We start from the raw sequence: 57,671 nt of genomic DNA on the forward strand, positions 1-57,671 counted from the left end.
AGATGGACAGGGTTATTTTTTAAATATTACTGGAGATTACGGGGTAAATTCAACATACCACAACAATATCACCGTTAAAAATGTTAAAATAACCACAACATCCTATAGCGGGATTTATTTTAAAAACGTAAATTTCCCTACGGTTGAAAACAATACAATAAACACAACATATCTATGTTCCCTATGGGGGTCTGGATACAACTTTACGGTTGTAAATAATTCGATGTCTTCAGGATTTGGTGGAAATTACGGTTTAGAACAGTTAACTACCTACACAGTAGTAGGAAATACGTTAAATGGAAAACCGATTTATTTCTACAAAGATACTGAAAATATTGGGGAAATTCCAAGCGATGCGGCACAGATTATTATATCAAACTGTACAAACGGGCAGATTAAAAACCTAACTCTCGATGAAAACGCCGTTGTAATTTATATTGGCGATTCAAGCGAAATTACAGTTGAAAACTGTACAATTAAACCAAATATTTACGAAGAATATGCTCTTTATTTAATAAACTCTGAAAGCTGTAGTATCACAAACAATACTTTTGGTATTTCTGAAAATACTGATTTTGGTGTTATTAGATCACATTATTCAAACAACATAACAATATCAGGAAATACGTTAAATGAAATGGCCGTAGGTTTCAGATTATACGGCATTACAAACTCAAGCATATTTGAAAATACTTTTGAAAACATAGCTGGCCCGACAATTGTAGAGGAAGGAAGTGTTTCAGAAGTTTATGTTTACTTAAATAACTTTATAAATTGCCCCATAGTGCTTGTTACAAATATTACATTTAACAGCCCAACTAATGTTTCATACGCATACAATGGAACAGTATACAGCGGAATTGCTGGAAACTACTGGTCTGACTACAACGAAACTAATGCAACCATTAATGATGGAATCTGGAGCATTCCTCATACAATAATGGAATTGGTAAACGATTCATACCCGCTTGTAGAACCAGCCAATCCTGAAACCAAAGAAGAAACTCCAAATGATGGATTAATCCACTTAACACAGGATGATTTCACAGACAACGAAACAGGATACATTGCAAGTGAATCTGGAACTTATGTTTTAGATGAAAATATAACTTGCGCTATGGGAATTGGAATAAATGCAAGCAACATTACAATTGACGGTAATGGCTTTTATTTAACAGGAAATGTTTCAGAACGCAGTGAATACTGGGAAGATACTGGAATATACGCTTTAAGCGGTAATTTTGAAAACATCACCGTTAAAAACGTGGTAATAACCGAATGGTACTATGGTATTGCAGTACCCTTGCACTGGGAAGATTATGAAATAACAAACTTTTCTGTTATAAACTGTACATTTTTAAATAATGATTGGATGGGAATTGGCGAAATGTACGTATTTGGTGGAGAAATTACCAACAGTACTTTTAAAAATAGTTACTATGGAGTTATGCTGCCATACACGGAAAATATTATAATTACAGGAAATGAATTCAGTGGAAATGAATATGGATTATATGCGGGAGGAGTAAACAACTGGATTTATTTAAATAAATTTGAAAATAATAGTCAAAATATTGACTTTAGATCATTATCTGGAAATTACTTCCATTCCCCAGTTGTAAAATATGAATACAACGGAAAAGTCTACGAAGGAAGAGTTGGAAACTACTACGGTGAAGAACTTGGAACTTCAAATGCTGGAATATATGATAAACCTTACGGAATCGAAGCAATGATTAGGAAGTAACTGGAGGTGGTAAAAAATGAAAAGACTTTTGATTTTAGCAATAATTGCATTAAGCATGTTAGTTTCAGTGAGTGCGGAAATGGATTATAATAATTCAGATTATTATGGGGTCATAAATGAACCTGGAACATATGTCCTTTCAGAAGATATAATATCACCTAAATGGGGCGGTATTTTAATAAATACGAGCAATGTGGTTTTGGATGGTGATAACCACCATATTATTTGTAATAATGGTTCTGAAGAGACATATGGTGTTGATATTTATCCAGATGGCCACCCAATAGAAAACATCACGATAAAAAATGCAGTATTCAAAAACTGGACTAGTGCAATATACTCTGATGATGACAGTAAAAATGTAACAATCAGAAACTGTGAATTTGAGAACAATACTTACTTTTTAGATTCGTATGGCATAGAAATATATTTCTACTTAAATACAATTCATGAAAACCAGTCTGCTGAATCATACGCTCCATTAGCATCACCAAAACTGGTTTACACTTACGGTGGAACTGAATACACTTACCGGCTTGGAAACTATTATTACGGCTATGAAGGAACAGATACTGAAGATGAAGGAGTTTACTCTGGAGTTTATGAACTCGATAGTACAACTGACCTTTACGCATTAATTAAAACTCCTGAAAACTACATAATCACTGAAACGTTATATCCTGAAGTAGATTCTGAATACGGCGGCGCATTAATTGCAGATATTTTCGCATTAACTAATGATCCTGAAAATTATGTAATTACCGATGCACCAGTAACAACCACTACAACAAGATCATCTGGTAGTAGTGGTGGAAGAAGCTATGACTCAGATATTTCAGATGAAATAGACTCAAAAGTTATTAAAAACTTCGTTTCGAGTGCAGCAGTGATCTTTGGAAATGAAATCGATCAGCAATATGCTGAAGAATTAAGAGAAAGAATACAAAACGCAGAAAACTACAAAATTTCTGGAAATGCAGTAATTGTCGGTGGACCGTTATCAAACGGCTTTGCCAGAGAATACAACGATCAGTTTGAAATGCCAATTTCAAACGATTACCCTGGAGAAAACAAAGGGGTTATTCAGGTATTAAAAATACAAGATAACTCTGGAAAAATCGTTAAAAGCTACACAATTGTATATATTGCAGGTTCCGATAGATTGGGAACACAAGCTGCTTTAGAATACTTTAAAACTTTGGATGAGTTGCCAGAAGGACCAATCATGGTCGAATGGACAGAAAATGGACATAAAGTTGTTGAATAACTTATTAAAAAAAATAAAATTTCTTTTTTTCTGATTTTTAAATTGAATTTAAAAAAGTAGTATTATTATTTTAAAAATTTAACAAACTGTGAATTTTTTAAAAATTTTTTAAAATAAAAGTGTTAAAAATAATTACATTTTATTTAGAAATTACGTGTTAAATGTTTCAGAATACGATTCTATATGTTCAAAATTATCCCCGTAGAGAATAATTTGGAGTTGGGAATATTCATTTCTGGGGATGTTTAAAAATACGTCTGCATACCCCAAAGAACCTTCTTCGTAATCATTTAATTCAAGAGTGGTCTGGTCCCATACATACTCAGGATCATTTAAATTTAATGCTGCTGCATATAATTTTGGATTTTTCGCAGTTCCTGTGCCAATATTTACAATATCTACATGTATATTATAGCATACATAATTTGAATCATAACTACATACCTCTGCATCCCACGATAGATCCATGTTTGGGATTTGGACCATCGGGTGAATCGTAGCAGGCTCGAATTCGTATTCTTTGGGAATTTCCCCAATTTTCCAGCCAGTTCCGGTAGTTTCTACATAGAAATATTTTTTTTCATTATATTCATAGTACGTTCCCTGAACACTGTTATCACCGCTAACACCAACTGCCATGTGGCCAGGAAGCTCGATTAATACGACACCAAATCCGAGTTCATGGAGTAATGCAGCAGTTAATATTGCGGTATCCTCGCAATCGCCCCCATTATCAATTAAAGTTTCTAAGGGATATCTTGGATATTCGTCATAACCTGTCGTAACTTTATCTGAGGTATATTCCAAAGACTGTACAAATGCCAAGATAAATTCTACCATCTGGCTTTTTGAATATCCCCTCTGGTTTGAAACTTCCTCAAATGAGTTAATCATTGATTTTAAACAGTGTCTATCGTAATCTGATAATGCGTACTGTTCGTAACCGCTGGCTCTTGGTTTACTTTTATAGTATAGGTAAAGGTCTTCTGGGATAGATAACGACCAATCCCAGTTTAAACCACCGTACTCCCAGGAATATTCTTCATTAATATACATTAAATCATTGGCTAGGTCATAATTATAGTTCGTAGTTTCATTTTCAAAACAGTCCAAACTATAATTATAGTTTATAGTTTCTTTTTCTTCTCCTTCTTCAAAAATAGCTTCAGCGTTTTCTAGTGCAGTTTCTGAAAAATCAGCACATCCTGAAAAAGAAACTATCAAAAGTAAGGCCAAAACAGTGATTTTCAAATATTTCATGCTTTCCCGAAAAATCCATATTATAACAACTATTATGGGCGTGATTTCGTAATTTATAAAATTATTTTAAACCTAATTGATATTTTAGTAGCAGGTCTAAAAATAACTTTTTAAAGTTTAAATTTCGGAGTCATATATGTAAAAATAAAAAAATAAGTCCATTTTACTGAATAGGTGATTAAACTATTTTTAAGTTCAAATTAGGAGTTTAGCTCTTATATATTATGCCTAATCGACATTTTTAAATATATATGCCACATATTTTATGAAATATCAATTAAATTAAATATATCTGTACTTTAACATTAATAATCTAATTCGGGGCGATTTTAATTGAATTTTTTTAAAAAAGTTTTAGTAATTTTGTTACTAGTCGCATCAATTTCAGTAAATTTTTCAGAATCTGTAGACGATGGAACGTATATTTATCACAATTTTACAAAAGCAGATGCAGAAGAAATTGGAGTGGATGAAAATACAACTGATTACGAAAAAAATGAAACTATTCAGACGTTTTCAGATTCATATAATGATATTTACGTAACGGGATGTTTTCTCCCAACTAAAGAAGAATTAATGTCAATGTCAGAACAAATTACGGTTGTTGAAGGAGTATCTGAATCTGCAAATCTATCAAATAATACTTATCTTGACCTTTCAAAAGACCCTTGCTTTCCAACTGTTGGAGATCAGGGCAAAATTGGTTCCTGTGCCTCATGGGCAATATTATATTATGCAAACTCATACCTGCAGGCAAAAATTCATAATTATGATTTAAAAGGAAATGATAGTTTAAAATGTTTTAACCCAATGTGGGCTTATAATAAGATAAATGATGGGAAAAATGAAGGTTCAGGACTTATTGGTAATCTAAACCTAATTTCAAGACTCGGTAGTGCAACATATGAAACCATGCCTCCAACAAATAATTACACGATTTGGGGGAATGAAGAAGCATGGCTTGAAGCACCCCAGTACAGAATAACGGGTTATGAAATATCTTCAACAAATAATACCGACGTTATGAAATCCTGGCTAAATGAAGGATCTGTAATTATTATTGCAATGCACGGCGAAGACATATTTACATTTGACAATAATTCAATACTTTCAGATTTTGATCAATCACACAATGTATCAAACCACGCGCAGGCGGTTATCGGGTATGATGACAGCATATCTGAAGACAACGAAACAGGTGCTTTTAAAGTCATGAACTCGTGGGGTGCCAACTGGAGCCCAAATGGTGATGGAAGTTACTATATGACATATAAAGCAATGGCAAATTTGAATTATACAACATGTTATAGAATAACGAGTGCAGTTTATAATGATTCAGATTCTCATCCAGAATTATTTGGAGTTTTAAGATTTGATCCTGAAAATAAAGGTACAAAAGATCAAAATATAACTTTGGGTATTGGAAACGAATCAAATATTTCTGGATTTGTAGATATATATGAAAGTATAAATCACAATGGCGGAAACGGTTCAATGCCTGATTTTATCGCAATCGATTTAACCGACTGGAAATCTGAATTTGAAAACTCATTAAACACCACTGGAAAAGGAGATTACTTTGTTAATTTTTCAAATGGAACGGAAACTTCAATAATTTCTGAATTTGGAATAATTAAATACCGCTCTTATCCAGATATCGAAGAAATAAATACATTAAATTCTTACAATTGCAATAAATCAGTAGTATTTAAGTTTTACAGTAAAACGGCCCCTGAAATTATTAATTCAAGCGTAAATGTTTTGGAAAACGAAGTTGTCGTTTCAATACATGCAGAAGACGTTGAAGATGACTTATGGGGCGTCAATGTATGTTTTGATGGATCAAATGAGTACTATTCATTAACTAGGGCAAATCAAACGTTTAATACATCATTTAATAAATCCATGTTTTCTTATGGGGAACACTACGCGATATTTGAAGCTTTTGATGGTTCAGGAAACACAAATAAAAGTGAAAAGGTATATTTTGAAATTTTGGCCCCAACTACTACTTCAAGAAACACGGGAAGTCACTACAGTTCTGATCTTTCTGAAGGAATAGATTCTGGAACTATTAAAAGAGCAGTTTCAAATTCAAATATTGTATATGGAAATAATATTGATCAAGGATATGCAGAAGAATTAAGAGAAAATGTTCAAAATGGAAATAATTACGAACTTTCTAAAGATACAATAATTGTAGGCGGTCCAGAATCAAACGGATTTGCTGACAAGTACGATTCAGAATTTGAAATATCCATTTCAAATGATAATCCTGGAGAAAATAGGGGAATTATTCAAATTCAAACTATCGAAGTAAGGGATGGAAATATCATTAAGCCATATCAAGTAATTTATATCGCAGGTTCTGAAAGGTTAGGAACACAAGCTGCTTTAGAATACTTTAAAACTTTAGAAAAACTTCCCGATATGCCCCTTACTGTTGAATGGACTGAAAATGGACCCGTAGTTGTTGAATAGTTAATTTATTTTTCTTTTTTTTAATATTTTGGAATTATATTTATACTTAAAAAACATATATTTCCCACGAGGAGATATATTGCATAAAGAAATACCCATATCGATCCTGAAAGTCAGAGATTTTGAAGATTTTGATGAAAATAATCTTTTTGAAATGCCATTTAAAAGAAAAATCAGGATTTCAAATGTCAAAGTGTCCCAATCTGGAAAAGCATACTTTTTTATACGGACTGATGATTTTCAGGAATTTAAAATTTACACGGAAAATTTAAGCGAAAAAATTCAGTTTATACTTAAGAAGGCCGATGGATTTGTAACTGATGGATATGATGCATTACAATACGTGACTTTTGAAAATTTAAAAAATAAAAAACCTAAGAATAGTAAAAAATCGAAAAAAATACTGGTTAAAATGCCATTATGGCTTGCAAACAATAATGAAATCCATTTTGGAGAAGTTATCGAAAAGTTTCGATATATTAATTTTGAATTCGTCGGAGAATCTAAAAAGGGTATCTGTGTGTATTCAAAAGAATTAAATAAAAAGTTATGGCTCCCAAAAAGCATTATCCAGTATGAAAATCAAGAATAAAATCGCTGGAATTATCCAAAACATTATTATATTTTCAGTGTCTTTTTTAGTAAATTAATTGTTATTTTAGGTATCTAGGTGAAATTTTGAATAAATCAAAAAAATTGGAAATTTTAAAAGCATTATTTTACACGTGCATGATACTCGCAAACGTCATAGCTGTTAAAATCGGCAGTTTTTGGGGTTATGTTATGACTGTAGGAATTTTAACGTACCCAATCACGTATTTAATGACTGATATAATAAGTGAATGCTGGTCAAAAGAGGAAGCAAGAAACACAGTCATTTTTGGATTTGTTTTAAGCATTATTTCTGTCATTGTTACCCAATCAGCAGTTTTGGTTCCAAATGCACCATTTTACGATGGTTCATCATTTGAAGCCGTGTTTAATTTTGTTCCAAGGGTAGTTTTAGCATCATTAATGGCATATTTTGTATCCCAAAACATTGACGTTTCGCTATTCCACAAAATTAAATCATATACTGGAAAAAAACATTTATGGATTAGAAACAATATCTCTACAATGGTAAGCCAGTTATTTGATAGTTTTTTATTCATTTCAATTGCTTTTTACGGCATATTGCCAGTTGATGCGATAATAACAATGATTGGGGTGCAGTACGGATTTAAATTTATTATAGCAATAATGGATACTCCGTTTATATACCTTGGAAGGCATTGGATTGAAAAATAAAAAATAGTTAAATTTTAAGATTTATTTTAAGATTTAAGATTCTTAATTATTTTTTAAACGTATTAGTTCTTGCCCCAGCAACTTGGTTCGCAATCCTTGCGGCAAATGCACCTGCAACAAATCCTGCATCGATATTTACAACAGATACTACCGAACAGGACTGAAGCATTGATAAAAGTGCAGCTTCACCCTTTGCACCAGCACCGTAACCAGTAGATACTGGAAGACCGACAACTGGGACATCAACAAGTGCAGAAACCACTGTTGGAAGAGTTCCTTCCCTTCCAGCAGCAACTACAATTGAATCAGGTTTTTTATTCTTTAGTATCTCCATTTCATTAACAAGCCTGTGAAGTCCCGCAACTCCAACATCATATATTGCAATTGTTTCACAGCCCATTTCTGAAGCGGTCATTTTCGCTTCTTCTGCTACATCAATATCTGCAGTACCTGCAGTAATTACTGCAACTACACCGCCAGTTTTTTTAATTGGCGTACCATTATGAACTACTGCTGTAGTTGAATGAATGCCCCATTCAATCTCACCAGATTTAAAATTTGATTGCAGTGCAGTTCTATGGGTTTCACTAATACGTGTGATTAAAACACGACCACTGGCATCCCTTTGAGCTTTTGCAATTTTTACTACGTCTTCAGGGGTTTTTCCTTCAGCAAGCAATGCTTCAATAATTCCTGTTCGATGTTTTCGAAAAGTATCTATTTTAGCAATATCGGTTACTGATACGTATCCCATTGAACGAATAGCTGCTTCAGCAGTTTCAATATCTGTTTCACTGTTTTTTACGTTATTCAATATACTTTTGAGGTCCATTTGGTACTCACCTACATTTTAAAAACACTCTTTACCATAGCCATTTTTTCATCATTATCAAGACCTTCAAATTCAGCTACAACTTTTTCGAGCATTTCAGGTATCTGGATATTTTGCGGACAGCGTTCTATACAAATACCGCAATCGGTACATTGTGATGCAAAATGCGGTTCATTAGTCCAGAATATATCACTAAGTGTTGCAAAATACTGGAATCTTTGAGATTCATCATGGAACATGTGTAAATTGTTGTATATTCCAAAACATGTCGGGATATCCACGTTTGCAGGACAAGGCATACAGTAACCGCAACCAGTACAGTTAATCTTTAACAATTCACCATATTTTAAAGCAGCCTGTTCTATAAGACCCAGCTCTTTTTGGGTTAATGAGTTTTGATAACCTTCTTCTGCGATTCTTATGTTTTCTTCAACCTGTTCTGGTTCAGTCATTCCCGATAATACTGAAATAACTTCTGGATGATTCCATACCCAGCGAAGTGCCCATTCTACAGTTGTTCGTTTTGTATCTGCCTTGTTCCATATTTCCATAACTTCATCAGGTGTTTTGCCTGCCAAATTGCCCCCACGAAGCGGTTCCATTACAAAAACCCCGAGACCCTTTGAAGATGCGTATTTAAGTCCTTCTGTTCCAGCCTGAACGTTTTCATCTAAATAATTATACTGTATAAGGCAGAAATCCCAATCATACTCATCCACTATCGATGCAAAATCTTCCTGCATTCCATGGTACGAAAAACCTGCATTTTTTATTCTACCGTCTGCTTTTGCACTGTTTAAAAAATCAATTACGCCAAGTTCTTTTATTTTAGCCCAGCTCGCTTTGGTAAGTGTGTGAAGTAAATAGTAATCGATACAGTTAGTATTCAGTTTTTCAAGTTGGGCATTGAGGAATTTATCCATATCTTCTCTGGTGTTTACTGCCCACGTTGGTAGTTTTGTTGAAAGTTTAACTTTTTCTCTGTATCCGTCTGAAAGCGCACGAGCTAAAAACGGTTCACATTCACCCATATGGTATGGCCAAGCTGTATCTACGAAATTTACGCCGTTATCTATCGCATAACGAACCATTTCTGTAGCTTTTTCTTCATCTATGCTACCATCTTCTTTTGTAGGTAGCCTCATAGCACCAAAACCCAATATTGAAAGTTTGTCGCCATTTTTTGGATTTGTTCTGTATAACATGTTTTATTCACCCGATGTATAAGATCTGCAGTTTAATGGTAAATTTACGGATATTTTACCCAATTGTTAAACGTATTGTATTTTGGATAAATTCAAAATATTATTCTTATGTTTATTATTCTATTTTCATTCTTCAAATTTATTCAGGCATTATTTCATTTAAACATGCAATCGCATTCAATGTTCTTGGATATCCAACATAAGGCAGTGCTTGCGTAACTGCATCAAGTAGTACTTTTTTATCGTTTCCTACTTTCAAATTGCCGACAATATGTCCTTTTAATTGCGGTTCACATCCTCCAAGAGCCAATAATATACAAAAAGTCAAAAGTTCTCTGGTTTTCACATCAAGTCCTGTTCGAGTGTAGTAATCACCAAAACAATTTGCAGATAGGTACTTTTGAATGTGTATTTGATTTTCTGGAGATGATTCATACATTTTATCAATAATTTCTCCAAAAATTGATTTTTGCACTTCAAGCCCCTTTTCATGTCTATTTTCAGGCGTAGTCGTGGATTGGCCTTCTAAAGGTAGTTTTACCCCCCTGCTTTCCAAAATTTCATTTGTTGCAAGGATAAAGTCATATGCTTTTGCAATTCCCACATAAGGTACAGATTGATATACTATTTCCTTAACTTCAATAGGTGTTACTCCAACACTGAGTGCACCTTCGAGCATTACTTTATACTCGCTTAATGTCTGGCTTCCAATTAGTGCTCCCAAAATCACCGTTGATCTTGTTTTGGCATCCAAATCACCATGTTTAATAACTTCATCAAAAATAAAGTTATCAAAAATTTCGACAAGTTCGGGATCTGTTACGTTAAGTGTTGATTTGTAATTTTTGTTTGTGGTTTCACTGATTTTCATACTTTTACACACATCCTTAATTTTTTCTTGACAATACGGGCCATAATTCGCTATTTTCAGTTATTATATTAATTAACTGACTATGATTTAGTATTCTTTTTAATTTAATCCGTTTCAGACAATAATCCCTGAAGTACATTTGGACCACCAAGATCTGCATCCCCTGCACCGTATCCTATTGAACTAACAGTGCATTTTGGAAAGACTTTTATCGGTTTTGCGAAATGGGATAGAATCGCTGCACCAGTAGGCGTTAGCAGTTCTTTTTCATCTGTTCCGCCTTTAAAGTAGAGTTTTCCCTTTTTTAAGAGTTCAAGCGTAGCTGGGGCAGGTACTGACATGATCCCATGCGCACATTTTACGGTTCCGTTTCCAACGTTGATAGGCATGCAGTAAACAGAATCGCATTTGAGTGCATGAATGGCTGTTGATGAGCCGATGACGTCTGCAAGTGCATCATTTTGCCCAACTTCATGAAAATGTAATTTTTCAAGATCTTTTTTACCATGAACATGCGCTTCAGCTTCGGCCATCTTTGAAAAAATGTCAAGTGCACTTTTTTCTACATCATTTGAAAGTTTTGCATCTTTTATAATATCTACAAGTTCGAAATAAGTTCGTGAATGTTCGTGTTCAGGAACATTAATTTTAACGTCCAAAGCTCGAATACCTCTTTTCACAACTTCCTCCATGCTTACCGATACAGGTACTGCTGATTCAATGATTTCTTTTACGTAAAATTTGTCATCCAAAAGGTCCAAAGTACATCCAAGAATCATATCTCCTGCAGCTCCTGAAAACGGGTTGAATATAAGCGATTTCATGATTATCACGCTATTTATTGAATTAGAATTTTAGAGCATTCCTAAGTTATCCAGCCACTTTTTAATATCCTTTTTCGAAGACGTCACCTGAGATCCCAAAATTGAAAATCCGTTTAGGATTTTTGCATCAGGACAGTTTTTTGCAATATCACTTTCACTGTGCCCCATACCGCTTCCTTCATGCGTACAGAATGGAATAAGGGTTTTTCCAGAGAAATCGTATTCTTCAAGAAATGTAAGAACTGCCATTGGGACTGTTCCCAACCAGTTTGGATATCCTAAGAATATGGTGTCGTAAGAATCCATATTAGTCACGTGGCTGGTTAGTTTTGGTCGTGCATTTTCATTTATTCTTTTTTTGCCACATTTGTAGTTGCGGAATAGTCTTTAGGATACGGTGTTACAGTATCAATCTGAAAAAGATCGCCCCCGATTATTTCTTGAATCGTTTCAGCTGTTATTTTTGTGTTACCTACTTGCAAATTCAAAATTTTTCCGTCAACGTAGTTATTACCTGCACGTGAAAAATATGCCATAAGACATTTCTTTTCTTTTAAATCAGGCATATTATTCCTCGTTTTAACTTTAATCGGTAGATTCTAAATTGTTAATTGAATGATAATTTAGTCTCGAATGAAATTTGTTGAGATTCTCTCTTCATGCAGGGGAAACTCTACACCTGCCTTAATGCCTGCTTCTTTACACTTCAAGAACCATGCCATATTCTTTGCAAGTACTCGCATTGTCTGTAATCCTTCCAGATCTTTTTCTACATCTTCTGGTTTTGCACCATGAACCATGTTCCAGTACCTAGATGAAATTATGGGCATTTCTGAATGGGTAAAATATTTATTGAGTTGATCAAATGCAGCTGTTGTTCCCGCCCTTCTTGCAGAAACTACTGCTGCAGCAGGTTTTAGGTAAAAAGATTTCCCACCACTTAGTAAATCCGTATAAAATGCACAATCCATGAATGATTTAATAGAACCGCTTGTGGATGCATAGTGAACTGGAGAACCAAAGATAAATCCATCTGAATCTTTAGCAATATCTAAAAAATCGTTTACAATATTGTTAACTGCACAACGTCCTGTCTTAGCACAGGCTTTACATGCAGTACATCCACTAATAGGTTTTAATCCAATCCAATAAAGTTCTGTGTCGATATTTTCCCCCTTTAATGTCTTTTCGATTTCTTTGAGGGCAGTATAAGTACAGCCTTTCTTATTTGGACTTCCATTTACTAGCAGCACCTTCATATTTCCACCTTAAATCTCAGTAATCCGTTTTAATCCGATTTATTCGGTTTCAAGCAATTTTATTTCTGACAATGTTTCGTTTAATAGGAATATTTCATCTTTATCTAATTTTACTTCTATAATTTAATTTATCTTCGTAAGTTATCATATCCTTTATCACCCACAGGTTCCAACCATTCAAAAATTTCTTTGAAAAGATTATGTTTTTTTTAAAAATTGAATAAAATACCCCAAACTTAAAAATAGAAAAAAAGTTTGAAAATTAATTTTGAAATCATGATTTGATGAAATCTATAATATTGGCATGCTTTTTTCCATTTAATCGGCTAGTTCAATCAATATATCGAAGCTACCATTTATTTCTGTAATAATTGAAGGGTCACAATCAATAACCCCTAAATTCACAAATTCGCCATAACAATTTTCTTCATTATCATACAAAATGGTGAAATAATTTCCTTGAGTAGTAAAATCTATATCTCCATTCTTCCAGCCTGGAACTAAATCTTCATCATTAAAGGATAATGGTTTATCCATTACACCGCAGATGTCAAAATCGTATTTACTGGCATGGATCGTGTACGGTAGCCTATCAATAAGTTCTTTAGCAGGTTTACCGTCATTTAATATTCCTGGAATGGTTTTATTATTGATATGCATATTAATTCTTGTTCCATTCTTAATTTCACGGATTGAATTTTCTTTATCCATAACTTCCTCACCAATATGTTCTTCATTAATTAATTCAATACTTGAATAGTTCTCTGCAAATATCGCCACTAAAAGAACACTGAATAATACCAATAAACTCTGTTTATTTGATACTGTCGCCATTTTCTTTACCTGTTCTTGCCATATTTTTTTCAGTTACCACAAAAATACTGATTCTATGAGTCCTTTTGCTTCTCAAAAATATTTTGATTTCATTTTTTTACAGAATTTGTTTTATCAAAATAGTTTTTTGCTTTTAGCAGTCTACCGCGGATATCTACATGGAATGGACAGTTCTTTTCACAAACACCGCAATTAGTGCAGTCATTTGCGTTTTTGCTTAATTTCAAGTAGTGATCTTTTGCAAGCTCGTCACCTGCTTTTGCAAGATCAAGATATTTGTTTACAATACCAATATCGATTCCAGAAGGGCATGGTTGGCAGTGGTTACAGTAAATGCAGGTACCCATGATGTCTCGGTGCGGCAGGCTTGCTATAAACGAGTAATCTCGATCTTTTTCAGAAGTAGAATAATATTTAAGGGCTTCATCCAGATCTGCTCTTGAACTTACTCCTGAAATACATGAAACTACCCCTGGACGATCCAGTGCATACTGTATACACTGGGGAACCGTCATGGCATGATTAAATGGTGATGTTTTTTCGTTTAAGAGCTGTCCACCACCATAAGCCTTCATAACCGTGAGTGCCACACCTTGTTTTTCACATTCTTGATAAAGCTCCATACGTTCATTTTTTAAGTTTAATTTACCCCATGAGGGTTTAAAATCATATGCAGCGTTTGTACTGAACATTATAACATCAATTTCGCCAGTTTCGATAAATAATTTACATATCTCTTCAGAATGTGACGAAATCCCCAGATATCGAATAGTTCCGTCCTGCTTTAGCTTTTTAGCATAATCAAAAATGCCGTTTGACATGATTTTTTCAAAGTCTCTTACCAGATCAACATAGCTGATGAGGCCAATATCGGCATAATTAGTACTGTATTTTTTTAATTCCTGCTCAAAACCCTTTTTAACGTTCCTTGGAACTCTTGTCCTTGAATATGTTCCTTTAGGATACCAGACACCAAGATGTATCTGCATGAGCATATCTTCCCGATGTCCTTTCAATGCATTATTAATTGGTTCTGCTGCAGTGGTATCATACATGACCGTATCGATCAGATTTACGCCTTTTTCCATGCCGTAAGTGACGATATCTTCAATTTCTTTTGACGTTGTTTCTTTCAAGCTTCCTGATCCAATGCCGATAGTACTGACCTTTTCATTGCCATGCGGTAATTTTCTGTAGTCCATGTATTCGCCCCTTATTTGTAAGATGCACTGTAAATTGAAACGCAATCTTCGATACTTAACTGAGATCTGTCACAGGTAAACAACATTCCCATTGTATCCATTGCATTTTTCGCCATTTTTTCAAATTCTTCAGGAGTAATGCCATAATCAGACATTTTAAGATCTGAAACTCCACATTCTTCCTGTAATTTTACGAGCATTTTGATGAAATCCATAGGTTCTGTTGCATCTTCCATACCCATTACTTTAGCCATTTTTACAAACCTGTCATCACATACATGTTTTTCGATAAAATGAGTAAAGTATGCTTTACTGATCATTATAAGCCCTGCACCATGAGGAAGATCTTGGTGATAAGCAGACATTGCGTGTTCTAATGCGTGCTGGCTTGTACAAAGTCCAACAGTTTCAACTACTCCTGATAACGTATTTCCAAAAGCAACCTTTTCACGTGCGTACATGTCATTTCCATCTTCAACAGCTTTTGAGAGATTTTTTGAAACATTTTCTATTGCCGTGATTGCATACATGTCGCTCATTAGATTTGCGCCGATAGATACGTAACCTTCCACGCTGTGGAATAATGCATCAAATCCCTGATATGCGGTGTATTTTGGAGGTACTGATTTCATAAGTTCAGGATCAACTACTGCTAAAACTGGAAACGTATCTTCGTTACCAAATCCGATTTTTTCACGATTTATTTCATGCGTTACAACTGCCCAAGGATCGGTTTCAGAACCTGTTCCTGCTGTTGTTGTAATTGCTACAACAGGGATTGGTTTAGCTTTTAAAGGCATTCCTTTTCCAGTTCCACCAAAAATGTAATCCCAGTAATCTCCATCATTTGTAGCCATTATGGACATTGCTTTTGATGCATCGATACAGCTTCCGCCACCTAATGCAACAATAAAATCGCAGTCATTTTCTTTTGCAAAAGCACCGCCAGCCATAACGGTTGATCTTAATGGGTTTGGTTCAACTTTATCAAATACTGCAGTTTCTACACCTGCTAATTTTAACTGTTCTTCAGTTCTTGCAAGGTAACCGTATTCCCTTGTAGATTTTCCATTTGAAATAACAATCATAGCTTTTTTGCCAGGCATTTTTTTGTTCGTGTAGATTATTTAGTTGTCCTGCTCCAAACAAGACTTTTGTTGGCACATACATATTAAAACTCATAATTTTCACCATTATCCGAAATTTTTTTGAATATAATAATTGAATTTTTAAGATTGACTACTCAGTCAAATACTAATTTGTTTTTGTGATATATATAGATTAGGTAATAACTTCTTTTTAAAAAATTAAAAAATAACTCTAAATTTATTCAGTTAATTTTTTTCCAATATTAAATGCCTGTTCTAATGTATTTTCGTGGTTTAAAACGTCTCCTGGAGCTCCAACACCGCCTTTTACAATAGATTTAACAACATTTAATCCAAGGAAATTTAACATGGAATTTGTGTTTTCAATGTACGGTGCAAATGCACTTTCGTCAGGGTTTGCCTGAACGTAAACTGTAGCAGTTTTAATATTGCTTAATCTCGGGCTGAAATCAGCATTAACTACAGGGTAGAGCCTGTCGAGGAATATTTTTGCCTGTCCAGTAACCTGCCACATGTAAATTGGAGATCCAATAACTAAAACATCTGCTTCTTTTAAGTTTTCTAAAATTTCTGCCATATCATCTTTTTGAGCACATTTAAACTCGGATCTGCAGTGCATACATCCTTTACATCCATTGACATTCATTTTATCAATATCGTATTGAATTACTTCTGCACCGTTTGATTTTGCACCATCTAAAATTTTGTTTATCAATAATGCAGTATTTCCCTGTTTTTTTGGGCTCCCGTTTATTGCAACAACTTTCATAATATCACTTTGTATTATTTTGAATTTGATTTTCATGAGTATTTTTCAAAATAATTGATTTAACTCGATATGGATTTTATTTAATTCACACACTTTTTTAAATAAATATTTTCGTTATTTAAGTTTTCTTTTAAAATAAAAAGAAAAAAAGAATAAATTACTTATCTTCAGGTTTACATTGTCCTTTTTTCATACATTTAACTTCAATGCAGTCCATGCATTTCTTGGTTGCCCAAAATATAATTGAAAAAATAAAGCTGAATAATATTACTAGTGAAGCCATTAAAAGGCCGCAATTATACGGGTCATACATGCTACTCACCTTTAAAGAAAGATTTTAGTTTTCGAATGAAATATTCCCTCATTATTGGATTTTTTAGTATATCGAATAGGGGATTTAAGATTGACTAATCAGTCTAATATTACTTTGTTTTTTTAGTATATATAATTAAGGTATTTAAAAAAATGAGAAAAATTATTTTGCTTTTAAAGCTTATTTTCAAAATAATTGATTTAACTCGATATGGATTTTATTTAATTTATACAAAACTTATGAAGCATTTCGGCAATTACACGAATAGATTTACAACAACGCCAGCAATAATTGCCGATATAATTGTAAATGCTACGTATGATGTAAAGTGTTTAGCTCCAAGAACTATTTTAACGGCACCAAGATTCGTAATTTTTGTTGCAGGGCCAGTTATCATGAAAGCTGCAGCGGCCCCCATACTCATTCCAGAATCTAACCATGCCATAAGTAATGGAATCGTACCACCTCCACAAACATATAATGGCACCCCAATTGTTGCTGCCATCAAAACACCAAATCCTCTTTGACTGCCAAAAAGGTTTGCGAATGCATCAGGGGATACATAATGCTGAAATAATGCTGAAAGCAGGATTCCAATAAGAAAATAGGGCCCTGTTGCTTTGGTATTTCTCCATATGTTTTTTGGTAATCTCAACAACACATTTGGGTCAGCATCTCTGTTTGTAGGTTCTGAAAAGCCGGAAAAATTAAAAAATTTCCGATCCCCAAATAAAAACTGGAGTAATTTCATAGGTCATATATATTTTAGGAGGTTTGGTAACTGTTTTTTGAGTGTTATTAGTATCTGCTTCAGGGAGTTTGGAAGTTTCAATTGTTGTATCATATATAGAACTTTCAATAACTGCGTTACTGGTTGCATTTGTTTGAGTACTGTCTTCGTCAATACATCCAGCAATTAAAGAAAATATTAGTAAGGACCCAAATATGGCAATAATTTGTCGTTTTAGTTTCATGATTTTTTTCCAACACCAATTTTTTCAAGGTATAAAATATTTTCACAAGCCTAAATGTACTTTAATTTCTAATTTTTGACATAATTAAATCAGTAATTTAGTAAGAGTGACTAATCAATCATATTTTAGCTAAAAAAAATTAGTTTTTGACTAGTCCGTTCCAGACTATCTCAAATCCGTCGTCAATAAATTTATTTTTATCTTTAGATAAACCATAGCTTGAAATTACTTGCACTACTGTCCTGCTGTTTTGGTAAAACATTGCAATGACCAGTTCCAAAGGTAATTTTTTGACAGCCCCAGCGGTTACTCCGTCTTCAATGAGTTTATGAATAGTAAAGTACTCCTTCATAACTTCTTCACGCGTAAAATTCGATATGTAAGGCGAATTGCAAAACTGTCCGACAAAAAGAAACTCGTTATAATTATCTAAGCCCCATCTAACTAAATTATCCCATATTTTTTTCAACCTGTCTTTAAAGTTAACCTGTGGTTCGAGGTCTTTGACCATTGTCCGGCTTAAATCCGCTTTTACTTCAAAATACAGGTTGTTTATCAGGTCTTCTTTTGTTGGGAAATAATGGAAGAGTGTACCCGTAGCTACACCTGCTTCTTTTGAAATTTGGGCTGTAGATGTGCCGTGAAACCCACGTTCAGTAAAAAGTTTCAAAGCGGCGTCCATAATCGCTTTTCTTTTGTCTTCAATATTTGCTTTCATATATATCTCATCCTGACTGATTAGTCAATTAAATATACGGTTGTTTTGCTATATAAACTTGACTGATTAGTCAGTGATACATTTTGATGATTTAAGGGTTAGATTAAAATAAAACTTAAATTTATGATTAATCCAAAATTTCGAAAAAAGAAGTTATGGCTTCCAAAATTTTTTTATTTTTTAAATAAATCAAAAAAGGCCAAAAGAAATTAAATAAATTAGAAGTTATTTTTAATATACAATAAAATGAATTGCACCACACTGTCCAGGATAGCTCATAAGTTGGATTATTGAGCTGTACGTGACAGTAGAATTTATTTTAACGTTATTAAGGTCTCCAGAAACTAGTGTATCATTAGTAACTGATACATAGCACAGGCTGTTTTCCCCTTCAACTAAAAATCTATTGTAGTCATTTACAAAATCAATTTCAGTAACTATTCCTGAAGTTACAAATTCTGGAGGGTAGTAAAGTACAGATGATGCGGTCAAAATTGGCGGAAAAGATCGTGTCATAATTCCTGAGTAGTTAATTTCTACCAATCCCCCAACAGAGATATTATCACCTTCATAAATTTCAGGGAATTTAATATCAATACTTTCAGGCACATTTACAACATATTCGCCGTTGCTATTGTTTACCAATAACTTGTAATTTCCATCCGCAACTTCAATGGAGTTTATAACTCCAAAAATTATTTCCGACCCATAATTAGAATCGTTTGTTGAGTTATTGCCAGGTTCTGCATTTTTCTGAAAAATTACAAAACTTCCAGCAATTATGCATAAAAAAACTGCTAAAATTGCAATCATGCTACTTGTTTTAAATTTCATAGTTCACCTCAGAAAGCATAAGTCTGCTTCTTAAATTAGCTTGAATTTCAAAACATATAAAAACGTGGATTTTGTTCGCATTTGGCCGAACAATGATCTAACGTTTAAAACTCGTAAAAATAATGCTATTTATTAATTAAATGTCTTTAATTTAAAGTTACATTTAAATTTTAGATTTTTTTACGTTATTCAATCAATATGACCTATGACATGCATATATTACGTGTAGATTCATTGGATAACTTATCTAAAGTTTAAACGTGATTTTCATTTCAAAAGTGATATATAACGGTAATTAAAAATAAAATTGCAAAAATTCGTTTTAATTTAAAAAGTAAACAGAAGAATCCAAATTAGGAGACTGATATATTAATGTACCGACAAAAACATGCTGATCAAGATTATGCACTGGAAACAGTCCCTTCAGAAAGTAAAAAAGGATTTTTACCAATGTTTGCAATAATGCTTGGATTTACCTTTTTTTCAGCAAGCATGTGGGCAGGCGGAACGATTGGGACAGGTTTGAAATTCCAAACATTTCTTCTAATTGTTTTAATGGGCAATTTATTGCTTGGATTATATACTGGAGCTCTTGCATATATTGGATCAAGTACTGGTCTTTCTACGCACCTTCTCGCAAGATACTCCTTTGGAGAAAAAGGATCTTATCTCGCATCATTTATTTTAGCAATTACTCAAGTCGGCTGGTTTGGTGTTGGTGTTGCAATGTTTTCACTTCCTGTCCACTATGCAACAGGGATTGATTTAAACATTCTACTTTTACTTTCCGGAATTTTAATGACCACAACCGCATATTTTGGAATAAAGTCGCTTACAGTATTAAGTATGATTTCTGTTCCTGCAATAACTCTTCTAGGCATTTACTCAGTAACTGGAGCAGTTAATTCAATTGGAGGAATTTCTGAACTTTTTGCAATTGAACCCGCAAATAACATGGGGCTTGCAGTTGGACTGAGCCTTTGTATTGGTTCATTTATCAGTGGAGGTACACTAACGCCTGATTTTGCAAGATTTTCAAAAAGTAAGTCTATTGGCGTAATTTCAACATTTATTGCTTTTTTTATTGGAAATTCGTTAATGTTTATATTTGGTGCAGTTGGTGCTTCTACATTAGGTCATTCAGATATTTCCGAAGTAATGCTTAAACAAGGGTTAATAATTCCTGCAATTATAATTTTAGGAGTTAATATATGGACTACGAATGATAACGCCCTTTATGCATCAGGCCTTGGTTTCTCAAATATTACAAAAATACCAAAAAAACATGTTGTGATTTTTAACGGGTTAATTGGAACACTTGGGGCATTAATCCTGTACAATAACTTTGTAGGTTGGTTAACCTTGCTTAGCTCCATTATTCCATCCATTGGCGGGATTATCATATCGGATTATTTCATAAATAAACGTCAAAAGTACGCGTCACTTGAAAACATTAAAGTTAAAAAAGTACATTGGAATGCAGTTATTGCGTGGGTATTGGGCATTTTTGCATCGCAATTTTTACCAGGAATTTCGCCAATAAATGCCGTTTTTGGTTCAGCAATTATCTACGTTGTACTTGAAACATTGAGCAAAAATAATATTTAAAAAGTATATTAATCAGTTACTTTCAGATGTTATATATTATCCCAGGTAATCCTATTATTTTTTAGTAATTCTTGATTTTTTAAGACATTTAATAAGTTTTATGGGTTAAGCTTAAAGAATTAATTTCTAAAAAAGTGTTTTTATGCCCCAAATTTAAATTTGATACGGAATTTTAATTTCACTTGGGGGGTGAAAAAATGTCACATTTTAAATTTTAAAATATATTTAAAATTCACTATCGTTAGATTAATCGGGTACATAAAAACATTATTATCATTGATTTATATTATATATAAATAATAGTAATTTAATTGAGAACATAATACATAAATATTATTTTTTACATTATGTCGGGAATGATATAGCAATATCGGAAATATTGATAAATCAGAGGAGTCATTCCGAATCTAATTTTTTTAATTTTACAAAAAAGTCAAAAAAGAAAAATTTTATTTTTTTAATTAAATTATTCAACAACTTTAGGTCCATTTTCTGTCCATTCGACCATGATTGGTCCTTCTGGCAACTCATCCAAAGTTTTAAAGTATTCTAATGCAGCTTGTGTTCCAAGTCTATCAGAACCTGCAATATATACAATAGTATAGCTTTGAACAATTTTTCCAGTGTTGTCTTGAACTTTTAATACCTGAATTATTCCTTTGTTTTCTCCAGGGTAGTCGTTTGAAATTGGCATTTCAAACTGATCGTTGTATTCTTTTGCAAAGCCATTTGCGTTTGGCCCACCAACGATTACTGCATTTCCAGAAATTTTGTAACCGTTTGCATTTTGTATTCTTTCTCTTAATTCTTCAGCAAACTTTTGATCGATTTCGTTTCCATATATAACTGCCGCACTTGAAACGAAGTTTTTAATTACTTTTGATTCGATTTCATCTGAAATATCTGAATCGTAGCTTCTTCCACCACTACTGCTGTGCGAAGAGCTTGGTGTAGTTGGTGCAACGTAGTTTCCAATTTCGTTTCCGTTCCACATGTCGATTAATGGGGCAGTATCGTTTTCTAAATACTCGATATCGTAGTATTCTTCACCGTAAGTTCTTTCATAGTCACATCCATAAAGGTAAGGAGTGTCACCAATTCCGTTTGAATCTGCGTCTGTTCCACTGTAGTCAGACCAGTAGTTTCCAAGGATGTTACTGTAATTATTTCCATTGTATTTATATTCAATTTCAAAAGGACTTACTAAACTGTTGTTTACAGTTGTGTTTGGCATTATTTCAGAAATATTTGACGAATTTCCTGTGTAAATAAAGTTATTTAAGTAAATATTACAGCCTGTGATGTTATCTCCAATAATAATTGGATAATCGTCTGCATAAATCGTATTTTGTGTAATATTTGAGTAATCTTCACAACAATTATCAAGCAAGATTCCAATAGTGCTTGCACGAATTGTATTGTTAAATATTGTTGCATATGCATTTATTCCAAGATCAGGATATCCGTTAGGGTCAATTGCGTAATCCCTGCTTGCATTTATCACAGTGTTTGAGGATATTAGCGTGTACTGTCCACAGGTCCAAATATGGTCATCCACAGTGTTTGAGGAAATTGTATTATTGTTTCCGTAAACTCCCATGTGCGCATCGCCATACTTGTCATTATGTAAAACGTTTGAAGAGATTGTGGCATTGTTTCCTTCCAAATAGATAGAGTAATCTACCGTGTTTGAGGATATTGTGTTATTGTTTCCGTAAACATCAATGTGACCATATGCCCAAGCATCATGTAAAACATTTGATGAAATTATGTTGTAGTCCCCTTTAACACATACACTAGAATAAAGATAAGGCATGGAATAGAATTCTTCCTCATCGTTCGTGTTATTGAAGATTTTGTTATTGAAGATTTTGTTATAATTTCCGTAAATACCTAAGGAAGTGTAGTATTCACCCGTTAAAGTGTTTTCGAAGACTGTCGTGTTTAGTACATCGTAAAGATCCATACCATAAGTATCGTTGTATGCTTTGACAGTAATGGTATTTATTGAAATTGTTGAGTTTTCAATATAATCCAGATCCATACCATAAGTATCGTTTTCATTAGATTCAGCTGTTATGTTATTTCCCAAAATCGCTGAGTTTTCGATATTATTCTCTGCAAAAATACCGTAAGCGTTTGGATAATATCCATCATAAGAATACGCATAAAGGTCGATTATATTGTTTTCTATTGTTATATTGACCATATCATATTGACATGCGTAGATACCGAGAGCTTCGCCGTAAGAGTCTGCTGTTATGTTATTTCCTGAAATTGTAGAATTTTCCATGTATTTATATGCGAAGATACCATAAGCGCAATTATCACTGGAATTGAGTATGATGTTATTTCCTAAAATCTTAGTATTTACCATATCTTCGTCTTCAGCGTAGATACCGTAAGCATCTTCGCATGCATCTACTGTGATATTGTTTTCTGAAATTGTGGAATTTTCCAAATTATCACAGGCATAAATACAGTAAGAGTAATACCCATTACTTTCTGAAATGAATGTATTTCCTGAAATTATTGTATTTACTATATTGTAATCGGTGTAAATACATTCAGAATCCTCAGTATTGGATGAAATATTAAATAAATTAGATTCTATGGTCGAATTTACTAAATCTGCACCACACGCGTAGATACCACAAGCACAATCTTCCCCATATGCAGTAATTGTATTTCCAGATATTACTGAGCTTATAATGGCAAATGGGTAAATACAGTAAGCATCCCCCTCTTTTGAAATAATCGTAATTTCGTTGTTTTTAATTTTTGAACCGATTAAATCTTCATTGTCCGTGTAAATAACGTAAGAACCGTCATAACCGTTTGCTGTGATGTTATTCTCGGCCATGGATGTGTTGTATATATAATCGCCAGCATAAATACAGTAAGTTTCGGAATCAGAAGATAAATCGAATACGTTATCCTCAATTGTCACATTTGTAATATCTTCATTGTATGAACAAATACCGTATGCATCTTCTGTCGCATTTGCTGTTATGTTATTTCCAGATATTACGTTGTTGGTAATATTATATACTGAATAAATACCATAAGCATTATTATCAGCAGAATAAAGATCGATTACATTATTTTCAATCGTTGAATTTGTTATATTGTCCCAGCATGCCCTGATACCGTAAGCAGTGCCCACGGTGGAATTAATGCTAATTTCGTTATCTTCGATCGTCGAGTTTATAATAGCCTCGTCAGCATAGATACCGTTGGCAACAGTAACAGTGCTAACCATATTGATCGTATTTCCAGAAATTGTGCTGTTTTCAATAGTATCATCAAACACAATACTGCCGTCGTACGTCATAGTATTAAACGTATTTTCCAAAATTTTGGTACCATAAGACTCTTGTAATTCGATAGAATAGCCTTCAGAAATTATTTCTGAATTTTCAAGTGTAAACTCATTAACATCTTTAACGAAAATTGTATCAGATGACCAGTTAGCATTCAAGTTTTTAACAGTAATATTGCTTGAATTGTAGGCGTATATGATATATGGACTGTTTGTAGTATTGGTACTGAAAAACATGTTGTTACAGTCAAGTACAACGTTTTCAGTGTCTTTAATTATTAATACACTATCATTGCTTGATAATGTGTTATTCTCAAAATCTACAGTTACCTTGTAATCCCCAGATTCATTGATCAATGCAAATACGTGGTAATCAGTACCATCAATATTTACATCCGTTGGATTTGAATAATCAATATCTACCGCATTAACGCTTCCTAGCGCAAAAAGCAGCAACAAAAATAATAAACATTTTTTTATCATTGTTCACCCCGAATTGGTATAATGTAATTAAGTTGTAAGTATAGTCAAAAAGTTATATTGCGCAGGGTATATATTTTTATCGGGGGCTAGATTACAAATAAACTCAGATTAAAGATATATCTTCAAAAAAGTCAGATTTAAACCAGCGTATCTCGTATTAAAATCTTAAAAAAAGACTGACTAAAAAATAGACTATTCATTAACTACAAAAACAGAACAATTATAATATTTTTTTAATGTCTTTTAACATCTTATTTTTTAAGATAGTTTAACGGATTTCCAAACATTTTAAAGGTTTATTTAGTCTTAATTTTTAATAATTTTAAATATTATTAAGTTATGGTGTTATTCAGGGTAAATTCGGATCATAATTGTACAAACTTATCGATTTTGAATTTTTACCTTCTGATCCCAATTATTATTTTTTCAAGCGTTCAAATCAGCCATTATGTAAATTTTGAAAGTTTTTGTTCGTTTTTTGACTGCATTCATGTAGATTTTTCTTTTGATTTTCAAAAAATCAAAGCGTTTTAATACATTTAAATTGTATTTTTCATCGTTTAATAGTTCTGTAACATTATTTAATCAGTTTTTACCGTTTTTTACACAGTATATTTTATAAACGCTGTATTTTTGAATAATATAGTGAAATTTTATCATATTTACCAGATCACATTTATACACTTTTTGTCGAATATACTGCTTTAAATCCTATGCAGTCCAATTTAGTACATGGATAAAATCCTGAATAAGGGCGGAGTAATGAAAAGCTGGCACGGTTTTTTCATTCCTTTAAAACCCTCGAATTTTCATTTGCTAATAAAATCACCTGAATTTGTGTTTTACTTTTTTTAAATTTCAATTTAAATAAAAAAATATAAGTTTTCTCAAATTTTACCTTTTAAACCATCCTCTGCTTTTTTTAACAAATCTTTCAACTGATAAAACTGCTTTTTTTAAAATTGTAGCTTTTGTCAGGTTCTTTACAATCCCCGTCATTGTAAATATCCTTAAAAGCTGATTAAAATATTAATTTTTGTTTAAAGTTAAAACAATTAAAAATTTCAAAAAAAATGAACGAATTTAAATTTTTAAAAGTAATTTTTTAAATTTTTAATTTATTCTTCAATTGGAATATCCAAAGACATTAAAAATCCAATAATATCTTTATTATTAAAGCTTGATACGACCCCGTAAAGGCTTGGAATCATTATCGGTAGAGGGTTGCCATTATTATCTTTAATATGCTGCTGTGGAACAACCAAAGGCTGGAATCTGGAACATATTGCATGGGCATGACCAGTTTCTGTTGCAATAATTGGCCCACCACTATTTCCATAATTTAGTGCTTTATCAAGTACATAATTTTTCGGCCCTGCTGCACCCATATTTGTATCAAAATTCGATGAAATTATTGCAGATGTAACCCGCGGACTCAATTTTGTATATCCAATCTCACCAGATTTTATTATTCCATAGCTTGACAGAGGATATCCAAAAGAATACACCTCATCACCCATTTCAAGACGTCCTGTTGAAACTTTTATAAATGGAAATTCAGTTTTTTTGTCAAGCCATTCTTTATCAGAATTTTTTTCAAAATCTACTTTTAATAAAGCAATATCCAATCCTGGAAAAATGGGCCCAGGGGATACATACTGACAGATTTTTTTAGGATCCTTTGCATTTTGTTCTTTTATCAAAAATGCTCTATCCAAATCTTTTCTTAAATATCCCTTTTTATCCATAACCACGTGTGCGGCAGTTACAAACCAGCCCTCTGGAGATATAAAAAAGCCAGTTCCTGCAGGAGTGGGCATCCCCCCTGCTTTTCCATTAGGCAATTCAATACAAAAAGTAGCAGCCATGACGTTTGAAAGTGTATTTTTTATCACAATTACTCCCCCGATTATTCATAATATTAATTATTTCAATAGAAATTTAAAAACCTTTTTTAATTATGGATATAGGCAAAATTAAAATTTCAAAAAACGTAATTTAAATCTTAAATAATATTTCTTCCTCAAAATTCTGAGATATGTAACAAAAAGACTGCGGAGCCCTAAAATCAGGATTTATATCTTTAGGATTAACCGGATTTTCAAATTCATTTAATTTGTTTATTTGAATTGCGTATCCCTTATCTTTTTCTTTGAAATATTTGAAAAATTCTGATTCTTTTATCCCTGAAACATTTTTAAATTCGTTCCAGAGGATTTTTGGGCAGTTTTCAATTATATCTCCAACAATGAATGTTCCAACAATTCGTTTTTATCATAGTTTTTAAAGATTGATTTTTTAGAGCCTTTTAATATTTCTTTAACATATTTTGGCTTAATGGATAGTAAGATTGTCATTAATTCCGCCCAAGTCCCTTATTTTTTCGTAAGCGCCATGCGTTATTTCTGTAATTGTTTGAGGCGGTCCTTTTAATATATTGTTCTCTTTTAAAACATTTAATGATATCGGAGACTTTAAGTGCAGGTGCATAGTAAATATCATAACGTTTGCAGGTTTTTTGACCATTTCTTCAATTTCCCTTGAAGAATAAACTGTTCTCTTACCTACCAGGTTCATAATCTCTTCAGGGCTTGTTAAATTTGTTTTAAATTCTTCCAATACTCCCAACGAAGTAATTTCCTTATGGTCTTCTGATCTATAAAATAATAAAATATCCCCCTTTTTTAGATTTTTTATCGGGCTGTGCGAGATATATGCTTTTTTTATAGTATTTCCTTCAATTATAAAATCCCCAAAATACTCGTTTAATGATATAGAAGTTCTTTTTACATAATCAGTAAACAGTTTTTCGTGGTATTGGGGCCTTATTGGAACAACAAGCTTTTTGACTCGATTTCCATCGTAAAAAAGAGGATAGTATTTTTTGAAAATGTCTTTGTAATCGCAAAACATTAATTGATTGGGTGTCGGATTAAGATCCTTAAAAAATACATTTTCACCATTTTCATTGGTTCCTATGTCAATAAACCCATATTCAGTTATTAAATTAACAATATAATCAAACTCTGATTTCGCAAAATGCGTTAAATACGTTTCAGTCATGGAATTATCAATGCAGTAATCAAAAGCTTTTTTAAGTAACAATTCTCCCAGTTTATATCCAACTTGATCAACTTTGAAGGTACATATCTTAAAACGCCTTTTTTCAGGTAAAATGGGGTCTTTTTTAATAACGTTAAAATCTTCACCATTAAATATCAGAACAGCTCCAAGTTTGCCAGATTCTTTGAAGTAGCACCAGCATTCCCTACCAAGACGTGCTTTTTCATTGTACCAGTCGTTAAATTCAGGATATTCTTCACGCAATGAATCAAATATCGGGTCATCTACATTTACCTTGATTATAGGGCGCTGTTTAATTTGTGGCAAGATCTGCCTTTTTTGAATAGAATAAAACTCTTTAAAAAAATCTAAAGCTTCATTTAAATATAAAATACGGTCTTTTAATCCGAGTTTTGTTGATTTCTGGTGTATCATCCTGTTTTCAGTTATGAGGTATGTTACGTAATTCGTATAAACTGCATACAGGAGGTGGTTTTCAAGGTCGTTATTCGTTCCTTTAAGGTATCCAACATTAGTATTAAATTCTAAATCATTCATTGGTAATGGATAATCATTTAAAAGAGCGCAAAAAGCCAGTTTTGAGAGTAAAATCCGTTTGGTATCTTCGTCTAACGTGTTTAAGTATTCGATAGATTTAGGATGTTTCAAAAGAATCGATTTTGGATTAAGTCTTCGCGATAATTCATTTAATTTTCTGGAAATATCCGAATAATCTTCAAAACTGGAAAAAATGTTTGTATCTAACAGCACTCTCAAATTATCCCCCATATAATAAGATTATAGTATATTATGTTCCCAAAATATTAATTTTTTTCGATAAGGGATAAGGGTTAATTGAAGTTAAATTTCAAGTCCAATGGCTTAAAATTGAGCTACGCGAAAAAGAGGTATATTTTACCATTTGGTCTTTTTGAGGTATGCTTTAAAATCGGCAATAAAATGTAAAAAAACAGTTACTTTTAAGTACGAGGGTCTGCCAAGAGTAGTTGAACCGCATATGATTGCAATAACCGATACTGGAAAATGGATTTTAAAAGCATTTCAAACATGGACCTTTGATTCAAGAAATCGGCCTGATTGGAAGTTTTTTTCAATTCCAAATATCAAAGATATAATTGTGATGAACAAATCTTTTGAATCTAAAAGAGATTTTGAAAAAAACCAGTTTTACATTGATAAAATAATAATGCAAGTTTAAAATGCATTATTTCTTTTTTTCCAATTTAACCCAATATATTGGTTTTGATTACCCTAAACGTTTAAGTAATCCCGATTTCAAAAAGTATATTTGCCCAAGGTGGGAAAGATCTTGGGAAATGGGATGTATATTGCATCTGTTGATAAAATCGTTCCATACACCATTAAAGCAGTTCAATATTGGGGAGTTTTGAACTGTTCCGATCTTTTTTTAAATTTTTTCAAAAAATTTTTCAAAAACTACATTTTTGGACTATTTAAATTTTAAAATGTAAATGCAATATCTTCCATTTTCGTTATTTTGTTAATACGTCGTTTCGACCTGTTGAAATATTGTAATATATCCCAATACCTCTTGAAAGCCATAAAAAAATTGTAAAACATACAAACGAATTTACGTAAAGCGCAGGAATCCAAAATATCTGCCAACTCAAAAAATTCGGGTCAGTTATTAAATTTGGGTTTGCTACAACTTTATCAATAACTAATTCGATGAGATAACCTATCAATAATTCAAATATACTGTATATACATATTAAAAGAAATGATGCAGCTAAATAATTGATATATTCTTTAGAATAGAGTTTAAAAGACTTTTTAACGTTAAAAAGCGCTAAAAATTTATTTTTTTCAATGTAATTCAATGTCCCAAGGGGTATATACATCCACGAGAGAAACGAGCAAATATATGGTAAATTCGAAAGAATGCCCAAATCAGGTAAATTTAGAACGATTTGCGCAAGTAATATCATGTAAAAAGGACTTTGAAAAATTATTCCAATTATAAACAGTCCAATCGTGTAAATAACGCCGTATTTTAGTAACTCTAAAACACCCGTCCAGTCAGGTATATTTTGACTATTTATCGTATATTTTATGGTTTTAAGCCAGTAGCCGTTAATCAAAAATGTCAATAAAATGCTAAAAATAAAGAAAAATCCAAAAACTGCCCCAGATATAATTAAAAGTACATCAGTTGTTATATTTAAGTTATTTTTAAAAATATCAATTAAAAAGTTTGATTCAGAGGTTATTGTGCTTCCGAGGATAACAAAAAACACAAACAAACTAAGAAAGCTGAATAATATAAAAATAGAACTTAAAAAATGCACCGTACTTCCAAAAATCAAATTTTTTGGATTTGAAAAAACATCCAAGGCTGGGCCTTTTATATAGTTTGTATAAATTTCGTTTACGCTCATTTTAAAACCAAAAAACGGAAATGAAAGGATTTTAAATATTTTAACGGTACTTTCATCTTTTTGCTTAATTACTTTTTCATGATTTATTATTAATATTTATTCACTTCTAAGCGCATCAACAGGTTTTAATTTTGACGCGTTGTATGCAGGAACTGCACCTGCTAAAATGCCCGCACCTATTGAAACGACCAATGCAACGACAACTGATTTTATGCTCACATAAAATTCAAAAGGTGTTCCAAACTTCAATGCTATTACATAGGTAATAACCTGTGTAATTAAAACCCCTATTAAAAGGCCTAAAAATCCTCCTGCAAGGCCAATAAGACCAGAATTAAACAGGAACAGTAATAATATATCCTCGTTTTTTGCCCCGATTGCTTTCATGATGCCTATTTCTTTTGTTTTTTCTAAAACTGCTGTGAACATGGTATTTGAAATTCCAAATGCCCCAACTATCAGGGATATTCCAGCAATAAAGGATAGGAACAGGGTTATTCCACCAATAATAGATTGGGAACTTTCAATAAATGATTTTGCAGAAGATATGTAGAAATCTTGATTTTTTTCAGTAACGTGTCTTGAAGTTCTCAGTTTCTGTTCAATGTCCTGAACTGCTGCATCGGTATCTACATTTTCTTTTAATTTAATTTCCAAGCTGTCATACGTCCCACGTTCTTTAGGCACGCTGTAGTCTGAATCCTGCTCAATGTCGTAGACAGAGTCTAACGGGGCGTAAATTCCTCCCGAAAATAAACTCGCAAGTCCACTTGAATCATTATCAAGTATTCCAATAACCCTGAATGATTTATTTCCAATTTTTATAATCTGGTTAATATTTATTTTACGGTTAAATTCTTCATTTGCAAGGTAATTATTGATTACAACAACGTTTTTATCGCCAGGCTGGAGCATTCTTCCAGTTTCAACCTTTTCTTGTGTTATTTTTGGCCAGACTGCTGGATCAACTCCTGTTATCTGCGAATACAATTCTTTATCTCCATAAGAAATCTTTGAATAAGAAGTTACTCGTTTGTCAACGTATTTAACCGAAGGTATCCCTTTGATTACAAGTACATCCGTTTTTGTTAGTTCCGGTGTTTTGCTGCTTGTTTCAGTCGTTATCGCATATACAGAAATTACATCTCCACCAAGTTTTTCAAGTTCATGTGTCACTTGCTTTTCCATTAATTCTCCTGCTGAGATTATTGTAATTACCGATGCAACCGCAACCACTACGCCAATAATAGTAATCCAGCTCCTTAATTTACTCCCCTTTACCATATTAAAGGCAAGTTTAAAAATTTTTGAGGGTTTCATAACTCAGTCCCCCTATTCTTTTTTAGCAGATTTGATTTTTTTGAGAATTTTACGGATTATGAAGATGCCCAAAATTAATATTGCAATTATAACGATTCCTGCCATTATTAAATATCCTGTAAATCCGCCTTTTCCCGAATCAGCTTGATTAATGTATGTAAGTGCTGCATTTGAGTTTGAAACAAGGATTTCTTTTTCTACTACTTTTCTATTTCCTTCGTTTGACGTGTAGTATGCTTCAACTTTAATTGGGATTTCGGACTGGTTTGAACTGTCAGCCAAGAGGTTAAAACTTGCATAAGTATAATCTCCCGCATCCAAATTCCCAATTATTGCATTATTTGACCCAATTATGGTCCAGCCGTCCTGTTTTGGAATATACATCGATACAGATTTTGTATCACTGTTTCCAACGTTCATTATTGAAAACGTATATGAATCGTCTAAATTTTCTGAAAATGCTATTTCAAAATCAGCCTTTTCTAAAATGTGAATACCTGCATCCTGAATAATATTTTTTTCAGAGCTGTTGATTGTATCTTCGTAGTTTAAGTACATATTTATCTTGTATAATCCAGGTTCTATGTCAGAACCTGCCATAACATCGTAATCTAAATTTACGGCCTGATTTACACCAATATATTTTACAAATCTTGTATTTCCAGAACCAAGTGGCAGTATTTTATTTTCTGGCGTATCCCATGAAAATGTTAAATCTTTTAATGGCGCAGAACCTGCATTTTTTATGGTAAATGTGAGTTTGGAGTTTTCTCCAGGGTTTAATTCTGAGGTGCTGAGCATAACTTCTGCATTTTCTTTATTTCCAACATCTACAGTTAATTCGGTTTTATAACCCGTTTTAGTTAAATCTCCTTTTTTATAAAGTAATACTTTTAAAGGATAGTTTCCAGAGGTTACTTCTTCATTTACACGTAATTTAAATGCTGTAATAATTATTTCTTTGTCATCGTCTTGGTATTTATCTAAAAAGCCAATTTCTTTGGATAATTCCTCACCCGCGACTTTTTGGAATGGGTATGAAGGATCAAGTTCTAATATGTAGTCTCCAGCAGATTTTCCGCCTTCATTTTTAACGCCGATTCTAACTTCAAAAATGTCTCCACCAACTGCAGGAGTCGGGTCCTGATTTACAAGATTAATAGAAACTAACGAAATGTCTGAAATTGATGTTTCTGCGTAAACCGGTGCCATTGCTACTGAAAGCAACATTAAAAGTGTTATAGAGGATATTATTATTTTTTTAAAGCTCATTTACTCACCATTAGAATTTAAACAGTTTTTTATTTTTTTCAAAGTAGAATATTACGCAAATATTAAAAATCAGGAGAAATACGTATTTTAAAAAGGTTATTGCATAAAGTAATTCTGCAGAGCTGTTTAAGCCATACAATATGTGATAATTCTCAATTAAACTGTGAATTACTTCATTTAACGGGTATTTCATTTCATAAACCATCTGAATAATTATCGAAAAGTTCAGTAACCCCTGAAAAAACATCCAACTTACAACCAATTCGAGTGCGTACAACTTTCTGTCACTAATTCCAAGTAAAATTACTGCCCAAAGAATACATAACAATCCTCCAACAATTTTTGAAAAGATTCCCTGGAGTATCAATGTTCCAAACAGTAATTTACCATCAAAAATCGAATAAACTGCTAGCAAAAGGTTGATGATAAATATTATGTAGATAAATCTCATCAAATAGGGTAGTTTGGTTCGATCAATGATTTTAATATGCATAATTCCCCTAATACTCCACTATTTCTTTATTTTTTTCGATATTTACGATATTCCCGTCTTTTAATTCTACAACCGTGTTTGCAGCTTTTGCAAGATTCATGTCGTGTGTAATCATGATGATGGTATTTTTGTTTTTTTTCCAGAGTTTTTGAAGGATTGCAATGACTTCCTTTCCAGTTTTACTATCAAGAGCTCCTGTTGGTTCATCGGCCAAAATAATCTCCGGCTTGCATGCAAGAGCTCTTGCGATAGAAACTCTTTGTTGCTGACCTCCAGAAAGCTGTGATGGCCTGTTATTTACTCGGTCTGACAATCCAACAAGTTTTAAAACAGCTTCGGCTCTTTTTTCGGCCTCACTATCATTAACTTCTTGAAATTGTAGTGGCAGCATTACATTTTCGAGTGCAGTCATGCTTGGAATCAGATTATACTGTTGAAATATAAATCCAATCGATTCACCACGCAGTTTGGATAGTTTAGATTCACTGAGTTTTGAAATATCGTTTGATTTTAATATGACCGTTCCTTTTGTTGGAATATCAAGACAACCGACCATATTCATCATTGTTGACTTTCCAGAACCTGAAGCACCGACAATTGCAACGAAATCACCTTTTTCAATATCTAATGAAACATTTTTCAGCGCCTGAACTTCAAAGTCGCCCATTGGGTAGATTTTCCAGACGTTTTTAAGTGATATTATTGTTTCCATGGTTTTCACAAAAATTATTAATTAGTAAACAGTACTGTGTATTAAACAGTATTATATATAATTAACTACCGACAAAATTTAAAAAAATAAAAAAATAAAAAAGTTAAATCACTAAAAAATAATTAAAAAAGTTTTAAGAGGTATTTTGAGTTAATTATCCATTTAAAATATCTAAATTTAATTTTAAATACCAAAGTACCCCATTATGGAATAATTTTGCAAAGTATGCTGATAATATCATAGTAGCGATACCTGATGCGGCAGTTATGATTCCAACAAGTGCGTAAACAATGCCTGATGCGGGAATTACTTCAAACTGTGGAATTAGTAGTTTTACAAATGGTTCAAAGATAAAGTAATGAGGGATTACCAATTGAAATACTGGTTCAAGAACCATCATGGAACCGGCGACTGTAACTGCAACGCTTCCTGTAAACAGGATTAATAGAAACAGCAACACGCAGGCCAGCGGCCCAATAATAAATAATATATTGAACATTACAAGTGCACTGCATGCTACGAGTTTTTTTGAAAATACATTTTTAGGTTTTTCAAAATCAAAAGATTCTAAAACCTGTTCGGGATTGCCTAATGATTTAGATATTTCTTCCTCGCTTCTTCCTTCAAGAGCCCCATTTTCGAAATATTCATTATAATCATATAGGATGTCCTGTTTTTCCGATTCTGGAATGCTTTTTAATGTTTCAGACAGTTTATATAAATATTCTTCTTTATTCATCTTTAACACCGGAATTAATCAGCTCATTTACTTTTTTTGAAAATTCTATCCATTCTTCAGCCTGACTTTCTCTAACTTCCTTGCCCTTTTCAGTAAGTTTATAATATTTTCGTGGTGGCCCACTGCTCGATTCCATTAAATACGTGGTTAAAAGCCCGTCTGCCTTTAAACGCCTTAATAATGGATATATGGTACCTTCAGATATCGAGATACTTTTTGAAATTTCATTTATTAGCTCGTACCCGTAATAATCCCGTTTATTAAGCAGGGTGAGTACACAGAGCTCTAAAACTCCTTTTTTAAATTGGACATCCATCGGTACCACAAAATTGTTTTAAGTACTGTATATTACCAGATACTATATATTATTATTGATAATACGGGAATTTTTTAAAAGTGTTGTTGAATTTACTTTAAAAATTGAGAAATTAATCTAAAAAAGAAGAAAGAATAAGTTATTTTACCGGATTTTGTTGAAATATTCTAAATTATACTCCCCTCCAGAATATACACATGATTAGCTTGAACTATGAATTATGTAAGAGTAGTTCTCTCTCCAAATGCTGCTTAAATATATAATAAATTAAAAGAAAGCGATGAAAAACTTGATAAATCGATACTTAACTCATTAGATCTGCAGGATAGTAAATATCCTTCAAAAATTTCCGAATTAAAAAGATATGGTGAATGGGAAATTATACTTTGATATAAACTCCCAAACTTGGAAATTATTTGTGATAACTACGAAAAACAAGGAAATAATATTATTTTAACATGTTTTGGAGATATTAACTTTATCGATTACGATCCAAGGCCCAATGAAATTGAAAGATTTCCCATAAGACATATCCATGCGGGCATGTTAGTTTTTGAGTTTGATTCCGAAGAAGATATTTCTGAAAAATTGAAACGCATTGAAACACTATCTAATTCATCATACAATAAAATAGACGAATTTAATAAAAAATTAGGGACTTACATATTAAAAACATTTAATGAATAACTAAATAATTTATTTATCATATCCAATATCAACATAAGTACCCCCGTGAAGTAGTAAGTTTATAGTTTGATTTTCAAATTTAAGTCTCCCACGAGGATTTTCTTTTTCTTCAATCGCTTTTTTCAATTCCATTATTTTAATAACATCAAGTCCGCCAACATACTCCAATACACCAGATATAAAATCATTTCCTGCCACTAATGGGTTTATTACGATAAAATTGTTATAAATGAATTTTAAAATATAATAAAGGGGATCATCGTCATTATTATCAAAAATCTTTGAATTTTTCAAAATTGAATCCGCTTCCCCAGAATATATGCAAAATTCATACATTAAATACTCCCATGCTTTTTTAGTCTTTATTTTTTCATTGGAGATAAGCCGAATAATTTCATTTACGATTAATTCCCGCGAACCCTCATAAAATATGTCAGTTTTTGATCTAAATATAATATATGTTACCAGACCTAATTCTGTGTAATTTGACTCCAAATGTTGAAACGTACAGAATTTTAAGACCTCACCGATTACAATATCTTTGTAGTTATCCCCTGTTTTAATGTATACTTCCCCACCAAAACGGTGTTTAATGCACACTGCAAGATAACATAATCTTTTAAATGGTTTTTATCTCGTTTCAACTTGATAATTGAATTAAAAAAGTCTTTCTTTTGAATTTCAGATAAATTCAAATCTTTAGCAATTTTTCCTGCATTCATTTTTAGACTCTGAATGTTTGAGCACTTCGCCTGATCTTTTACAAAACTGGTCTGTAAAACACTGCAATTTTTGTTACTTGTGTGAACATTGACAGCTTTGACTTCTGATTTATGATAATCCTTTTCAAAATGTTCAACAGGCTTTAAACAATACGGACAGATTTTAATCAAAATAACACCTCAAAAAGAGGGGGAAATAGGAGTATTTAAAAAAAATCGATAGAGTTATCACGGGGGCGTATCTTATTTTTCAACGATTGATAAATCTCAAAATAAGAATTAAAAAAATTTACTCTACCTGATTAAATAAAAGAGCTTATATTATTTATAATTTATTGAAATAACTATTTAAATTCGTTTTTGAAAGAATTGAAAGCTAAATTGTTTAAAAAAATATGCTGTATGAACCGGACTAAAAAACCGATGAAAACGCACAACCGGATTATTGAGTATATAAATAAAAAACGGAGTTACTGTTAACAATGCAAAATACCGGTTGCGGTATACTGTTAAATTTCAAGTCCAATAGCCTTAAAATTGAGCTATGAGAAAAAGAGCTATACTTTACCAATTGGTCTTTTGAGATATGCTTTAAAATCGTTTTAAAAAGAAAGCGCAGAGGGAGGGATTTGAACCCCCGCTCCCCAGTGGAGAACCGGATTTCAAGTAATACGGTCAAAAAACGAGAAAACGCAGACGTTACATCGTAATTTAACGATTTTTCTGAAAAGAAGGATTTTCCTTCGAGAAAGATGGTGAAAAGTAGTGAAGTGAAAACCGGATTTTATCCGGTGTTCAAAAACATAGTCCGGTATCCAATATCGCAAAATTTTAAAATTTTTTCCCATTACTTTCCAATTTAACCATATGATCATATAGTTTTTTTGGAAGTATTGTAATTACTGACTTCGATAACCTTATTTCAACTTCATCTTCCGGTAAAACCAACAATCGTTTAAAAAATGACGATAAATTAATTTGTTTTGATTTTCCTACTTTTTTTACCGATTTATTTTTTAACATCGAGTCGGGTGTATCATCTGGGAGTTTCACGATTTGAAATCCACAGGGAAATTTACTTTCTTCATTTAAAAAAAATGGTTTTATCCACACGAAATCTCCTTCATCAATTCCAACCTTATCCAATAATGAGGAAGTAGAAAAATCAAGTGAATAACCTAACTTTTTGGAAATGATGTTTTCTTCATCCTTACTAATGGAAATTTCGCATAATTTATCTTTAAAATCAATAACCAAGTAATCCCCTTCAACCGCCCCCATATATTCCAACAATGCAGTCATGCTAATATCAAGACTTTTACCCATATTCACTTTTTTAGTAAATGAAGGTCTTGATAAATAATAACCCCTTCCTTCTTCATCTGTTTTAAAAATATGAAATTTTCCATCATGATTTTCGGTAATCATTACTAAATCTCCTTCATTTATGTTTAAATAATTCATTACCGACTTCATCGATGGATTAAGGGATTTTCCGAGTTTTACTGTTTTTATCATAATTTTATCTTTTTTTTTAATTAATATATAAATATAATTGATTTTGATTAGATTACACGAAAAACTTATATATAATTATGACTATGATTAATTTACACGAAATTAGAAAAAACAATTGGAGTTGATTATTATGGACGATTTTGATCTCGATGAACTGAACAACTTAAAGGACTCGAAAAAATTAAAAAAAGTAAACAATGAAGAAGATTTTAAAAAACAAATGGATTTTTATAAAAATGAACGGATAAGAATGGGTATTAAGGAATATACAATCAAACAAGACTGTTACCGAGTTAATTTTTTCTTCAAATGGTTAAAAGAAATGGGTTTTACTCAAAATAACCTTAACATAACGACTTTTGAATTATTTTTCGATTATATGAGGAAGAAAAGAAAAATCTCAAACAATACACAAAATAAAATCATGATTTCCTTAAAAAAATATTTCGAAATAATTAACAATCCTTGTATGGACGAGTTTTTGAAAAAATATGAGAGGTCATTTTACAAAGCTGTTGAGAAAAAAGAAACCGATTTCATCGAACCAAGCGATGTGAAAATCATGTGTGATTATTTTGAAGAGAAAAAAGAAAAATCAGCTTTTCGATGCTTAGTTTTTCTAAGGGTGCTTTTTGAAACAGCTGGAAGATTTGGAGAAGTGTTGAAAATTAGAATTAGGGATATAGACTTTGAAAAAGGGATTATTCTCTTAAGAGAAACAAAAACGAGCATTCCAAGAAAAGTAGCAGTGTCAAAAGAAGCTAAAGATGGGGAGATTGACACATTAACATATTTAAAATTCTTTTCAAAGGGAAAAAGCGGTGATGATTGCCTTTTTCCTTCGGAAGATGATGTTAAAAAACCAATGTCAAAAAACGCTTTCTATCGGCATTATGTGAAGGCGGTTCGATACTTGAAAGATCAAAACCCAAAATTGAAAAATAAACACATCACGGTACACACATTACGACACTCCAGAATTGTTGATCTTCTAAGACAGAAACACGAGATAGTTCTCGTGAAAGAATACGCCGGACACGAGAACATTGAAACAACTATGATTTATGCTCACGCCTTACAGCGTATGAACGAAACTCTACCCATGTTTCAAGAAAATATCTACAAATAATCATTTTTTTCTTACTTTTTTTACGTACTTTTTTTATTCATTTTTTAAAAATCATATAGCAAAGTATATATATCATTATTCGTATAAACCGCTCTCCGTACTCCAAATCATATATATAATTATAATTAGTCTTCTTTACGGGAGAAAAGTATTTATATGAGTTTTTACAATATAAAAGTGTGAAAAGAAGTGCATGGAATTGCACAGGTGTATAATTTAATGAACGAAGTTTTTAAAAATAACGAATTATATTCGTCAAAAGAAGTGTGTGAAACATTAAAAATTAGTATAAGAACCTTACGAAATTGGACTAAATTCGGAAAAATTGAATATCTTGAATTTAATGGAATTCATCGATTTCTTGGAAAAAATTTGAATGAAATTGCTGTAAAAAGAAACTGTTTTATCAAAAACGGTGAGGTAGATGATTAATGTACAATCAGAAACCTCAAAAATGGAAAATAAAAACAGTAATATATTTACATATACTAATATAAATAATTTACGGTTAAATTTCCTAAAAAAACTTTTTCAAAAGCAGTTTGAAGAAATTGATGGAGAAAAATACTTCGAAATTCGTTTGTTGAATCAAAATGGAAAACCAAAGTTTTTCAAAGTTGAAAATTTAGAAGATTTTGAAAATATTGATTTTGAAGAATTTAAAAAAGAAAATGAAAGTTACAATATTTATTTTTCTCAAAATTTGAGAAAAAAAGAAAGTGGAAAGGCTGAAAATACCTATGACTGTTACTCGTATGTGGTTTTGGACTTCGATTTCAATTTAAAGGAAAAAAATAATAATAAAGCTTTAGAATTTTGTAAAAATAAATACAAATCGATAAAAAAAGAATTGGGAATGGTTCCTTCGTTTTCTGTATTCACTGGACACGGACTTCATTTATATTTTACTTTAGAAAAAAATACAAATTTTGAAAATATTAAAAAAATAAAAAATATTGTTGAAAATTTAAAAAATCCAAATTTAAAAGGAATTGATAGTAAGGTGTATTCTCCAAGTCAGATATTGAGATTACCGTACTTTAATAACATTAAAAATCCAAAAGAAGTTAAAAAATCGATAATTTTAGAAGAAAATGATATTGAATATGATTTTGAAGAATTAAAAGAAAATTTGGAAAAATTAACTCCAAAAACTTCTAAAAAAGAATTTAAAACTATTGAAACACAAGAAAAAGAAATTAAAAGAGATATTTTCTTTGAAACTTTTCTAAAAAATGAAGAATTAAAAAAAGAAATTGCAGAAAAAGACGGAATTCAAAAGAATGATATTTTATTTAAAAACTTGGCGTTTTATGTTAAGAATTTTCTTGATTTAGAAGAACTTGCTTATGAATTCGTTGAAGAATGTGGACATTCAACAAAAGAATTTGAGGGATGGCTCAGAAAAGACTCAAAAGAAGTAAATTATAGAGAAATTAGAAATTGGGTTGATTATCACCACATTAGTGAATTGAAAAATCTAATAGAAAAACAATTGAAAGATAAATGTGAATTTTTTGATAATTATAGTATTGCTTATGTTTACGGTCGAAAAAATGATTTCAGATACTTAGTTTTTGATGAAAAAACTAAAACAGGGGCATCACATAAGAAAAACCAATTAGTTGATTTTTTCAAGGGCGAATCTACTAAATTGGGATATAAATTAGTTGATTTATTAAACATCCCCCAAATTAATGAAGAAAATGATAAACCGTACACTAAATCGCAATTAAATAGAATGATCTTTGATAAACTTGAAGAAAAATTTGAAGATGAGAATTTCTTGACAAATGTCTATGATGAAGGCTATGAACCTTCCGATAAACGTTTTTTCGAGTATCTTGGAAACAAATACATTAATACTTACCGAGCAGGAAAATTTGAAAATTATTTTGAACCAAAAGAAAAATATAATTTTAAATATATTGAAAAATTATTAAGACATATTACTGGTGATGATGATGATTGTTATAAATATTTTAATAAATGGTTATCATATATTTTAAAAAATCCTACTGATAAATTACCAACATCTTTGATTTTTAAAGGAACGCAAGGTATTGGGAAAGGTCGTTTAAGGGAATGGATTTTAAATAATATTTTTGGAGAACAAAATATAGATCAGATTGAAGAAGATATGATAAATAATAAATGGGGCGATTACGTCAAAAATAATAGATTTGTGATCGTAAATGAAATAAAAATCGATAAAAATGATAAAAAATCATCTAAAAAAATTAAAACTTATTCTACAGATAAAGATATCTCGATACAGCAGAAAAATAAACCTTTAGAGAAAATTAAAAATTATTCACATTGGATTTTCTTTTCAGATCAAGATAACCCCATGAATTTAGAAAAAAAAGATAGAAGACACACAGTTTTCAATCAAGACGATAAGATACCATATGAAATTGTTGAAAAACTCTCACCAGAGCGAAATAAAGGATATTTGGAACAAGAATTGAAAGAATACGTTTCTTATTTGAGAACTTTGAATCCTACTCATATGGAAGTGTCTAATCCGATGATGACTAAAGCGAAAAAAGATCTATTTAAAGAAAATGAAAAAGAAATCTTTGAAGCAATTAATTATGATATTTTCAATTTATGCGGAAAAACAATTGATTCCCTTGCTAATGCGTTAAAAAAACGAGAAAAAAATATAATAGAATATATCGTTGGAAAATTGAATAATAATGGTTTATATTTAAGAGAAAAAAATTATAAAATTGAATTGTGGATCACAAAAGAAGGATTGGGAAAGTTGGATAACTTCACCAAATTGGAACAGATTAATGAAAGAAATTCACTTTCAAAAATTGCGAAAAGACAAGATTATAAATATAGCACAATCCGTTCTAAGGATGATGTAATACCCTTTGAAAATCCAAAAAAAGCTATGGAAATTGAAATTTGGGATTTTCAGAATTCCTAAATATACTTTTTTATTTTTTTTATATCGATTATTGATTTGTAACCAGTTTTTTACGGGCTTAGAATGGTTATTTTCTAAAATGAAAGAATATCTTATCATTATTCTTTTTTCCAATATTTTGTAACCGGTTTGTAACCAGTTTTTGTTACATTTGTAACCACTTTTTTGAGAACGTAGAGTGGTTATTTTTTAATTTAAAGACCATTTATTTATTTTAATTTTTTGTAACTAAAAATATATAATAAATTGATATTAAAAAAAATTAAATGTGAAAATACAAAATTGAATTATAAAATATATTTTTTAAAAAAAAAGTAATTTTCCCACTTTTTTGGTTACAAATTTTTTAAATCCCTAATCTTCCTTAGAATGGACTATACTCTTTAGAATGAACCCCTTTTTGTAACCATTTTTTGGTTACAAAATGGTTACAAAATGGTTACAAAAATTATAAATTTTTTTAAATCCCTAATCTTCCTTAGAATGAACTTTACTCCTTAGAATGAACTCTTTTTTGTAACCATAATTTTGGTTACAAATTTTAATCGTGTCACGTTTTTATTTTTCTCCCCTTTCCCCCTCAAAATCAATAATTATAATAATATATAATAGTATTACAAAATTTAATTAAAAGAGTAAATATTAATATTATTAATAACAATATTAATAATATAAAATCACGGATCCGTGTTTTTATTTTTCTATAATTGTTCTTTCCACGAGAGGAAGAACAGGTGGTGGTAATGTTAGGATTAGCAAGTAAGTTTGCAGAAAAAATGCTTTCAAATAAAGGACAATCCGTTCAAGTGACGGTTATTGAGGTTCTTGTTATTATTGTTACACTTTATGTTGCAATGATTGTTTTAGGTTCATTAGAACCAGTTATGGATTCGGCAATTAATGATTCCAGCAACCTTGCAGGAGCGAAAGATTCCTTGACCACAAACACAGGTTCAGCATTTACAATTGGTGCAATCATACCTTTAATTGTGTTTGCGATGGCAGTTATCGGAGTTATTGCTAATGTATTCGGCGGACAGGAGTAATTTACAATTGGGGAGTGATGTTTTCCCCCCAAATGAACCGTAAAATTTAAACAATTTTTGTATTCATTCACTTTTCACCTTATTTTTATAAAAAAAGGATAAAAAATTGAAAAAAATGATATAAAGAAATATTAATTTTTTTCAATTTTCCTTTAAATTTTAAAAAAATTTACAAATTGGGGATGATTGTTTTCTCCCTTTGACAAAAATAATATTATTAATACATTTCCAAATATTAGGACGAGAAGAAGTAATTTTCTATTTAATAGAAAATTATGTTTTTCTTTAAAAAAAGAAACTTTTTTATGAATAATTTTAAATTTTAAAGATCGCTATGATCTGCGTTCCCATTTTCAAGATCGTTTAATATATATAGTCCTTTAGACACATTTTTTATTATAAATTAAAAAGGGGGCGAGGATTATGAAGTGTTTTCCGATACCAGATGGAAAAATAAAAGCATTTCCGATAAAAACTTCTGAAAAGTCAAAAAAACCACAAAATAATGTTCAACAACCACAAGAACGAGTTATTGAACGAGTTATTGTTCCTGAAAGGATTATTGAACGACCAGTTGAAAGGATTGTTGAGGTTCCAGTTGAGAGGGTGGTTGAAAAACCAATATATCAGAACCGACAAAATCCAATGTCAAACGCGGTAAAAACAATTGGTTTGGTGATAGTTTCCACATATATCGTTTTATCCTTATTGGGTTTGGATTTGCCAACGTTAATTTCATTTTTTAGATAATAAATTTTATTTTTTTTTAGAAAAATATATTTATTAATTTAAATTTATAAAATAATACCATTCTTTTTTCAATTTATATATATAAGATTATTTATTCATACATATATTAATAATAGTAATACTTATATATTATTAAGACTATATATATTTTCATTGATTTTTATGGAAAAAATGTTTTAATAAAAATGGTGAGGTGGAAATGCTTGGAAGTCAGAAAAATATGTCAAAAACTCAAATTATATTCATTGGATTTGGGAATATTTGTCTAACTCTTGTATATTGGTATATATTGGTTTTTATCGTTGGGCAACTTGATGTTGCTTTCTATCCATTAGTTAATGGATATACAACTTACATGGAATGGTATCCGTATATCGTTTTATTAGTAAACTATCACCCGATCTTAATAGTTCTCTACTGTGTTGCTTGGATGTACTTTAGGGGAAACGAGGTCGATGCTTCAAGAAATGTGATTTATTAGGTGATAGAAATGGGTAAGGCATGGGATATTATTATTGTTGTATTTATTTTCAATTTGGCGGTAACAGGAATTTCGAGTGTTTGTGATTATTTTGAAATTCCTTTTTCAAATCAAAGTTTTGTTCCAACTGGAAGTTCTGATTTGGTAAATCAGTTTGACAACACCTCAGAATCCGCACCCAATCAAGTGACGGAGAGTTCACTTTTTGGTGATTGGGCGTGGGCGGTTTCAATTGTTGGAACGTTATTTGGATTTTTAACAGGAAATTATAATATATGGTTAAGTTTAGGGGTGGATCCATTATTCGCGCAATTTCTGAGGGTAGTTTGCATGATGGCTAATGGATTTGCATTATTAGAAATTATTTCAAAGGTGAAAGTGTAATGGTGGTGATAGATGGTTAATGAAACGTTAACAATTATTAATAATACAAGAATAGCGACTTTGGATCCGCGTTTTCTCTCGGATCCTAATATCGCACATCTAATAACTTATTTAATGACACAATTCCCCGAAATCCCTTCAATTATCTTATTTGGTGCTGGGATTTCGTGTTATATTGCAACAGGCGAAGATGAAATGAAGACATTAATATTAGAATTTCTAATGATGTTTGTTTTTATATCAATCTTGGAAATTCCGCTTGATGTGATGGCGAGTACTCCAACGGCTTTGACGTTATTTGGGTTGAATTCGATATTTATAATTTTCATATTTGCGAAATTCTTGTTCTGTTTCACTGATACAGAACAATAAATCTTTATTTTTAATTTTAAATGGTTTTAAAACAAATGGTGGTGATAAATGGCAATTAGAAGTGGAGAAACACATTATGATAGTGATGGAAATGCTTATAGAGTTAGTGGAAGTACAGCGACAAAAATTGGTGATTCTTCCGGTGCAAAATATAAAACTTCATCAATTAACGTGAAGGCAGGAAGTAATGGAAGTTCTTCAAAATCAAATTCAAGTTCTTCAAATTCTACATCGATAGAATCCATAAAAAAAGATTTGGCAAGTGGAAAGCGTTCAACTGGTGCAAATTCAAACGTTGCAACGGCAAACGGAAAAGTTTTTCAAAATTTAAAAAATAAATATGGTCTTGATAAAGCGAAAGAACTCTACAATTCATATAAGAGAAATATTCTAACGGCAAAACAAGAATTAGAGAACGAGCAAAACGCAAAAATCCAAAAGGTAATTGAAAAAAGATATTCAAAAATTGGAACAAGCGGAAAAAATTACAAATCATCAATAAACGAAGTAATTCTTGATAAAGAAGGAAATATTGTCGCACTTAGAAACAAGAAATCCGGTCAAATTGTGGCAGGATCCGGTGTCGCTTACGGTGGACAAGCAGAAAAGAATTATAAAAAATGGGGATTATCAAAGCAATTAGATAATGCCATTGATAATGTCAACAATAAAAGAGAAAATCAATATAATCAAGATTTGAAGTTTACAAATTCGATAACAATTACCCCATCAATGCACCAAATAGAAAAGGACGGAAAACTCTACATCTATGATCATAATGAAGATGGAACGTTTTCAACTTATATTATCAATAAAAATCAATCAAGATACAATAATGGAACCATAGAGTTTACAGATAACGCTATTCTCGAAAACGCAGGAGAATATCAAAAAGATTACACGAAATTAAATGATATTCTTAATGAGAGGTACACATCGGGAAACGAGTACACCGGAAGGATTTCCTTATTTGATATCGCAAAAGAACAGGGTGTATCACTTCAAATTGACCAACAAGGGGATAAAACAGTTTTGTATGATTCCACAGGAACGATTTATGGAATTTACAATTCTGATGATATAGAAATTAAAGGATTGAATATTTACACCAAAAACGATGATTATATTTATTCTTCTTCTAAATTAGAAACCGAAGGATTTGTAAATCCAGTAACTAAGGAAGAAATGAAATATTATGTAAATAATAAAGGAGAAAAACTAATAATTAATAAAAAAGATGAAAATACTTACAAATATCAAGACGATATGGAACCAGTTGAGAAATTAAAACAATTAGAAATGGATATAATCTCAAACCCCAAAGAAACCATCAAAAGAGGAGTTTCATATTTGGGGGATAAATTCAATATAAATTCAAAATACACCGATGTTGCAAATAAGGGAGTCAATTATCTTAATGTTTTTGGAACGGAAGATGTTGGACAGATTGAAGGAAAAATAAGAAATATTGATACAAAAGATACGGTAACCACGAGAGGATTAAATACAGTTGGTGGAATAGCCGTTGGTCTAACTGATTTAACTGTTGGTACTGGTTACGCGATCTATAAGGATTCAAAAAATAATAGAAAAAATAATGTGGTTTTAACCCAAAAAGATCGATATTTGGGAAATGCAGGAAGTTCTATTCTCTCAACACATGGAAAAACTATGGCGGTTGGGATGGTTCAGCCAGTGAAAAATCTAATTGTCGATAGGGATTTTTCTATTGAAAATACTCTTGGAACCGCTTTACTTGTTGCACCCGTTCTCAAAGGTGCTGGAAAGGTGGGAAAATCCGCAATTGCAAAATCCCCAAAACCAGTATTTGAAATTGCAATTGGAAAAAACATTGCAGGAAAGACAAATTATTTCGGTGTCAAAACCGGAGTTAAAACAAGTTCAAAAATTAAAATAAATACGTTAGAAGTAGGAACAAAATCAAAAACAGGATTTAACCAGTTGGCAAAAGAAAATATCAAAGTTGATAAAAATTCAATAAGTTTTGACGATGGAATTAAATCCGATTTGGTTATAAAATCCACAAAAGAGAGAACGGTTAAAACTAATGATAAAATAACCAATGTGAAAAATGTAGTGGATACCGAAGGAAACAAATTATCCAAAAAAGTAGATATTTCAAAAACCAATGAAGGTTATAAAATCGTTGGAAATGTAGCAAAAAATGATAAATTCATCAATTATAATGTAGAAACAGGAAAGAACTTTATAAATCGAGATTTTTATAATTCTAACAAATATGGAACGAGATATAATTTCAATAATGTTAAAATATTGAAAGATAAATCAAAACTTTATGAAAAATCCGATTTGAATTCAAATAAGCATATAGATTTGAAAAAAATTAAAAATAAAGAATATATGAAAGAGAATTATCAAGAAGTTAAATTTGAAGAAAATAAAAACATCAAAGGAGATTTCTCCCATAATAAAAACTCAAATTTGTATTTAGAGAATTTGAGTGGGAAGAAAATCGTTGTTAGGGGGAATAAGGGATTTATCAAAAACGGAAAATCAAAATCTATAAATAATATAATCCAAATGGGTGAGAAATATCACCTCAATGAAATAACGGGAACAAAATATGGTGCATTTAAGAAATTAACAAGAAATAATAAAGTTTATCAACAAAAAAAGACCGTTAAAAGTGACAATCATTTAAATATAAATGATATTAGAAATAATAAAATAAAACCAGTTGGAGAAATTGAAATCACCGAGTTTGGAACCAATGAAGGATTGAAAGGAAACAATATAATAAATCTTGGTGAAAATACCGGATACGTTTCTGAAATTCAAATAAATGGTGTTGGATTGTCAAAACACAATTTCAATACTCCAATGAAGAAAAACGGTTTTATTAAAAGAGATGGATTCAAGAAAACAAATCAGAAAATCTATGAATGGAAAGAAAACGGTCAAGGAACGAAGATAATAAATGAAGAAATAATTCAAAATAGAAATTTTGCATTGAAATCACAGAAAAGAAATTCAAATACAATTAAATTCAATATTAAAAATCAAATTATCGAAAAAGAAGTTTCAAAAAGTCCAAAAGCACCAAAAACAAGTTTAAATAAAACATTTAAAGAAACTAAACCGATTTCAAAATCAAAACAAACAATACAAGTTTCAAAAACAAATAAAAATAAAATAAATACAAAAATTACAACTAAAACAAAAACAAGAACTCCAACGCTTATTAAAAGTAAAAAGAACATCAAATCAATTAATAATAATTTAAAAATCAAAAATCCGATGAAAAAATTAAATCCAAAAGGAAAAAAAATTAAAAATCCAAATAACTTGAAATACCCAATCGGTATGGGAACAATGGGAATTGGTGTCAACTTAGGGTTGAATTCAAAAAATAGACAAAAGAATTTGGCAAAACCATTCTTAAATACAAAAGCAAATAATTTAAGAAAACAAAAGGTTTCAGATATTCAAAGAATGAAAGTGGGAACAACTTCCCCACAAATCCAAAGATTGAAAACTGATACCATTCAGATTTCAGATATTGGAAGTTTGGGTGGTGTATTGATTGATAGAATCGATCCGGTCGATGTTCCAATTATTAAATCAATTTCAAGAAGTGACACAAATCCAATTTCCACAAAAGGAAATTCAAAAAGAAAAAATAATAAAATTAGAAAAACTCAAAAAGAAATTAAAAATATTAAAAAATGGAATATCGGTGGATTTGGATCCGCGTTTTTGAAATAATTATTATCTTTTTTTACATTTTTTTAATAAAATTTACAAATATTGTTTTTAACGTTTTCTTTTAATAATTTAAATGTTTTAAATGAATTCTTTTAATTATTTTATATTTTCATCATGTTTGTGGTGTGAATCGGTAGGCGTTCACATTCATATTTGTGATAGAAATTACTTTTTTTTAGAAAATTTTTTATATTGGTGTGAGTTGTATATATCATAATATATATACTTATCGAAAGATTTATATAGTATTAGTTTCAAAGACTTATAATGTAAGGATGTGTGTATATTGACATACAGGTGATGTAAGTTTGGAAAGAATAGGAAATGATGGAAACTTAATTGAAGAGTTCTACTACACGATCCCACAAATCGCGAAATTCTATAATGTTTCAAATTCTACTATTAGGAGTCTAATTAAGGAGAAAAAATTGAAAGGTCAAAAGATAGGGAAAAATTATAGAATTCTTGGAAAAAATTTTAACGAATATTTATTTAATCAAAATAAATTTTAAAATGGAAGAACAATTGGATTTTTCCGGTGGTGATAAGTGTTTATCAATTATGAATTGTACAATGTACGTCAGATAGCAGATAGATTTAATTTAACTCCACAGGCAATTTATTATTGGATTAGATGTGGAAAATTACACTATTCAAAAAAGAATAATCGATATTCCGTGTTGGGTTATTCGATAAATCAGATAATACGAGAAAAAAATTGGAAAAAAAGAAATCAAGAATTTAAGAAAAATAAAAAATTTAAAATAAAAAATAATTTTCAAAAAAATAATTTAAAAATCGAAAGAACTTCTTATCATTTAAAAACGTTGCAAAGGGCAACAGGTGGTGAGAATTAGATACGTTGGTCAAAAAACGGTAGAGAAAAAGTCTATTGATGAAAAAATTTTAACATTAAAAAATAAAAAAGTATCATACAATATAATTTATAATAAAAATAAAGAAAGAATTAACTTTAATTTCAAAAAAATGGAAGAATTATTGGAAGAATTGCAAAAAAAACTAAATGTAACGGAATTGAGTTCAAACGATTTAAAAATTACAAAAAAAGAATTATTAAAAGTATATTCGAATTATTTGACCTTAACGGAGAAAGAAAAAAGAATTTTTGAATTAAAAACGGAAATTCAAAAGAGAAAAAAACATCATACAATTCTCGAAATCCAACAGAAAGAAATTCCGTTGAAGATTGAAGATATTCAAAAAGAAATAATGATTCTTGAAATACAGAAAAATAGACAATGAGGTGATGAATTAGTTTTAAAAAATGGTGATAATAAATGGTAGAAATTAACGCAGATGATAGTATATGTAATGTTTGTTTGGGTTTTGGTTTGAAAATCAATCCAGAAATTGAGTATTTGAAAAATAAACCGATAGGAACGCTTTTTGGAGAATATGAAAAGTTAAAAGAAGAATTATTCTTAGAAGAAGAACTGTATTTGGAAGATCAGATAATCCGCGATATTAATAAAGTTTTTATCGATTGGGAAAAAGAAAAAATCGATTTAATAAAAGAAATCGATTATCCGGTCAATTTCGGATCTGAAATCCTTAAAAAATACAAAAAAGAAGGAATCGAAGTTACTGAAAAATCAATTAAAAAATATAAAGAAGAAATTGAAAATCGAGAAGAACAAATGAAGGAAAGAAGATTGAAGATGAATTCAATTATGGAAAAAATAAAATTCATAAAAATTCTGATGGATTCGATAGTAGAAATAATTTATTAATAATTTATTTTATTTTTTAGGTGGTTAAAAATGGTTAAAAATGGAAATACAGATGATTTATTCTTATTAAATAATTATAATTACAAATATCAAATTATATATAAAAATAAGTGATTAACGGAATGAATAGTGAGGACATAGGGACATAAGTCCTTAAATGATGGAAATATTGAATATTCCGCGAGTACTATTATATAGAGTCTATAATCATTGATGGAAAAAGTGGAAATAATGGAAAAATTTGATAAAATGTGGATTTAATTCTTCACAGGTGGTGATATTGCTAAGAAAAAATGAATATGATTACTGGGGCTTGGGTGCTATTGTAAAGTCCCTCGCATTTTCTAAATTAAGAAATAATTTCGATTTCCACATTGCCGTTACCGGAATCGAAGGATCTGGAAAGTCCGCACTTGCAATCGCTCTTGCTCGATTTATGGATCGGAGTTTCAATCAAAACATGAATGAAAGAATGTATTTTTCAAATGAAGCACTTCCAGATTACTTGGATTTATTAAATGAGAACGTTGAGAAAATTGAAAACGGTTTTGAGGGTGGAACGACCGTTATTTTTGACGAAACTCAAAATATTTTCAACAGGAGAAATGCACCTACTAAGGAAAATAAAGCATTGCTCGAAGTAATCAGAACTCAAAGAATGGCAAAAATGTGTTGCATATATGCTACACCTAACGTTTTAGAATTAGAGAATTTTTTATCCAATAGAATGGATGTAATCCTTTTTTGTTCTTCCGATAAGAAAAAGGTCTATGGAGTCACGGATACAATCACTTATGATGGAAAAGTCTACAATGGATCAAAAAATCTTCTTTTCCAAGAGATGAAAAATCTCGATCCTCGAACATTAAAGATGTCACCGGAGAACATCATGGCTCTGTGTATGGACGGAAAATTCAGATTTGATTTCGGGGGAAAAACGGTCTATGATGATTATATATATAATAAATACTCGTTTATTAAAGCAAAGAAAACATCAGAATTCTTCAATAATACAAAGGAAAAAATCAATAAAAATAAACCTATAAGGGAAGAAGAAAAGGAAAGTAAATATCAAATGCTTAATTTATCAATCAAGAAATTGACTGAACTGGAAAATGATTATATTCCCCAACATTTAGAAAAAATTGAAGATGAAATGTTTGAAGACGATTTCATCAGTCAAAAAGCAATTGCCAATTGGTTAGACGTTGGAGATGGGGCAGTTTCAAAGAAGATTGATAGAAAGAAAATTGAAAAAGTTGCTTATCAAGGAAAAAAATATATTAAGGTCAAATATTTGAGGGATTTAATTTAAATCCTTAATTTTTTAGTTTTATTGAAAAATGGTGGTGATAGTTGGAGAATTATATTAAAGTTTTTGAAAATGAGAAAATTTATTCATCTAAAGAAATAAAAAATAAAGTTTTTTTTCAAGGAAAAATTTTTATTTACGGCAAAAAGGGACAGATTTCAATTGAGAAAAAACACATTTTTAAAATTAATTTTTTAAATTTCTATTGGGGGGAACATTTAAATTTTTTATTTAACGCATATTTAACTAATATATACCGGAAAAGGAAAAATAAGGAAAAATTATTAAAGGATTTTAATATAAAAAATTATAATATCTCTAAAAAAAATTTAAATGATGAAGATTTTGAAGAATTTAAAAAAATGTATTCTGAAAATTTAAAATATATGGAAGAAAATGGAAATTTGGAAAAAATAAAATTAGTGGGAAAAGAAGAAAAATTGAACGGAGTTTGAGAAATAATTAATTTTTTTCAAAATAACTTTTTTTAAAATGGTAAACAGGGGGGATATTACCCAAAATTATATATGTTTTAAAAATATACAATAGTCAAATTGAGGGATATTTTTTTAGGATGGGGAACATGGAAAAACAGGTTTTTTTAAATGATACTTACAATGCCTTTTTAGAGGTATTTAATACCCAAGAACAGAAGTATGTATCGAATACAACACGATTAATGAAACTTTTTATATGTACTGCGGAAGAACTGGGTAAATTAGATAATGACAAACCCATTGCTTATGGTTGGTATAACCACGGTTTGTTTTGTTTTGAATTATATAACGACATGAATTCAATTAATGAATTTAGAAAAACTATGGATGTTAATAATAATTTAAATTCTGAAAAATATGAATTAATAAAATCTATACTTAAGCGATTAAAACCTCATTTTTTAAACAATACAATTAAGTTTGATAAATATATTCATGAAGAATTACCCGATAAAGAAACAAAAAAATATTATCGTGCAGTTAATGAAATGGAATGTGGTTTTGAACGTATTCAAAATGAAAATTCCGGTTTAGGACAATATGTTGGAGAACATGAATCAAAAAATCTTCAAAAATGTATAGGAAAACTTGAAAAAGATGTTATTATTGAATATAATGCAGAAAAAAGAAATGATGTATTTTGGGAATATACTGATTCATTATACATAACTCTTGATAACTATGAAAATGGAGAACAAAATTTAAAAAGTACCATAAAAAATATGGGAACCATATTTACTGAAAATTTATTAAGTATAATTTCCCCATACCCTGAAACACTTTCGGGACATCCTGAACTGTTAAAAATAGAATTAAAAAAGTATGATGAAAGTTTAAAAAATAATTTTTCGAAATTTCGAATGTTTTTTAGATTTACAAAAAGTTCTAATTTTTTAAAATATGATAATTTATTAAAAGAAATCAATAATGCTGAATTTACTGAAAAAACATATAAACTTATTAATGAACATATATATCCAGAAAATTCAACAAGATTAAGGAAAGAACACGAATTTAAATCATCAAACATGAATTTAGAGTATGGGGGGGAGAAATAGTGGATATATTTTTAGATAGTTGTATAATTTTTGGAAAACATATACCTAAGAATCCTCATAATGATAATGTTAATAAATTTTATTGTTCCAACAATATTTTATCACAAACGAGCTGTGATGCAGTCAAGGATGAAGTTAATTATAAATTAAAAAAGGTTATAATTGAAGCATATGGTGATGATGTATCAGAATTACTTTTTAGGGAAATAAGACTAGCAATCAATCATTTTTTTAAAAAAATTAATATGGTAAATTATCAAAATCATACAAATTATGATTTTATTTTTTTATATGATGAATTAGAAGACTACTTCAAAAAATTGATTACGAAAAATACTGCTGATAAAGATATATTTTCTAACGTGATAGTGTGGGGAGTAGATAAAACATTAAATAATCCCAACTTTATTACCACGGATAAAAGAGATTATACAAATAAATTTGATATAATAATTACTTCCAACAAATGCCTCAGTGCAAATAATTATCCCAATACTCCGATTAAAATTCAGATATTAAAATAAATTTTAGTTTTGAGGGGAGCATATTGGATGAAAATGTAAAAAGATTGGAAAATGTAGTTGAAAAAAACATAGACTATCTATATCGTGATTTGGAGTATACTACTACAAAATATAATTACTATGACACAAAAATATCAAACAATTGTAATCTAATCTTAAAAATTTATGCACTTGTTTATGGTTTAATTATTACTGCTTATGGGATTGTTGATAATATTGAATTATCTTTATGGATATTAGCAATTGCTAATATATTTGTTTTAAATTTTGCATTAGGAATATTTAAATTTGGAAGGGTATTATGTATTCTCGGAATAGATGTAGATGTTATATTGGTAAACATAAACATGTCTTCAAAAAAAGTTTGGAATTATACTGGTGATTTATTAATTGAGTTCAATAATTCGTTATATACGTTAGTTTTTTTCGTAACTAATTTTTCAATCTATTTGCTTATTATTGCACTGATCATAAGCACCGTTTATTTAATCGCTTTTTCAGATACCTACATTTCATTAATATTATCTGATTTGAGTGAATTTTTAAAATTTTTATGTTATGGGTTAATTTGGATTTTTAATATTTATAGCATAATTGAAATAAATAAATCAAAACAAAAATATGACATACAATTAAAAAAATCCAGAATAAAAGCCGAAAAATTTTCAGAAGTTTTTGATAAAATAAGGGATGTATTACATAATCAAGAACCTGATCGAGATGAAATTGATTGAATATAAAAAGATCAGCATTAATGAAAATAATAACTTAAAATATTTTATTATAAATATTTTTTTCGAAATAACTTTTTTTAAAATATTTTTCTGGAAACCGGATTTAAAATTAATTTCATTTATATACTAAATGTCTTTTTTTGGGTGTCCGGACTGTAATCCGGTGTCCATTTGGTACACTTTTAATCCAAAAACAAAAAACAACGATAAAAAACACTTGAAATTTAAAATACTCGAAAAAAACCCTACCGGATTAAAAAAAAACCTTCAAAAAAGCCGTAGATTTGAATTTAAAGAAAGCGCAGAGGAGGGGATTCGAACCCCCGCTTCCCAGTGGGAAACCGGATTTCAAGTCCGGCGCCTTTGGCCAAGCTCAACCACCTCTGCTCGCACTTGTACTTAAGCGATTCAGCTATATATACTTTTCTATTTTTCCGAGTTTACGGTATCGTAAAATTTGTGCGCAAACCATATTAAACGGGGTAGTGCGGATGTTTTTAAAACGGGTGTATATTTTTTTAAGTCGCATCTATTTTAGAATTTTTAATAGAAAATATATTAAAAAGTAAATACTCCAAATTCCCAAATACAAAAATCAAGTTACCCCCTAAAGCATTGTTTCAAAATCTTTTTTTCAAAGTGTTTATTTTAAAAAATAGTATCTATTATATATCTAAAAACCTAAATTATGAAAAGATTGAATAGAAACATGGGTGAAATTTATGAAAAATGTTACAATTGGATTATTTGGAGATTTTGAAGACGCTGGAAAAAATATTGCAAAAAAAGGAACTTCAACAGACATTACACTTTACAATCATAAAAATGGCGACGATTCAGCAGTATTTGTCGAACCTACAAGATACCCTGAAAGAATACAGCCATTAATTTATACAATAAATATGATGGACTACGCACTTGTTTTTATCGATGAAATAAAACCTGAAATTGGCGAAACACTTCTTACATTAGATTTATTCGGTGTCGAAAGGGGATTTATTGTAGTTGGCGAATACGTCGATGTTGAACAGTTAAAAGGAATTATTTCAAACACTTCGATGAAAAATTTTGAATTTTTGGAAAAAGATTACATACAAATTAGAGAAAAAATGATTACAATTCCAGAAGTTGAAAAAAGTAGAGAGTTTATAAAAATACCTATTGATCACTTTTTTTCAGTAAAAAGCGTTGGAACCGTGATTTTAGGAAAAGTTGATAAGGGAAGCGTTTCTGTGCACGATAATTTAAGGATATACCCGACAAACAATAAAGCAATGGTAAAAAGTGTTCAGGTACACGATAGGGACGTAAAAGAAGCTGGAACAAATTCAAGAGTTGGCCTTTCATTAAAAGGAATCAGTGTTGATGATTTAGATAGAGGAATGATTCTTTCAAATGGGGAATTGGAAGTATCTGACAAAATTGAACTTGAAATGAAATGGAACCCGTACATGAATAAAGAAGTTGCTGTTGGCGAAGGATACCAGATTATTGTTGGACTTCAAACTGTAAGCTGTAAAATTGAAGAAAAAAACGGAAACAAATTAACATTAAAACTTTTAAAACCTGCTGCTTTTGAAAAGGGCGACAAATTTATAATGCTTGATGGAAGCGCAAAAGTTAGAATCATTGGAGTTTCAAAATACGAATAGATAATCCAAACTAACTAAAATAAAAATAAAAAATAAAATACAAAATTTCTTTTTTTAAAATTTAAAAAAAATTAATTTAAGTTCCGATTCTTACAGGTTCAGAAAGATCCTTTATTAATCGAATAACAGAATATGCTGCAAGTGCAGATGTTTTTGGATTGTCCCTACAGGGATTATTTTCCACGCATGTTTTTATTGTTCCAATTGAACCTTTAACTAAAATCTCATGCCGATTTGAAGTTGCATTTGGATCTGCAATGATTTTTACTTTTGCAGGATAACGTGATGCAAGAGATAATACAACTGAAACATTGATATTTTGCGGAAATTTTGAAATTGCGTCAAAAACAGTTCCTTCAAAAACTATTTTCGGCTCTTTTATCTCATCAGTGTTTAATCCCTGCTCTTCAAGTGCACTTTTCAAACCGTGAACGGGTTTTGTTGTAGTCAAGGATACTTCTGAAATTTTACCAAGGGATCCTGATTTTACAGCATCTATTCCTGCAATTGCACCTGAAGGTATGTATATTTTTTTCCCAAGTTTTTCTGCAAGTTTATAAAGCTTTACAAATAAATCTTTGTCTGCAAATGCGCCCACACTCATTATTATAACGTCTTTATCGTTATTAAGTGATTTTATAACTGTATCTTCAACAGCAGTTACTGATGCACATTCTACAATCAAATCAAGATCTTTTGAAACCAGTTCATCGAGAGATTTGCAAAAATCAGCTCCTGTTTCCATGGCGAGTTTTTCTGCTTTTTCCAGATTTCCATCGTAAAAAGCTAGAACTTCTGCTTTGTTGAGTCTATCCGACATCAAAGCCTTTGT

52 protein-coding genes, 1 tRNA gene and 4 pseudogenes (2 of these 57 only partly in view) are annotated in these 57,671 nt (G+C 30.9%); 25 read left to right on the forward strand and 32 right to left on the reverse strand.

Annotation, left to right across the window (positions count from 1 at the left end; all coding sequences use genetic code 11):
- Positions 1–1,747, forward strand: the 3' portion of a protein-coding gene (locus tag MMJJ_RS00905; protein ID WP_104837271.1) for a NosD domain-containing protein. Its footprint begins 188 nt before the window's first position; 1,747 of the gene's 1,935 nt are visible here — the last part of the coding sequence; its start codon lies off the left edge, out of view; the stop codon is at positions 1,745–1,747.
- A 16-nt stretch (positions 1,748–1,763) separates the two neighbouring features.
- A complete protein-coding gene (locus MMJJ_RS00910) occupies positions 1,764–3,014 on the forward strand; it encodes a right-handed parallel beta-helix repeat-containing protein (RefSeq protein ID WP_104837272.1) in 1,251 nt (416 codons plus the stop codon).
- Positions 3,015–3,164: 150 nt separating this feature from the next.
- On the opposite strand, the gene MMJJ_RS00915 is transcribed toward MMJJ_RS00910, so the two are convergent.
- Positions 3,165–4,274 (reverse strand): transglutaminase-like domain-containing protein, encoded by a 1,110-nt coding sequence (locus MMJJ_RS00915; RefSeq protein WP_104837273.1) that lies wholly within the window; start codon positions 4,272–4,274, stop codon positions 3,165–3,167.
- Positions 4,275–4,607: 333 nt separating this feature from the next.
- Here MMJJ_RS00915 and MMJJ_RS00920 point away from each other — a divergent pair, with 333 nt between their 5' ends.
- From MMJJ_RS00920 to MMJJ_RS00930, 3 genes are all read left to right on the forward strand, one after another.
- Positions 4,608–6,755: a C1 family peptidase gene (locus MMJJ_RS00920; protein WP_104837274.1), complete on the forward strand. Its 2,148-nt coding sequence runs from the start codon at positions 4,608–4,610 to the stop codon at positions 6,753–6,755.
- Between the two features lie 79 nt (positions 6,756–6,834).
- A complete protein-coding gene (locus MMJJ_RS00925; protein ID WP_104837275.1) occupies positions 6,835–7,347 on the forward strand; it encodes a hypothetical protein in 513 nt (170 codons plus the stop codon).
- 86 nt (positions 7,348–7,433) lie between these two features.
- Positions 7,434–8,042 carry a queuosine precursor transporter gene (locus tag MMJJ_RS00930; RefSeq protein ID WP_104837276.1) on the forward strand — a complete coding sequence of 203 codons (609 nt, stop codon included), beginning with the start codon at positions 7,434–7,436 and terminating at the stop codon, positions 8,040–8,042.
- 46 nt (positions 8,043–8,088) lie between these two features.
- On the opposite strand, the gene larB is transcribed toward MMJJ_RS00930, so the two are convergent.
- From larB to MMJJ_RS01000, 15 genes and pseudogenes are all read right to left on the reverse strand, one after another.
- Positions 8,089–8,874, reverse strand: a complete 786-nt coding sequence (gene larB / locus MMJJ_RS00935) for a nickel pincer cofactor biosynthesis protein LarB (protein ID WP_104837277.1) — start codon at positions 8,872–8,874, stop codon at positions 8,089–8,091.
- 11 nt (positions 8,875–8,885) lie between these two features.
- Positions 8,886–10,079, reverse strand: a complete 1,194-nt coding sequence (locus MMJJ_RS00940) for an aldo/keto reductase (RefSeq protein ID WP_104837278.1) — start codon at positions 10,077–10,079, stop codon at positions 8,886–8,888.
- A 139-nt stretch (positions 10,080–10,218) separates the two neighbouring features.
- Positions 10,219–10,950 carry a carboxymuconolactone decarboxylase family protein gene (locus MMJJ_RS00945; RefSeq protein WP_104837279.1) on the reverse strand — a complete coding sequence of 244 codons (732 nt, stop codon included), beginning with the start codon at positions 10,948–10,950 and terminating at the stop codon, positions 10,219–10,221.
- A 107-nt stretch (positions 10,951–11,057) separates the two neighbouring features.
- A pseudogene (larC, locus tag MMJJ_RS00950) lies at positions 11,058–11,774 on the reverse strand (nickel pincer cofactor biosynthesis protein LarC); the annotation flags it as partial.
- 30 nt (positions 11,775–11,804) lie between these two features.
- A pseudogene (locus MMJJ_RS09520) lies at positions 11,805–12,340 on the reverse strand (flavodoxin).
- A gap of 57 nt (positions 12,341–12,397) precedes the next feature.
- Positions 12,398–13,033 (reverse strand): flavodoxin family protein, encoded by a 636-nt coding sequence (locus MMJJ_RS00960; protein ID WP_104837281.1) that lies wholly within the window; start codon positions 13,031–13,033, stop codon positions 12,398–12,400.
- A 318-nt stretch (positions 13,034–13,351) separates the two neighbouring features.
- Positions 13,352–13,867: a cyclophilin-like fold protein gene (locus MMJJ_RS00965; protein ID WP_104837282.1), complete on the reverse strand. Its 516-nt coding sequence runs from the start codon at positions 13,865–13,867 to the stop codon at positions 13,352–13,354.
- 89 nt (positions 13,868–13,956) lie between these two features.
- Positions 13,957–15,069, reverse strand: a complete 1,113-nt coding sequence (locus MMJJ_RS00970) for an aldo/keto reductase (protein ID WP_104837283.1) — start codon at positions 15,067–15,069, stop codon at positions 13,957–13,959.
- A gap of 11 nt (positions 15,070–15,080) precedes the next feature.
- Positions 15,081–16,251: pseudogene (locus MMJJ_RS00975) on the reverse strand (iron-containing alcohol dehydrogenase).
- A gap of 144 nt (positions 16,252–16,395) precedes the next feature.
- Positions 16,396–16,947, reverse strand: coding sequence for a flavodoxin family protein (locus tag MMJJ_RS00980; protein WP_104837284.1), 552 nt, complete (start codon positions 16,945–16,947; stop codon positions 16,396–16,398).
- A gap of 157 nt (positions 16,948–17,104) precedes the next feature.
- Positions 17,105–17,260 (reverse strand): hypothetical protein, encoded by a 156-nt coding sequence (locus MMJJ_RS09245; protein WP_158658948.1) that lies wholly within the window; start codon positions 17,258–17,260, stop codon positions 17,105–17,107.
- Between the two features lie 256 nt (positions 17,261–17,516).
- Positions 17,517–18,005, reverse strand: a pseudogene (locus tag MMJJ_RS00985) (permease); the annotation flags it as partial.
- Entirely contained in the window at positions 17,968–18,234 is a 267-nt protein-coding gene (locus MMJJ_RS00990; RefSeq protein ID WP_244901539.1) for a hypothetical protein, read from the reverse strand. The pseudogene MMJJ_RS00985 and the gene MMJJ_RS00990, both read right to left, overlap by 38 nt.
- Before the next feature lie 139 nt (positions 18,235–18,373).
- Positions 18,374–18,952, reverse strand: a complete 579-nt coding sequence (locus MMJJ_RS00995) for a TetR/AcrR family transcriptional regulator (RefSeq protein WP_104837285.1) — start codon at positions 18,950–18,952, stop codon at positions 18,374–18,376.
- Between the two features lie 231 nt (positions 18,953–19,183).
- Positions 19,184–19,786, reverse strand: a complete 603-nt coding sequence (locus MMJJ_RS01000; protein ID WP_104837286.1) for a hypothetical protein — start codon at positions 19,784–19,786, stop codon at positions 19,184–19,186.
- A gap of 372 nt (positions 19,787–20,158) precedes the next feature.
- Here MMJJ_RS01000 and codB point away from each other — a divergent pair, with 372 nt between their 5' ends.
- On the forward strand, positions 20,159–21,394 hold the full coding sequence (gene codB / locus MMJJ_RS01005; protein WP_104837287.1) for a cytosine permease: 1,236 nt from the start codon (positions 20,159–20,161) through the stop codon (positions 21,392–21,394).
- Between the two features lie 466 nt (positions 21,395–21,860).
- On the opposite strand, the gene MMJJ_RS01010 is transcribed toward codB, so the two are convergent.
- The 3 genes from MMJJ_RS01010 to MMJJ_RS01030 all read right to left on the reverse strand — a co-directional run bounded on the left by MMJJ_RS01010 (position 21,861) and on the right by MMJJ_RS01030 (position 29,033).
- Positions 21,861–25,199 carry a NosD domain-containing protein gene (locus tag MMJJ_RS01010; protein WP_104837288.1) on the reverse strand — a complete coding sequence of 1,113 codons (3,339 nt, stop codon included), beginning with the start codon at positions 25,197–25,199 and terminating at the stop codon, positions 21,861–21,863.
- A 1,118-nt stretch (positions 25,200–26,317) separates the two neighbouring features.
- Positions 26,318–27,094, reverse strand: a complete 777-nt coding sequence (locus MMJJ_RS01020; RefSeq protein ID WP_104837289.1) for a S1 family peptidase — start codon at positions 27,092–27,094, stop codon at positions 26,318–26,320.
- A 439-nt stretch (positions 27,095–27,533) separates the two neighbouring features.
- A complete protein-coding gene (locus MMJJ_RS01030) occupies positions 27,534–29,033 on the reverse strand; it encodes a PIN domain-containing protein (protein WP_244901575.1) in 1,500 nt (499 codons plus the stop codon).
- A 160-nt stretch (positions 29,034–29,193) separates the two neighbouring features.
- On the opposite strand from MMJJ_RS01030, the gene MMJJ_RS01035 reads away from it, so the two are divergent.
- Complete coding sequence (locus tag MMJJ_RS01035) at positions 29,194–29,481, forward strand: WYL domain-containing protein (protein ID WP_104837291.1); 288 nt, start codon at positions 29,194–29,196, stop codon at positions 29,479–29,481.
- 295 nt (positions 29,482–29,776) lie between these two features.
- Here MMJJ_RS01035 and MMJJ_RS01040 read toward each other — a convergent pair whose 3' ends face one another.
- Complete coding sequence (locus tag MMJJ_RS01040) at positions 29,777–30,394, reverse strand: DUF4013 domain-containing protein (protein ID WP_211286611.1); 618 nt, start codon at positions 30,392–30,394, stop codon at positions 29,777–29,779.
- A 4-nt stretch (positions 30,395–30,398) separates the two neighbouring features.
- Between MMJJ_RS01040 and MMJJ_RS09250 the strand changes: the two genes are divergently transcribed.
- The gene (locus MMJJ_RS09250) at positions 30,399–30,656 is read left to right on the forward strand and encodes a hypothetical protein (RefSeq protein ID WP_158658950.1); all 258 of its coding nucleotides are present in this window, start codon (positions 30,399–30,401) and stop codon (positions 30,654–30,656) included.
- 122 nt (positions 30,657–30,778) lie between these two features.
- On the opposite strand, the gene MMJJ_RS01045 is transcribed toward MMJJ_RS09250, so the two are convergent.
- From MMJJ_RS01045 to MMJJ_RS01070, 6 genes are all read right to left on the reverse strand, one after another.
- Complete coding sequence (locus MMJJ_RS01045; protein WP_104837293.1) at positions 30,779–32,002, reverse strand: ABC transporter permease; 1,224 nt, start codon at positions 32,000–32,002, stop codon at positions 30,779–30,781.
- A 12-nt stretch (positions 32,003–32,014) separates the two neighbouring features.
- Positions 32,015–33,274 carry a COG1361 S-layer family protein gene (locus tag MMJJ_RS01050; protein WP_104837294.1) on the reverse strand — a complete coding sequence of 420 codons (1,260 nt, stop codon included), beginning with the start codon at positions 33,272–33,274 and terminating at the stop codon, positions 32,015–32,017.
- Positions 33,275–33,284: 10 nt separating this feature from the next.
- Positions 33,285–33,767 (reverse strand): hypothetical protein, encoded by a 483-nt coding sequence (locus MMJJ_RS01055; protein WP_104837295.1) that lies wholly within the window; start codon positions 33,765–33,767, stop codon positions 33,285–33,287.
- Positions 33,768–33,774: 7 nt separating this feature from the next.
- Complete coding sequence (locus tag MMJJ_RS01060) at positions 33,775–34,479, reverse strand: ABC transporter ATP-binding protein (protein ID WP_104837296.1); 705 nt, start codon at positions 34,477–34,479, stop codon at positions 33,775–33,777.
- A gap of 154 nt (positions 34,480–34,633) precedes the next feature.
- The gene (locus MMJJ_RS01065; protein WP_104837297.1) at positions 34,634–35,218 is read right to left on the reverse strand and encodes an HAAS signaling domain-containing protein; all 585 of its coding nucleotides are present in this window, start codon (positions 35,216–35,218) and stop codon (positions 34,634–34,636) included.
- Positions 35,211–35,534, reverse strand: coding sequence for a PadR family transcriptional regulator (locus tag MMJJ_RS01070; RefSeq protein ID WP_104837298.1), 324 nt, complete (start codon positions 35,532–35,534; stop codon positions 35,211–35,213). Before MMJJ_RS01070 ends, MMJJ_RS01065 begins: the two co-directional genes overlap by 8 nt.
- A gap of 405 nt (positions 35,535–35,939) precedes the next feature.
- Between MMJJ_RS01070 and MMJJ_RS01075 the strand changes: the two genes are divergently transcribed.
- Positions 35,940–36,221 (forward strand): hypothetical protein, encoded by a 282-nt coding sequence (locus MMJJ_RS01075; RefSeq protein WP_104837299.1) that lies wholly within the window; start codon positions 35,940–35,942, stop codon positions 36,219–36,221.
- Between the two features lie 9 nt (positions 36,222–36,230).
- On the opposite strand, the gene MMJJ_RS01080 is transcribed toward MMJJ_RS01075, so the two are convergent.
- From MMJJ_RS01080 to MMJJ_RS01090, 3 genes are all read right to left on the reverse strand, one after another.
- Positions 36,231–36,821 (reverse strand): hypothetical protein, encoded by a 591-nt coding sequence (locus MMJJ_RS01080; RefSeq protein WP_158658951.1) that lies wholly within the window; start codon positions 36,819–36,821, stop codon positions 36,231–36,233.
- On the reverse strand, positions 36,752–37,114 hold the full coding sequence (locus tag MMJJ_RS01085) for a hypothetical protein (protein WP_104837301.1): 363 nt from the start codon (positions 37,112–37,114) through the stop codon (positions 36,752–36,754). The genes MMJJ_RS01080 and MMJJ_RS01085 overlap by 70 nt, the downstream gene beginning before the upstream one ends.
- Positions 37,115–37,774: 660 nt before the next feature.
- The gene (locus MMJJ_RS01090; RefSeq protein WP_104837302.1) at positions 37,775–38,461 is read right to left on the reverse strand and encodes a hypothetical protein; all 687 of its coding nucleotides are present in this window, start codon (positions 38,459–38,461) and stop codon (positions 37,775–37,777) included.
- A 130-nt stretch (positions 38,462–38,591) separates the two neighbouring features.
- Here MMJJ_RS01090 and MMJJ_RS01095 point away from each other — a divergent pair, with 130 nt between their 5' ends.
- The 7 genes from MMJJ_RS01095 to MMJJ_RS01125 all read left to right on the forward strand — a co-directional run bounded on the left by MMJJ_RS01095 (position 38,592) and on the right by MMJJ_RS01125 (position 45,192).
- Positions 38,592–39,590, forward strand: a complete 999-nt coding sequence (locus MMJJ_RS01095; RefSeq protein WP_104837303.1) for a tyrosine-type recombinase/integrase — start codon at positions 38,592–38,594, stop codon at positions 39,588–39,590.
- Between the two features lie 189 nt (positions 39,591–39,779).
- Positions 39,780–40,022: a MerR family transcriptional regulator gene (locus MMJJ_RS01100; protein ID WP_158658952.1), complete on the forward strand. Its 243-nt coding sequence runs from the start codon at positions 39,780–39,782 to the stop codon at positions 40,020–40,022.
- Complete coding sequence (locus tag MMJJ_RS01105) at positions 40,015–42,531, forward strand: primase-helicase family protein (protein WP_104837305.1); 2,517 nt, start codon at positions 40,015–40,017, stop codon at positions 42,529–42,531. The genes MMJJ_RS01100 and MMJJ_RS01105 overlap by 8 nt, the downstream gene beginning before the upstream one ends.
- Positions 42,532–43,274: 743 nt before the next feature.
- A complete protein-coding gene (locus MMJJ_RS01110) occupies positions 43,275–43,577 on the forward strand; it encodes a hypothetical protein (RefSeq protein ID WP_104837306.1) in 303 nt (100 codons plus the stop codon).
- A gap of 423 nt (positions 43,578–44,000) precedes the next feature.
- Positions 44,001–44,327: a hypothetical protein gene (locus MMJJ_RS01115; protein WP_104837307.1), complete on the forward strand. Its 327-nt coding sequence runs from the start codon at positions 44,001–44,003 to the stop codon at positions 44,325–44,327.
- A 199-nt stretch (positions 44,328–44,526) separates the two neighbouring features.
- Positions 44,527–44,808, forward strand: a complete 282-nt coding sequence (locus MMJJ_RS01120) for a hypothetical protein (RefSeq protein ID WP_104837308.1) — start codon at positions 44,527–44,529, stop codon at positions 44,806–44,808.
- 9 nt (positions 44,809–44,817) lie between these two features.
- Positions 44,818–45,192: a hypothetical protein gene (locus MMJJ_RS01125; RefSeq protein WP_104837309.1), complete on the forward strand. Its 375-nt coding sequence runs from the start codon at positions 44,818–44,820 to the stop codon at positions 45,190–45,192.
- Positions 45,193–45,362: 170 nt separating this feature from the next.
- On the opposite strand, the gene MMJJ_RS09255 is transcribed toward MMJJ_RS01125, so the two are convergent.
- Positions 45,363–45,548 (reverse strand): hypothetical protein, encoded by a 186-nt coding sequence (locus MMJJ_RS09255; protein ID WP_158658953.1) that lies wholly within the window; start codon positions 45,546–45,548, stop codon positions 45,363–45,365.
- A gap of 64 nt (positions 45,549–45,612) precedes the next feature.
- On the opposite strand from MMJJ_RS09255, the gene MMJJ_RS01135 reads away from it, so the two are divergent.
- The 8 genes from MMJJ_RS01135 (at position 45,613) to MMJJ_RS01180 (ending at position 55,187) form a co-directional block, all read left to right on the forward strand.
- On the forward strand, positions 45,613–49,311 hold the full coding sequence (locus tag MMJJ_RS01135; RefSeq protein WP_104837311.1) for a hypothetical protein: 3,699 nt from the start codon (positions 45,613–45,615) through the stop codon (positions 49,309–49,311).
- A gap of 308 nt (positions 49,312–49,619) precedes the next feature.
- Positions 49,620–49,823, forward strand: coding sequence for a helix-turn-helix domain-containing protein (locus MMJJ_RS01140; protein ID WP_104837312.1), 204 nt, complete (start codon positions 49,620–49,622; stop codon positions 49,821–49,823).
- Between the two features lie 331 nt (positions 49,824–50,154).
- A complete protein-coding gene (locus MMJJ_RS01150) occupies positions 50,155–50,574 on the forward strand; it encodes a hypothetical protein (protein ID WP_158658954.1) in 420 nt (139 codons plus the stop codon).
- Positions 50,575–50,609: 35 nt separating this feature from the next.
- Positions 50,610–51,062, forward strand: coding sequence for a hypothetical protein (locus tag MMJJ_RS01155; protein WP_104837315.1), 453 nt, complete (start codon positions 50,610–50,612; stop codon positions 51,060–51,062).
- Between the two features lie 271 nt (positions 51,063–51,333).
- Positions 51,334–52,377, forward strand: a complete 1,044-nt coding sequence (locus tag MMJJ_RS01160; protein WP_211286613.1) for an AAA family ATPase — start codon at positions 51,334–51,336, stop codon at positions 52,375–52,377.
- A gap of 580 nt (positions 52,378–52,957) precedes the next feature.
- Complete coding sequence (locus MMJJ_RS01170; protein ID WP_104837318.1) at positions 52,958–53,929, forward strand: hypothetical protein; 972 nt, start codon at positions 52,958–52,960, stop codon at positions 53,927–53,929.
- Positions 53,929–54,453, forward strand: coding sequence for a hypothetical protein (locus tag MMJJ_RS01175; protein WP_104837319.1), 525 nt, complete (start codon positions 53,929–53,931; stop codon positions 54,451–54,453). The genes MMJJ_RS01170 and MMJJ_RS01175 overlap by 1 nt, the downstream gene beginning before the upstream one ends.
- 23 nt (positions 54,454–54,476) lie before the next feature.
- A complete protein-coding gene (locus MMJJ_RS01180) occupies positions 54,477–55,187 on the forward strand; it encodes a hypothetical protein (protein WP_104837320.1) in 711 nt (236 codons plus the stop codon).
- Positions 55,188–55,487: 300 nt separating this feature from the next.
- Here the strand turns inward: MMJJ_RS01180 and MMJJ_RS01185 are convergent.
- Positions 55,488–55,574: transfer RNA gene (locus MMJJ_RS01185), tRNA-Ser, on the reverse strand.
- Between the two features lie 335 nt (positions 55,575–55,909).
- On the opposite strand from MMJJ_RS01185, the gene MMJJ_RS01190 reads away from it, so the two are divergent.
- Positions 55,910–56,839, forward strand: a complete 930-nt coding sequence (locus MMJJ_RS01190; RefSeq protein WP_104837321.1) for an EF-Tu/IF-2/RF-3 family GTPase — start codon at positions 55,910–55,912, stop codon at positions 56,837–56,839.
- A gap of 76 nt (positions 56,840–56,915) precedes the next feature.
- Here the strand turns inward: MMJJ_RS01190 and MMJJ_RS01195 are convergent, their stop codons facing one another.
- A protein-coding gene (locus MMJJ_RS01195; protein ID WP_104837322.1) for an aspartate dehydrogenase crosses the window boundary here: on the reverse strand, positions 56,916–57,671 show its 3' portion. 48 nt of this gene lie beyond the right edge of the window; only the last 756 of its 804 coding nucleotides appear in the window; its start codon lies beyond the right edge, outside the window — the gene reads right to left on this strand; the stop codon is at positions 56,916–56,918.

The organism is Methanococcus maripaludis (assembly GCF_002945325.1).
GTDB classification, from domain to species: Archaea; AGJL01; Methanococci; order Methanococcales; family Methanococcaceae; genus Methanococcus; species Methanococcus maripaludis.

Excerpts from the sequence above, each read along its gene's own strand:
- MMJJ_RS00915 (WP_104837273.1), bottom strand. The coding sequence starts at position 4,274 with ATGAAATATTTGAAAATCACTGTTTTGGCCTTACTTTTGATAGTTTCT.
- codB (WP_104837287.1), top strand. The coding sequence starts at position 20,159 with ATGTACCGACAAAAACATGCTGATCAAGATTATGCACTGGAAACAGTC.
- MMJJ_RS01120 (WP_104837308.1), top strand. The coding sequence starts at position 44,527 with ATGCTTGGAAGTCAGAAAAATATGTCAAAAACTCAAATTATATTCATT.
- MMJJ_RS01135 (WP_104837311.1), top strand. The coding sequence starts at position 45,613 with ATGGCAATTAGAAGTGGAGAAACACATTATGATAGTGATGGAAATGCT.
- MMJJ_RS00970 (WP_104837283.1), bottom strand. The coding sequence starts at position 15,069 with ATGGACTACAGAAAATTACCGCATGGCAATGAAAAGGTCAGTACTATC.
- MMJJ_RS09245 (WP_158658948.1), bottom strand. The coding sequence starts at position 17,260 with ATGTATGACCCGTATAATTGCGGCCTTTTAATGGCTTCACTAGTAATA.
- MMJJ_RS01065 (WP_104837297.1), bottom strand. The coding sequence starts at position 35,218 with ATGAATAAAGAAGAATATTTATATAAACTGTCTGAAACATTAAAAAGC.
- MMJJ_RS00960 (WP_104837281.1), bottom strand. The coding sequence starts at position 13,033 with ATGAAGGTGCTGCTAGTAAATGGAAGTCCAAATAAGAAAGGCTGTACT.
- MMJJ_RS00965 (WP_104837282.1), bottom strand. The coding sequence starts at position 13,867 with ATGGCGACAGTATCAAATAAACAGAGTTTATTGGTATTATTCAGTGTT.
- MMJJ_RS01125 (WP_104837309.1), top strand. The coding sequence starts at position 44,818 with ATGGGTAAGGCATGGGATATTATTATTGTTGTATTTATTTTCAATTTG.
- MMJJ_RS01105 (WP_104837305.1), top strand. The coding sequence starts at position 40,015 with ATGATTAATGTACAATCAGAAACCTCAAAAATGGAAAATAAAAACAGT.
- MMJJ_RS01090 (WP_104837302.1), bottom strand. The coding sequence starts at position 38,461 with ATGATAAAAACAGTAAAACTCGGAAAATCCCTTAATCCATCGATGAAG.
- MMJJ_RS01010 (WP_104837288.1), bottom strand. The coding sequence starts at position 25,199 with ATGATAAAAAAATGTTTATTATTTTTGTTGCTGCTTTTTGCGCTAGGA.
- MMJJ_RS01055 (WP_104837295.1), bottom strand. The coding sequence starts at position 33,767 with ATGCATATTAAAATCATTGATCGAACCAAACTACCCTATTTGATGAGA.
- MMJJ_RS01000 (WP_104837286.1), bottom strand. The coding sequence starts at position 19,786 with ATGAAATTTAAAACAAGTAGCATGATTGCAATTTTAGCAGTTTTTTTA.
- MMJJ_RS01095 (WP_104837303.1), top strand. The coding sequence starts at position 38,592 with ATGGACGATTTTGATCTCGATGAACTGAACAACTTAAAGGACTCGAAA.
- MMJJ_RS01110 (WP_104837306.1), top strand. The coding sequence starts at position 43,275 with ATGTTAGGATTAGCAAGTAAGTTTGCAGAAAAAATGCTTTCAAATAAA.
- MMJJ_RS01050 (WP_104837294.1), bottom strand. The coding sequence starts at position 33,274 with ATGAGCTTTAAAAAAATAATAATATCCTCTATAACACTTTTAATGTTG.
- MMJJ_RS09250 (WP_158658950.1), top strand. The coding sequence starts at position 30,399 with ATGCTAAAAATAAAGAAAAATCCAAAAACTGCCCCAGATATAATTAAA.
- MMJJ_RS01190 (WP_104837321.1), top strand. The coding sequence starts at position 55,910 with ATGAAAAATGTTACAATTGGATTATTTGGAGATTTTGAAGACGCTGGA.
- MMJJ_RS00910 (WP_104837272.1), top strand. The coding sequence starts at position 1,764 with ATGAAAAGACTTTTGATTTTAGCAATAATTGCATTAAGCATGTTAGTT.
- larB (WP_104837277.1), bottom strand. The coding sequence starts at position 8,874 with ATGGACCTCAAAAGTATATTGAATAACGTAAAAAACAGTGAAACAGAT.
- MMJJ_RS01155 (WP_104837315.1), top strand. The coding sequence starts at position 50,610 with ATGGTAGAAATTAACGCAGATGATAGTATATGTAATGTTTGTTTGGGT.
- MMJJ_RS00945 (WP_104837279.1), bottom strand. The coding sequence starts at position 10,950 with ATGAAAATCAGTGAAACCACAAACAAAAATTACAAATCAACACTTAAC.
- MMJJ_RS00990 (WP_244901539.1), bottom strand. The coding sequence starts at position 18,234 with ATGAAACTAAAACGACAAATTATTGCCATATTTGGGTCCTTACTAATA.
- MMJJ_RS00940 (WP_104837278.1), bottom strand. The coding sequence starts at position 10,079 with ATGTTATACAGAACAAATCCAAAAAATGGCGACAAACTTTCAATATTG.
- MMJJ_RS01060 (WP_104837296.1), bottom strand. The coding sequence starts at position 34,479 with ATGGAAACAATAATATCACTTAAAAACGTCTGGAAAATCTACCCAATG.
- MMJJ_RS00980 (WP_104837284.1), bottom strand. The coding sequence starts at position 16,947 with ATGAAAGTTGTTGCAATAAACGGGAGCCCAAAAAAACAGGGAAATACT.
- MMJJ_RS01045 (WP_104837293.1), bottom strand. The coding sequence starts at position 32,002 with ATGAAACCCTCAAAAATTTTTAAACTTGCCTTTAATATGGTAAAGGGG.
- MMJJ_RS01170 (WP_104837318.1), top strand. The coding sequence starts at position 52,958 with ATGGAAAAACAGGTTTTTTTAAATGATACTTACAATGCCTTTTTAGAG.
- MMJJ_RS01070 (WP_104837298.1), bottom strand. The coding sequence starts at position 35,534 with ATGGATGTCCAATTTAAAAAAGGAGTTTTAGAGCTCTGTGTACTCACC.
- MMJJ_RS01115 (WP_104837307.1), top strand. The coding sequence starts at position 44,001 with ATGAAGTGTTTTCCGATACCAGATGGAAAAATAAAAGCATTTCCGATA.
- MMJJ_RS00995 (WP_104837285.1), bottom strand. The coding sequence starts at position 18,952 with ATGAAAGCAAATATTGAAGACAAAAGAAAAGCGATTATGGACGCCGCT.